This window comes from Limnochordia bacterium (assembly GCA_023230925.1).
Classification (GTDB): Bacteria; Bacillota; Limnochordia; order DUMW01; family DUMW01; genus JALNWK01.
Genome location: JALNWK010000007.1, coordinates 1 through 57,671 on the forward strand (window position 1 = coordinate 1; position 57,671 = coordinate 57,671).

Here is a 57,671-nt window from a genome sequence, read left to right on the forward strand (position 1 = left end):
CCCGGGGTTGCACCAAAACATGGTATATGCTACAATGTTTATGTAACGAACATATGTTTTCGCTTAGTCCCCCCCAGTATTGACCCCTAATCCTTTCCGGCAATAATCATGAGGAGGACCCCCTATTATGTCGTTAGGCCAAACAATCCGTCACCGCCGATGTCAATTAAATCTTACCCAAGAAGAACTGGCAGGCTCCAATCTTACCAAAAGTTTCATTAGCCAATTAGAACGTAATCAAACTAATGCTTCCCTTGTTAATCTAAAGCTTCTGGCCTCTAAACTGCAAATGTCAGTAACTGACCTTGTCGCAAGCGACGATCCGCTACTGCAAGCTGAAACAGCGTACCACTTGGCCTGCGCTTACATACTTATGCACAAGCCCGATCAAGCTCAAAGATGGATCGAACAAGCCTGGGACATCATCCGTGCTCAAGACATAGAGGAACATCCCTTAGTAGGTCAAGTATATTATATCCGTGGATACATCGCCTTAATGCAAGACCGACAGACCGAGGCCTTTTCTCTTCTAGACCAGGCTTTAGCACAAGCAAAGAAACTGGACCAAAAGATCCTAATCTGCCAAAACCTACTTGCGCTAGGTCAGCTTCGTTACGAACAAAACCTACTCCTCAAGGCTGCAAGATTCCTAGAAGAAGCAAGAGAAACCTTCTTTGCTTACTGCAGCACGTCAAACCCCCTGTTAGGAGTTGAAATCCTCGATTGCCTCATTCGCATCAACACTGAACTAGGGGACGTGCAAGAAGCAGCCCAGCTATCTGCGCAAAAGAATGCCCTCTTAAGCCAGGCTGCCGACTTCTCATCAACGGCCACAAGACATATCGCTAGAGCCGAACAGCTGCATCAGGCAAATCGGCACAGAGCAGCCCAAATCCAGTTACACAAGGCAATCGTTCTCCTGGAACTAGAAGCTTTGTGTCTTGGTAACGTCTAACACTAAAGAACAGGCACCGAGCATACCAGCATCAACACCTAACGCTGCTGGCACTATCCGCGTCTTTTCCCGTGGTCCAGCAACTGCCTTTTTGCGTACCTGTTCAATAACAGGTGTAAACAACATATCGCCTAATTTGCTTACGCCTCCGCCAATCACCACAACCTCGGGGTCAAACAGGTTGAGAACGTTGACTACACCTAGTGAAAGATAGTAAAACGCCTTGTCCAAAACCTCCTGGGCCACCTTATCCCCTTGTTTTGCCGCTTCGCCCACAACCTTGGCAGAAATGGCATCCAAGTCCCCTTCTACCAGATCCCGGATCACCGACTCAGCTCCAGCCTGCAGGGCCTCCTTGGCCATCCGGGCAATCGCGGTTCCCGAGGCTAAGGATTCAAGACAACCTCGCTGTCCGCATCCACACAGGGGACCATCACCTTCAATCACAATATGGCCAACTTCCCCTGCGGTTCCATGGGTACCTGCATATAGTCGATCGTTGATGATAATACCACTGCCAACTCCGGTGCTTACTGTAATGTAGACCATATTTTCTACACCCCGGCCAGCACCAAACCATTTTTCAGCCAAGGCCGCAGCATTAGCATCGTTCTCCACGTAGGTGGTGATCCCAGTCTTCTCCTGCAGTATGGGGCCAAGATAGACATTCTTCCACCCGAGGTTAGGAGCAAACAGGACAAGCCCGGTTTCCCGCTCCAAAGGACCGGGACTGCAAACTCCGATACCAAGCACATCCTCCGGTTTTGCATTCTGCCTTTCTAGCAGTATCTTAACACTTTGTGCCATTCTCTCTAAAACAGCATCGCTACCTTCCTTGGCATCGGTATCGCAGACTACTTGGTCCAACAGTTTGCCGTCTTGATCCACAATTCCCGTTGCGATCTTCGTGCCTCCGAGATCTACACCCACAGCATATTTCTTGCCCATTTTTCCTAAACTCCTCTGCCTTATAGTTCCTTTTTGAAAAAAATGGCTGCCCTCAACTAAGGACAGCCATTGCAATCATGATAAGCACTAATTAATCGATTCTTTCCTCGGTGTCACGATCAAAGAAGTGAACCTTGTTCATGTTAAACACGATCTGATGCTCGTAACCATCCTCCACCTTGCTAGTAGCATCCAACCGTGCAACAAACATATGCTCATCCACGGAGAAGTACGCATAGATCTCTGCACCCATGGGCTCCGTCACGTCAACAAACGCCTCAACTAGACAATCCTCGGGACGCTCTTTGAGCATCTCGGCATCTTCAATGTCCTCAGGACGAATACCGAAGATAACTTCCTTATCTACGTACTCGTGCAAATGCTTGTACTGGGCAAGTTTTTCACGAGGAATCTTCAGTTTAAAGGAGAATCCATCAACCCATACATCCTCGCCTTCGCCCTTCAATACTACGTTCAAAAAGTTCATCGCAGGACTACCGATAAATCCACCAACAAATACGTTAACTGGATTATCATAGATATCCAACGGGGCACCAACCTGCTGAATTACGCCATCTTTCATAACCACGATGCGGTCGCCCATGGTCATGGCTTCTGTCTGGTCGTGTGTTACGTAAATCATAGTTGTTTGTAGTCTGTTATGCAGCTTACTGAGCTCAGCCCTCATCTGCACACGCAATTTGGCGTCCAGGTTGGAAAGAGGTTCGTCCATCAAGAACACCTTTGGTTCCCGCACAATCGCTCGTCCTACGGCAACTCGCTGTCTCTGTCCACCGGAAAGAGCCTTTGGCTTCCGGTCTAAGAGGTTCTCGATTCCTAACATTCGAGCTGCTTCCTTCACCCGCTGATCAATCTCTGCCCGCGGAAAACGACGCAATTTGAGACCAAAGGCCATATTGTTATAGACATCCATGTGCGGGTACAACGCATAGTTCTGGAACACCATCGCAATGTCTCTGTCTTTAGGCGGAATGTCGTTTACTACAACATCTCCGATGTAGATCTTACCATCGGTAATCTCCTCAAGGCCGGCAACCATTCGTAGGGTAGTGGACTTTCCACAACCAGAAGGGCCAACTAGGACGACAAATTCCTTGTCCAATATATCAAGGTTCGCTTCGTTAACAGCAATGACATTGCCGAATCTTTTTGTCACGTTATCCAATAAAACACGTGCCATTGTGGTTTTCGCCTCCCAATCTATTTTCATAAACACCGGAATGTGAACCGGCGGAATCTAGAATCATATATAGACCCAGTACACATACATACACTATTCAACAAGAATGGATCAATATCCTGCCTCTCATCGAGAAAATGTATGGGCCAGATTCTATCAAAATTTACCACTCACTAAAACTCAATTCTGTACGAAGCTGTCAAACGCTTTGGATTATCCGGTGTAGACGTCGCTGTCCACTTGATACCGTTTGGAGCGGTATACTCGGCTTTAATCAAACTTACCTTTCCAGCTTCAAAGTCATACTTCGTTGTAAACCCAATATTCTCGAAGAAACCGGGTATGCTGAACACTTTGCTAATCGTCAGCTCATTTGCGTTAAAGCGTCGACCCTTGATGTCATATTGGGACTTAATACCAGCAGTAACACCAAGGACTTCCTTCTTAGCTTCTAGATCCATCAGCTGCCTTGTAGTCCCTTCCTGGGCATAGGTCAGATACCTTCCGTCGAAGGTTACCCCGGCTAAAGCAACTTCCACACCGACTTCCCGGCCGTCTTCCTTACCAGCATAAAGAGTCTTCAAGTTAGCACTCACATATGGAGTGTCAAAATCTCCATAATTCCATATCCCCGCTTTCAGGAAAACACCATTGGTCACCTTGAATTTGCTATACACCTGGTAGGCACTACCGGTGTCCTTATCGTTTGCAAACTCTGCTCCAACGTTAACCCGTTCATTAAGTTGACTACTTGCCTTAAAGAAGAAGGCAGAACGTTCTTCCTTAAGCCTCACATAGGAACCAGTTAGCTGTACCCGATCAACATCGCCCATAAAACGCAAAGCTAAGGGGCGCACATCTCCATCAAACCCATATAAACCACTTAGGCGAACATCACCAATTCTGCCCCCCAAAACCTCAATACCATCGAAGTTGGAGAAGGCACCGACATAGTCAGAATAGTTTGCCGAGAACCGCCCAATACGGGTTGTTAAAACCGGTCCGGCGTTTAGGAATTGACCCTGAGTGGTCATCAAAGCGGTAATTCGTGGGTATACTGCCGTGCCTGGCGTAACAGGAAAGAAATCATCTAGATCTCCCTCTGCATCGGGAACTAGTTTTAACTGCAGACTAACCTGCTGTTCGTCGCCCTTGACCAGGTTCATATTCAGTTTCAACTTCATGTTGACATTGAACTCACCGTTATCAAAAACGCCAAGGGCTTCCATTGAGCCGTTTGGTTCGACGGCTTGTATTACCTGACAGCTAAGTAGCAATATCAGGATGCCACATAGTAGACTTAACCGTTTTTGCATGCTGTTCCTCCCTCTAACCAAAATCAGACTATCAATACTCATTGAACTATGAGCAATGAGTACTCGAAATCCCTCCCTGCATAAAGCATGGCAATCATAAGTTCTGTTTCCATTCCTGGATGTTAAAATATACTTCGCTTCTCTACGGGTAAACTCCTTCCTTATTACCCCATATTTTAACAGGCCACAATCATTCTAGAAAAATCAGTCCCTCATTTTTTAAGGACACGGGATCCGTTTACCAATGTTTGCTGGGACTTTGTTTTTGAAATGACCCATGTAGATGGAGGAAACAGACCCCTATAAAAAGAACTAATAGATCACGAACTTGCTTTTCCATGTTCGGGTCCATAAAAAACCTCGTTACGTGGGAAGGTGCTAATAATGAAGACAAAAAAATATAGCTTCAACCTCATTGTAAGCCTGGGATTTTGTATTCTCTTTGCCTACCTGGAGTCCATCGGTGTTGGTTTGTATGCTCTGAATGAGGCATATACCCTGGCAGCCTTTTTGTCCATCGTCTTTGGTATCATTGCTTTTTATTTCGCATCATTGATCGCCACTTCAGCTTCAGTAAAGTGGCGCAGTGGCTCTCCTGGCGAGGTCATCATGTTGGCCGGGTTGTATCGTGTGCTTACCATCATTGCCTTAATTGGAAGCGTCGTGTATATTCAAGGTAAACTAAGTATGTTTGCCAGCTTCTTCTCTCTTTTTGGAGGGATGCTCTTAGGATGGTCCTTACAGGCTCCGGTGAGTGGACTGGCGGCGTGGATCTTGGTGACAGTAAAACGTCCTTTTCGCATCGGGGATCGGGTCCAATTCCCAACACTAGGACTTACCGGTGATGTAAAGCAAATAGGCCCCATGTATACGGTTTTGGACCAAGTAGGTGGAGCAATCGGCAGTGAGGAAGCCGTTGGCAGAAACGTCTTGATCCCTAACGCCATGTTATTTACGAGTGTGGTGATCAACTACACCGTCAAACGTGAAGCAGCGTATATCCTGGATGAAGTAGTAATCCGGATTACCTACGACTCCGACTGGGATACAGCCGAACAAATCCTGCTGAACGCCGCACGTTCGGTGACAGTAGACATTATCAAGGAGACGGGTCAAGAGCCTTATATTCGTTCAGATATCTATGACTATGGTATCTATTTACGTCTTAGATACATAACCCTAGCGACAGACCGCCCGCGGATATCCCATCAGATTATTGAGAAAATCTTTAAGGCATTCCAGCATAATCGAAACGTGGACTTTGCCATACCCTATGTCTATTCCTTCAAACGGGGCATGGTTAGTAGCGCACAGACATCCTACCAGAAGGATGACGTCGAGCATATTCCAATCGATGATATTGTAAACGCAGATGAGATCAACCCAAACGATAGCGAAGGACTAAAAACCATCGATAGGTTGGCTCAAAGCATCTCGGAAAAGGGATTACTACAACCAATTATTGTAGTCAGAGAGCCCGACGGGAATCGGTATAGAGTCGTTGCGGGACACCAACGACTCAAGGCTTGCATTCACCTAGGATGGGATTCAGTACCGGCAGTAGTCAGAAATCCCATCGGAACAGAGATCGAAACCTTTGAGGGGCTTACAAGTAAACCATTTTCCAAGGAACCCGATCAGACAATCCCCATGTAGGCACTTGGCCATAAGTATTTCACATCCGTGCTGTGACTACACTATTACCCAGTTCTTTACTAACTGCGGTTAAGGGCGCATTTGCTTGCATCACACCGTCGTGGGTTCCTGGTGTAAGTGATACACCTCATCCATGACAGTGAAGATAGTGCCCCCAAACGCGAATGACATCGTCCAACAGGTGACTTGGCAAACTTGTCTTGATATCCCCAGGAGCATAAGTAGTACTTGGAAAGTCCGGGAGGGAGTCGACTTCATCCCGCAATCTGATATAATATTTCCGAGCAATCTTGGATAATCTGGTTTGGTAAGAATCTAACGACTTCCGTCGCGGGAGTATGTCGATTGTCTCTTACCAATACCTGTGAGGATTTCATGGCTACACCCCCTCGAAAGACACAGTGTAGCCCACTTCTACTTATTACGTTAACCTTCGATGAGGGTACTAGAACCCGACCGATAGACAAGCTACAAAAAGATCAAACTAACATCGTCCAACAGGATCGGTAATCCCTTTGACTTAGCAAATACCAATCGGGCTGTCTTGACGTCGCTAGGAACAGTGGAAGACCTTCCATCGTAATAGAACCAACCGGGGCCTAAAGTACGCGCCGGGATGGATAGACATATTCCGGGTCCAACCTCGCAACCATTGACGTCAAGCCATGTGAGAGTCGCTTGCAGGGGTGGATTACCACAGTTGGTATCCACAGTCTCTTTCGTTACTAAAAGGGCAATGTAGAACTTTAACAGAAGCATAGTCCCAGGACAAACATGTACATCTTGGGAAATAGAAGATGGCAGGCACTCAAATAAGTTGCATTCCTTCCTTTCCGCTAGAGATAGTTGTACCGATGCTATACCAGTATGGGCACAGGAGCTAGATAGCACATTGCTTCCGGACCATCCTTGTGCTTCGTAGGGGCTTTTCCACACTTCAAATCCACCATTGTGAACCAAGTTTCCTCGGCAAACTACAGTCTTCTCCTTTTCTGCTGGTTTCCATACACAACTTGTTCCAACTAAGGTTGAGTACACAGGCAGGCACGTCGACCTGCGACCATAAATAGCCATAGACTTCGCTCCTTATTTTGGGACTATCCACAAAACGGCCATGACCATTCATCTTCTTTGCAGGGCCACCAACAGGGAGAACACTCACCTTTACGATGAAGATCCTTGGAGACACGGATCTTTTTAGCAATTGCTTCCTCTTTCCGGGCAAGGGCTACTATCTCATCAGCTACCGTCTTCTCAAGCTGTATTACCAACTCCACGATTTCCCGTGGCGACAAACACTTCAGCTCACTAGGCAACCAATTAGCACTAATGGCAAGTTTGTCAGCAATGATCTTCAATATCCGGGCAATTTGCTCTTGTTCATCGGCAGAGGCAGCAAGAAGACGCAGACGAATTTGCTCAATTGTTTCCATGATTTCTCGCCTCGTTTAATCCAAAGTGTTCTTCATTTTATGTCATATCCACTAAGAGTGTGCGTTGACACCACGATGGACAATACCACTTTTGGGGGAAATTAACCCATGGCAGACCAAATTCCGGTGACATAACATGAAATGAAGGATCAGGGCTTTATTGCCATCCTTACGATTTACCAAGAAGGAGGCCTATTAAGATGGTCGTTGTTGACCCAACTTCGCTAATCCTGTCCATTGTAGCATCGGAACAAGCGTATCTTGCCAGCATTCTCTCTGCGGAAGCCGTAAAAGCAGAGATGGCAGCTTCCATGATCGGTATCCTTGATTTCGAAGACGAGGCCGCGGCCAGTCCTAACCTTGTGCTTGACAAGGCCCTGCGAATTGAGAAATCGGTGGCCTCGGTAATCAGGGCTGCCGCCGACAAGGAGATAGCCATTGCAGCCAAGGTAAGCGCAGTAATGGGTAATCCGCTATGTGGAATCAAGTGGATTACTTGCTGTGACACAAATGATTGCTAAGTGCGTGTTGGCCGGGGCTTCCCCTGGCCAACTCTATACTTTGACTGAGGTGTGGAATGATGGATAAAAAGACCGTTTTCTGTATCACCGCTGGAACACAGCTTTCGGATATCCTTTGGATCGCCAATATCCTACCGTTTCTGTCTGGCGACCTTATGGAGCTCATCTGGGAATGTCCTTCTTCTGGAATTCAGCAATTACTCCATCTTTACCCCAAGCTGGATCAAACAGTAAATGATGTGGAGGAATTACTAGCTCCCCCGGATGTGTACCTGATAGTCCACCCTTTTTGGAGCCCCGCCAGTGCCAGCATTCAAACACCCCTGCAAGCTGTTTTCTCGATCATCAGTCCTTGGTGCGTCATACCATCGGCTTTACCCGACACGCCCTATCCGATTCGGGCGAAACTAGAGCGGCCCAGTGGTTGTCCTTTGCCACCTAGATACCTCTGCATTGATCCATCTTCCCGAAGCGCCACATCTTTGGACCCAAAGATGATTCAACTATGGATCCAGCTTATTACCTACCTTTCAATACCCGCGGTCCAAATAGGGAGCAGTACTACACCACTTGTTCCGCATCTGCTTGATGCCCGAGGTCTTACTGAGAGTCAGACAGCAGCAGTCCTTGCTAATAGTCTTCTTTTCCTAGGCAGTGATTCAGACTACTCCTGTCTGGCAAGTGCCCTGGATAAACCACAGATCTGGGTAACCTTACCCAAGAGTAACTGGTGGTGGCCCCGCAATTCAGCTAATGCTCTGGTATGTAATACGGAATCACCGTCCTCCATTGATCTTCTTGCTTTGGTGGCGTGGGCGTGGGAACGGTTAAACATGGAGAAACCTTGAAGTCTCCGAGTATGGCTTTCTAGGGGGATATGATCATGGAAAATAGTCGTAGTGTTGCTATCCTGGCGGGACTTTTCATACCAGACAGCCACCGAATGACCTATAGCGGAGCCGACCGCTACCTTGTCAACCTTTATCAGTTACTGGAGGAGTTGGGCTATAAACCTTGTGTCTGGCAGGCGGGGGAATACGATCACGATTTTGCAGGAATGAAGATTCGGGCATTACCTTGTGGCGATGGCGGACCCGATGGGATCATTGAGCTGAACCTAAACTTTTTTGAGAGGACCACGGACTATAGTAAAGCTATCTACTATGCGCCCCAACTGGCTTTTCCCCGCGTCAAGCGCCATTCCATCGTGATCTCCCATGGCGTGTTCTGGGACTATCCGGGGCACCCTCTATCGATGATGTCTCTTCTTCAGAAGGAGGAATGGCTGCGTAGGTTACGTTACGCATTCACGGCGCCGGACCTATTGGTATCTGTGGATACCAATACCCTTAATTGGATCCGTGCCACATGGCCTGGGTACGAAAACAAGCAGATTTATGTCCCCAATTTCGTTGATACAGAGCAATTTCATCCGGTAAGGAAAGATGAATCTAAGGTTACTATTCTTTATCCGCGACGGCTTACCTGGATTCGCGGAATCGATGATGTGAAGGTGGTTGCAGAGCGAATAATACGTCGTCATGACTTTGTTGAATTCCACTTTGTGGGGCGCGGCCACGATGATTCCACAGGGGAGGCAATGAGGCAATGGGCCAATGCTAATCCCCGATGCAAGTACTACTGGGTACCCTTTGATGAAATGCCACGGGTCTACCAACAAGCCGATATTGTCCTCATCCCCACTCAGGCAGCCGAGGGCACATCCTTATCCTGTTTGGAGGCCATGGCTTGTGGCAAAGCTGTTATCTGTTCTTGGGTAGGCGGGCTTACTGATTTGGTTACTCACGGACAAGATGGCATCCTTTGCCCCATGACTCCCGATGCTCTGGAAGCAGCCATTGAGGAATTGATTCTTCATCCTGAGCAAAGACAGCTCCTCGGCACATCTGCCCGCCGAACAGCAGAGTCCTTCTCACTGTTCCGTTGGAAAACCAATTGGACGCAAGCTTTGAAGAGAATCTGGGGAGGTAAACCACATGAAGCCTACTAATATTCGAATCGCGGTTCTTACGGATTATCTACTGCATCCGAGCCAGAATGACTTTCTGGCTGTGGCGGAAAACCTACAGCTTCTGCATTTAATAGAATACCTTAGGGACGCCCTTGGGTGTACTGTGGATGTCTTCCAGATATCGACAAAGCCGAAACGGACCTTCCGCGGTTTTCAGATCACGGGGATCGCTGCGGAATGCGATCGCTACGGAATGTTCCCGGGGGCTAGTACCAGCTTTATCAGTCTGGGCCTAGATTATGATCTGTGTATTTACTATCAATGGCATATGGCCTTTCCGCGGGTATGTCCAAAATCAGTAGTAGTATCCCACGGGATCTACTGGGATTCCCCTGGAGGATACTTCAATCGCTTAAGCTTAATGGAGCAAAAACATATAAAGGATCGCCTACTCTATGGTCTTACCGCATCACTAGCCTTCGTGGCCGGTGACCGCAACACAATAAACGTGATTAGGGTTCTGTGGCCAGGATATACCCAAAGGCTGGAATACCTCCCCCCAGGTGTGGATTTAGAGCAGTTCACCCCAGCGGTCAAGGACAGGAATGATTGCCTCCGCGTGGTATGCCCCCAAGACTTCACCCAGGAGGAAGGAGTCAATGAGATTCTAAGCCTATGTCGCATCTTCCAAAACCTAGAACCGAGTATCGAATTTCACATTGTCGGTCATACAAGGGAGTTTGGCGAGGCACTTCAACTAGCCCATCAGGTACGGGTGCTGCCAAACGCACGTTTTTACTGGGTACCGACAGCCCAATTGACAGCAGTCTATCATGCATCTGACCTTGCCCTATTTCCCTCTCGAAGTAGTGCAGGTCCATCACTGTATTGCTTGCAGGCCATGGCCTGTGGATTACCGGTCATCGCTGGTCTAACCGGTGGTCTAGGTGAAATGGTGGTAGACGGGTGGAATGGATTCCTCTTAGAAGAACCGAGCATTGACCACCTTGTGCACCGCGTCTATCAATTGACGCGCAACCAAGAGTTAAGAACACAAATGGGTCGAAACGCACGGCTCTTGGCCGAAGGCTATCCGGTCTCAAGATGGAGGAATCGATGGCTCCATCTGGTAGAAAGACTGCTCTTAGGTACTAGTCAAAGAGGTGAAACCTAATGAAGGTTCTTATGGTCGTAGAGCTTCTGTTCTTAGGTGGATTAGAAACCCATGTTATGGCATTGTGCAGACAACTGATGTTGCGGAAACACCAAGTGTATGTCCACGTGAAGCATTGCATTGGACCCTGGCGGGAATTACTGACGGAAAGTGGAGCGATCCTAGTAGATTCCCCTGAAGAAGCGGGGTCTTTGGATCTTATTCATGTTCACGCGTGGGGCAAGTCACCCCAGAGAGGTATCCTCTGGTCACAGCAGCACGATCTTCCCTTAGTGGTGACTTATCACGGTCTTTTCAAAGGATATGTTGAGCACCTAGTAGGAAAAGCCGAGATCATCTCCGTCAGTCCTCGGGTTCAGCAGTACCTTGAGGTACCCTCAACGGTGGTTGAGAATGGTATTGAGCTTGAGCAGTTCCCTGCATCACCCCTACCCTTCAATCGTACAGTAGCCTGGCTTGGCAGATTGGATGGGAAGCGATGGCTACTACTAGATACACTTTTTCGAGCCTGTAGGAGGTCCAAAATACGATGCCGGGTCATAGGTGGGTTGCTGACACCAACAGCGATCCACCTCCTTAGCGTCTATGATCATGTAGAATGGCATGGAGCAGTGTTCAATATAGCACCACTTCTTCGTGACGTAGATGTGGTGTTCTCGACTTCAAGGGGAATCCGAGAAGCTATGGCATCAGGAAGGCTGGCCATAGTCGCCAATGATCGGTACTATGGCGGTCTAGTCGAACCCAACAGTCTTGAAAGACTACGCTCCGATAGTTTCATGGCCTGGGGACAAAACCTGATCAATCCAGCGATTATCGCGGAAGACCTCTTAGGGCTCTACAGTCAACCTGAATACATGTCCAAGGTGGGGCGATGGGGCACGGCCTTTGCCAAGGAAACATTTTCTGCCGAGCGGATGGCCACTGAAACAGAACAGGTTTATCACAAAGCTCTACAAAAAACGTGTTAATGACCGACTATGGCCACACATGCACCCCTAGTATTTTTCGTGACGACTCTTCTCTTCAGATTTGAGTTCACGCTTGGGACCAGAGTCCTAAGTATCTCACTATAGGACTGATTCCCGGGACGAATTCGGGGGGTTCCCTGGCGACTCTAGCACAAACTTATCTATGGCATAGGCAACCCCTGCATAATCATGGGGCAACGAAACGTAATCGGCAATCTCTTTAAGCTCAGACACGGCATTTCCCACAGCCACCCCAATACCGGCTGCTTGAAGCATTGACAAGTCGTTATGACTATCACCAATGGCCATGATTTCATCTTTACTAAACCCTAAAGCTTTGGAAACCCGAAGGAGGGCCTCGCCCTTGGAGACTCCCTTGCTCATTAACTCCAGAAAGCGACTTTTAGAGCTGGTTATTTCCAATACCTCAGAAAAGCCTTGGCGAATAAGGACAGCAAGGGCGGCAATCCTCTCTTCTTCATCAACAAAAAGTAGCTTAGTGGGCTCATCGGAGTCCTGAATAAATGCAGCCAAGTCTCCGACTACATGGGGGGTAACATTGGCGACGGATACATAGTAGTCAACCATTTCATTCAGTGAGCTCACATAAAGACGGTCCTGTACATACACATTTAGACATAGCCGATGCAGCATAGCCAAATGGGCAATTTCTAAGGCAATGTCTTTAGGGATCGTTTGGCAACTCCAGACATTTCCCCTGCGATCCTTGACCAATGCCCCGTTGTAGACAATTAGCGGCCCTTTCAGATCCAAGTGCTCTGCGTAAGGTAGACAGGATTGAAACATGCGACCGGTGGCTAAGGTAACCATTACCCCTCGCGCGGCAGCCTCAGTAATCGCCCTGTAGTTCTCCTGGGAAATAGAAAGGTCTTTATCTAGTAAGGTATCATCGCAATCTACGGCCACCAGTTTGATCCTTGACAATAACATCCCTCTTTCCAATGAACTTACAGATCACCCTGCCCAATCCCCAAGTAGATATTGCGGGCCACCGACAGAGGAATACCCGGAACGCTTGCTAGTTCTTCTAGGGTTGCCTTCTTGATCGCTCCAAGGGAGCCGAAATGATCGATTAAAATCCGCTTGCGTTTCGGGCCTACACCTTCAATGGCATCCAATGCCGATTCCCTAACCCTCTCCGCTCGAAGCTTGTGGTGATAGGACAGAGCAAAACGATGGGCCTCATCTCTAAGTCGTTGCAGAATTCGCTTCGCCGGTGAGTCCTCGGATAATACCACGGGCTGGGGATGATTTAGCAAGTAGATCTCCTCTTCTCTTTCCGCCAGACTCAATACCGCCACATCCTGCCAACCCTTCTCTTGCAGAACTTTACGGACTGCGCCTAGTTGGCCAAGACCACCGTCAACCAGAATCAGATCTGGTTTGTCGCCAAAGGAATCTGCTAGTTCCTCTCGATCATAGGCCATAATCCGGCGACCGACAACCTCCCGCAGCATCCCATAGTCATCCTGACCTTGTACGGACTTCACCTTAAACCGCCGGTACTGACTGGAATCCGGAATTCCTTCAATGGCCACCACCATGGCACCCACGGCATCGTCCTCGCCGAGATTGGAGATATCATAGCCTTCAATCCGCCGGGGCCCTGAACTTAACCCTACCAAGGAAGCAAGTTCCTCAAGACCCTCCTGTTGCACTTGTTGAGCCCGTCTTTGGGCTAGTAACCGTTCTTGTAGCTTCATGTGGGCATTACGAGAGACCAATTCAATAAGCTTCTTTAGCCTGCCCCGCTTAGGCGTATGAAGGACTACCTTTTTCCCCCGTATTTGACTTAGCCACTGGATCAGTAACTCTTTATCCTCGACCTCCTCCGATAGGGCAATTTTCGGAGGAATGAAGGAAGCCCTTGTATAATGCTGCTGGATAAAGGCTTCTAAAATCTCGGGCCCACTGACAGAGCTTTGGGTCTCCATCATAAAATGATCCCGACCCATGACCCTTCCTTCTCTCACATGGAACACTTGAACACAAATCAGGTCATCTTCCATGGCATATGCAATCAAATCCAAATCCTCTAGGGTACCACTAGAAATCTTCTGCCTTTCCGCGGTTTTCTCCAATGCCCCGATCTGATCTCTTAAGGCCGCGGCTCGTTCAAATTCCATTTTGGCAGCAGCCTTCTCCATCTCCTTGGTCAGTTTTTTGATGATTTGGTCGGAATTCCCCTGGAGGAAAAGACAAACCTGCTCAACAACATCTCGGTACTCTTCCTTGCTTATTTTCCCACAGCAGGGAGCAGTGCATCTTTCAATATGATAGTTCAAACAGGGCCTTTCTTTTTCTACCAAGGCCCCACTACAAGTCCGTGTTGGAAAAACCTTACCTAGAAAGTTCAGACTCTGTTTAAGTGCACCTACATCTGTATAGGGGCCAAAATATCTGGCATTATCCTTCGTGATCCGGCGGACCACCTGCACCCGGGGGTAATCCTCCTGAACAGTAACCCGTACATAAGGGTAGGCCTTATCATCCTTCAGGCGAATATTATAAAAGGGAGTGTGCTCCTTGATCAAAGTACACTCTAAAATCAAAGCTTCCACTTCGGAATCGGTAATAATGTAATCAATATCGGCAACCCGGTTGGCTAGGGCCTGCGTCTTGGGAGATTTCTCCCCCTCTTGGAAATAGGAACGTACCCGGCTCCTTAACGAAGTAGCCTTACCCACATAGATCACATTTCCAGCATCATCTTTCATGATATACACGCCGGGTTTGCGGGGTAGCAGGTCTAGTTTCTGTCTAAGCTTCTCACTTACCATGGTCCCTTATCCTCTTTTTGCCTGTCCTACCAGGCAGTTCTCCGAAAATAAGACGGGGTAAAGGAATTGTCCGGTATAGGAATCCCGATGAAAGGCAACCTCTTCGGGGGTCCCCTGGGCAACAACCCGCCCTCCCCCGTCACCACCTTCAGGACCTAGATCAATGATGTAGTCAGCGGTCTTTATTACATCGAGATTGTGTTCGATCACAATTACGGTGTTACCCCCCTCGACGAGACGGTGGAGAACCAGAAGTAATTTCTTGATGTCCGCCGCATGCAAACCTGTTGTGGGTTCATCCAAGACATAAAGGGTCCTTCCTTGGCTGCGACGCTGCAGCTCGGTGGCTAGTTTTACTCTTTGGGCCTCCCCACCGGAGAGGGTGGTGGCCGGTTGACCGAGGGAAATGTAGCCTAAGCCTACATCGTTTAGTGTAGCCAGTTTCCTTTGAATCTGTGGGATATTGCTGAAGAAGTCTAGAGCATCGGCCACAGACATATCTAGCACATCGGCAATGTTCTTACCCTTATAGGTGATCTCTAAAGTCTCCCGGTTGTATCTTTTGCCTTTACAAACCTCACAGGGAACGTATACATCGGGCAGGAAGTGCATTTCAATCTTGATAATCCCATCACCCCGACAGGCTTCACACCTACCCCCGCTCAAGTTAAAACTGAAGCGCCCCTTCTGGTACCCCCTCATTCGCGCCTCTGCTGTCTTAGCAAAAAGCTCCCTGATATCACCAAAGACTCCGGTATAGGTCACCGGGTTAGACCGGGGAGTCCGCCCGATGGGTGTCTGATCGATGTTAATTACCTTCTCCAGATACTCCTTGCCCTCTATGCTATCGTGCTCCCCACCACGACAGGCAGCTCTATTGAGATCCCGCCTTAGCTGCTGGTACAGAATATCGTTGATTAAGGTGCTCTTACCCGAGCCGGAAACACCGGTTACACACACGAATACCCCTAGGGGTATGGTCACGTCAATGTCTTTTAGGTTGTGCTGCCTGGCCCCTTTAATCTTAAGGAATTTCCCTGAACCTTTGCGACGAGTTGGCGGCACTTCGATAGACTGCGCGTTTGAGAGAAACTGTCCAGTAATAGAACGAGGACATGCCATAATATCCTCTAAAGTGCCTTCAGCCACAATCTCACCACCGCGGCTACCAGCACCGGGACCAATATCCACAATCCAGTCTGCAGAGCGGATTGTATCCTCATCATGTTCCACAACGATCACTGTATTCCCCAGTTCTCGTAGTCCTTTCAAAGTAGAAATCAACCTTTGGTTATCCCGCTGATGCAGACCAATGGAGGGTTCATCAAGAATGTACAAAACTCCAACCAGACCGGACCCGATCTGCGTGGCCAACCTGATCCTTTGGGCCTCCCCCCCAGAAAGACTACCAGCGCTCCTAGAAAGGGTCAAATACCCAAGGCCTACATCCACAAGAAAATTGAGTCTGGCCTGGATCTCCTTTAGGATCTGCCGGGCAATCTGCTGCTGCCGCTCCGTTAGCGACAACTCCCTAAAAAACTGAACCGCCTGGGTGATGGAATAATCTACAACAGTGGCGATGCTTTCGCCGCCTACGGTCACCGCCAGACTTTCCGGCTTAAGGCGTTTTCCCTTGCAAGTATTGCATGGCCGCTGCTGCATGTAAGGACTAACGTATTCAGGGATAGCATCGGTCCCGTTTTCCCGCAAGTACTCCTCTAGGTGACCCACTACACCCCGAAAGGCAACCTGATGGGTCCTCGTCTGGTTTCTCATATTGGTATACGAAAAGGAGACCTCCCTACCCCTGGTCCCGAAAAGCAGCACATCTAGCTTCTTTGGTTCTAGCTGCCCTAGGGGAAGATCTCGATCAATATCGTATTCACTGCATAACGATGCGACAATGGCATCTAGCCACTTACTATTGCGGTTGGCCCAGGGGATGATCCCACCCTCGTTTATCGAGCGTTCCTTATCTAACACTAAGTCGGGATCAATCTCCATCCTAGTGCCTAGCCCGTCGCAGACCGGGCAAGCACCATAGGGACCGTTAAACGAAAACATACGGGGAGATAATTCTTCCACGCTGATCCCGCACTGAATACAAGCTAGTTTCTCAGAAAAGAGTAAGGATTCTTGACCGATAACATCGATCAACACCACTCCATTGCCCGCACGTAGCGCTGTATCTAGGGAATCCGCTAAGCGACTCTCAATCCCATCCTTGATAATAATCCGATCAACAACCACTTCGATATCATGGATCTTATACTTATCTAATTCTATATCCTCATTTACGTCCTTTATCTCTCCATCCACCCGAACCCGCACATAACCATCTTTGCGGACTTGCTCGAAGATGCTCTTGTGCTCACCCTTACGTCCCCGGATGATCGGAGCGAGAACCTGAATCCTGGTTCCCCCCGGCAAAAGCATGATCTGATCCACAATCTGATCAACCGTTTGGCTTTCGATAGGCCGTCCACATTGGTGACAATGGGGGGAGCCTATTCGAGCATAGAGCAATCGTAGATAGTCGTAGATCTCTGTAACAGTCCCTACAGTAGAACGGGGATTATGACTTGTGGTCTTTTGATCAATGGATATGGCCGGGGAAAGTCCTTCGATCAGATCCACATCGGGTTTGTCCATCTGCCCTAAGAATTGGCGGGCATAGGCGGATAAGGACTCCACATACCGGCGCTGTCCTTCGGCGTAAATCGTATCAAAAGCTAAACTGGATTTACCTGAGCCGGATAAACCAGTAAAAACAATCAACTGATTCCGCGGTAGCTCCAAGTTAACGTTCTTTAGATTGTGCTGACGTGCTCCTCTAATAATGAGTCTATCACCCACGGGAATCACCTTCCCCACCACTTGACATCCTTAATAATCCGCTCCGTAGTTCCTTGATCTGATCCCGAAGGATCGCGGCCCGTTCAAACTCTAGCTGCTGTGCCGCTTGGAACATCTGCTTTTCTAACTCTTTAATGTCTTTAGCCAAGATCTTAGGATCTGAGACTTCTGGCTTCGACTGTTTCTCCTCGGCAGGAACCTCACTGCCAACCCGCTCCCGTACCGCTTTTTTCACCGTTTGGGGTGTTATATTGTGTTCTTCGTTGTACTGCTGTTGAATGGCTCTTCGGCGGTTTGTCTCAGAGATCGCCCGTTCCATAGAATTGGTGATCCGATCCGCATACATAACCACCCGTCCATAGACATTACGGGCGGCCCGTCCGATGGTTTGAATCAGAGCCGTATCCGAGCGGAGAAAGCCCTCCTTATCCGCGTCCAGGATAGCAACTAAAGAGACTTCGGGCAGATCCAACCCCTCCCGCAACAGATTAATCCCCACTAAGACGTCAAACTCGCCTAGTCTGAGGTCCCTGATGATCTCGGTCCTAGTTAAGGCATCAATTTCAGAATGCAGATAGCGGACCCGAATCCCCATCTCATACAGATACTCGGTCAGAGCCTCTGCCATCTTAATCGTGAGCGTTGTCACCAACGCTCTTTCGCCCCTGGCAATCACAATGTTTAGCTCCTCAAGGAGATCATCAATCTGACCTTCCACCGGTTTGACTACCACCTCAGGATCCACCAATCCCGTGGGGCGAATGATCTGTTCGACCACTAAATCTGTCTGCTCCAGTTCATAGGGCCCGGGGGTAGCTGAGACAAATATGACTTGGTTAATGTGGGACTCAAACTCCGAAAAGGTCAGGGGCCGGTTATCCAAGGCAGAGGGTAGACGAAAACCGAATTTCACTAGGGTCTCCTTTCGGGACCGATCCCCGGCATACATCCCCCGTACCTGGGGTATAGTCTGATGGGACTCATCAACTACCAACAGGAAATCCTTAGGGAAATAGTCCATCAAGGTCGTCGGGGTTTCACCGGATTGTCGCTGGGCCAGATGCCTTGAGTAATTCTCAATTCCTGTACAATACCCAACTTCCGCCAACATCTCTAGATCATATTCGGTACGCTGCTTTAGTCTTTGGGCTTCCAGCAGTTTACCTTGGTCATGCAGAATCTTCAGTTGCTCCTGAAGTTCAGCCTCGATGGAGGCAACTGCTTTTTTCATTTTCTCCTGGGTCGTGACAAAGTGACTTGCTGGGTAGATTGCAATCTTGGATCTTTCCCCAATAACCTCTCCGGTAATGGGATCAACCTCGTTGATACGATCTACCTCATCACCAAACAGCTCTATGCGGATAATGTTCTCATTATACACCGGGATAATCTCTATTACATCCCCCCGGACCCGAAAGGTACCGCGCTGAAACCCAATGTCGTTTCGATCATATTGTATGTCCACCAGCCGACGTAGGATCTGTTCTCGGTCCCGGCATTGGCCGTGTTCTAAGGATAGGGTCAACCCAACGTAATCCTCCGGCGAACCAAGCCCGTAGATACAAGATACGCTGGCCACAATAATGACATCCCTTCGTTCAAAAAGAGAACTGGTGGCCGCATGGCGTAACCGATCAATCTCCTCGTTAATTGATGCATCTTTTTCGATATAGGTATCGCTCTGAGGAACGTAAGCCTCCGGCTGATAGTAATCGTAGTAGCTTACAAAATAATGGACTGCATTGTGGGGAAAAAATTCCCTGAATTCGCCATATAGCTGAGCGGCCAACGTCTTGTTGTGAGCCATTACTAACGTTGGCTTCTGCACCCTGGCAATCACCTGAGCAATAGTATAGGTCTTACCTGTACCCGTGGCTCCAAGTAGAATCTGAGCCCTCTTACTAGCTAAGATGTTGCTACTTAGTTTTTCAATTGCCTGGGGCTGGTCTCCCCGGGGTATAAAATCAGAAACCATCGTAAATTCCATCGTATTCGCCAGCCGTCCTCCTACTATGTGTAGTATTGGTCTATTCAAAAGGCATCTATAAAGAAGCCCATCACCCAGACATTTTACCATACTGCATGCCCACAGTCCAAGGCAAGGACACCTTTTCAAGGCCTTTCGCATAGCCATGTTCTGCCTGTCCGTCAACTATTATCGCACATATGTTCGTACCGGGCAAGGGTCAAAGAGACGTCCACCCATATCCCTTACGTATCGAGTTATCCATCGTACTAAACAACCCGAGCAGCTAATACCGATAATGTTAGCCAGGTTGACGATACGGCAGTAAAACCCTAAACTAAAGGTGAGTCATATCCGGAAACACCTGATATAGATCAAAATGAGGTCATTTCCATGACAACTATCAAGGATATCGCCAAAATTGCCGGGGTGTCTCCCGCAACCGTCTCCCGTGCTCTCGGCGGGTATGGATATGTGAAGGACAGTACACGTCGACGGATTCAAGAGGTGGCTGACCAGCTTGGCTACCATCCCAATGCCTTAGCCCGGAGTATGGTCACACGATCAACCCAGACCATTGGTTTGATTATCTCCGATATCGCCAACCCATTTTTCCCCGAAGTTGTACGGGGGATTGAGGACACTGCGCATCAGAAAGGCTTTACGGTCATTCTCTGTAACAGCGACGAAGACAGTGAGAAAGAGAGGACCTACATTGATGTGTTGATGGCAAAAAGAGTCGATGGCCTGATCATAGCTAGCACCGCTGCAAACGCCCAACACCTGCTACAATTGAAGGAGAGGAACCTGCCCCTAGTCCTATTGGATCGAAGTTTCGGTGAGGGTAATGTCGATACAGTTAAAGTGGACAATACCCTCGGAGCCTTTCAAGCAGTAAATCATCTGATTGAATTGGGGCATAGACGAATCGGCATCATAACTGGACCTGATCGTATTCCAACAGCGCGGGAACGACTTGCAGGGTATGAGCATGCTCTAAAACAGCACTCAATCCATCTTGAGCCTAGGTTCATTGTCAAAGGAGACTTCAAAGAAGAAGATGCGTACATGGGTGTGAAATACCTGATGGATCTTGAGCGTCCTCCTACTGCCCTGTTTACCGCAAATAACCGAACTACAACCGGTGCCCTTACCGCGATTTGGGAACTCGGTCTTCATATCCCGGATGAGCTTTCGGTCATTGCCTTTGACGACCTACCATGGATGCAGCTTCTGCAGCCTCAGCTTTCTGTTATACAGCAACCTACCTACGAGCTCGGGGTAACTGCCGCAGAACTACTCTTTAAGAGACTAATGAGCGATACTCCACAGAAAAGCCAGTTACTACAGCTTAATTCAAAGCTGGTACTTCGCAATTCCTGCGGTCCGCCCCGCGAGCAAACTCCTTAGTATACGACAAGTAACTCGATGGCAATACTCCGGTGGGTTTTTGAACAGTAAGATCAAGGTTCACCCAAGCAGACTTATATAACGCGGGCCAGCTAAGCATAGGCTTCCGACCCGCGTCATTCTCAAGGAAAACAAGGAAGACTGTCCTATAGTGTTTCAATCAATTCAAAGCAATCAATACCGGCACCGATTCCATCCGGAAACGTCTCCTGATTTCCGATTATGGTCATCCGTAACCGATGTTCTCCTTCGCATAAATCAACCTGACCGACATCAACCCGAGTCATTCCGATCTGCGGCGAATAGCTATCCCACGTACCGACTAATTCCCCATCGATAGACAGCTCCACAATCCCGTAGTTAACAGCAGTTGTAAAGGTGACGATGAGAGCGAATGGTCTTTCGGGTTCTCCCGCAGGTACGCGAAATGTCCCCTCCACCCAGCCGCCGATCACTGCATCATGCATCCAGAGTTGGTGGCCACCGCTCCAATTGAGGGGAGCCCAGGGTTGCCAAGGTTCTTCGAACCACCCCATGTCCTGGACGTCCCAACGTGCGCCACTGCATGTAACGTTATACAGGCTTTCGCCTTCGTAGAACCATAGTCGGCGGGGCGGAAATGAAAAGTCCATCCGTTGCGATCCGTCTTTGAAACTAAGGGGCACCAGTACTTCTTCCTGCGCGATTACGGTCTCATCGGCAAGAGTAAATGTGGCCCGGTAGTTGCCCGCAGTCACCTTCGGAAAACAGTACATTCCGTCCTCGTTTGTGATCACACCAAAAGAAGCCCCTCCACCCAGGGGAGTAAACGTAACGCTGACATTAGTCCAAGGCGTCTCATCCTTTGAATTACTAACTCGCCCGATTAGCTCACCTTGAATCCGCGTTATGGGCATAGTAAGACAGCCGCTCATCAACACTGCGATCAATAGGGTCCCCAGCAAAAATAGTCGTTTCCTCCAGTTATTCACCACTTCATTCACCCTCCTTTTAAAACCCCACCGAGTAGCTTATCTTAACAAAGCTTTGATTTCTAAGCCCTGGAACGTCTGAAAAGACCTTGACACCTTCAGCCCTAATTCCCCCGATGGTCGTGTACACAGCACCAACCCGTGTTGAACTCGTAGTGTTATCCTTACCCTGCGTCGATGAATACTCCAGATATGGACGAAGCTTAGACCATTTAGTCGATGAGGGAGCAGCATCCAGCCGAATCCTATGTCGGATCGTCCGGTTGTCTTCTGCTCGCACATCAAGTCCGCCTTGATAGCCAAAGTCCAGTTTACCGGAATCAAGGGTCCACTCCTTGTAGAGCCCTAGGTCGTATCGATCTCGGGTCTTGTTCACAGCCTCGGCGGAATCATGCCGATAGTCTAAAGTTACCCGATACCCCTCGACCTTCCATTCTAGACGCCCTATGCTTGCCGTGGTATCCTCCAAAGGCCTAATCCATTCACCGCCGGGACCTTTCCAATTCGGATCCCACCAGGGGACAGGTCGGGCTAAGAACCGTTCATAGCGAAGATTTAGATCAGACGAAAGCTTCTGCGGCCAACTGGTACTCCAGTTGACCTGTGCGTAGGCACCCTTCTCCCCCGCATATTTTTCCATCGGATCATCAATATTGCCCCAACCAAATTCCCACCATTCAAACTTTTTGTACGGTGGGTTAAACTCCGGGTTGTAGTCCCGCCAACCAACGTCAACCCGTGCCCCGTTTTGTAAGGAGTGCGTTAGGTCTACCTGTATGGCACTACTTGTCTTCTTCTCGGCATCCTGTGCCAATCTTTCTTCTTGTGAGGCAGCAAAACCCGATAAGGTACCCTTAGTCTGAGCAAGAGTTCCATTCCATCGGAACAAAGATACCCTATTATAGCGCTGGGCTGGTGTCACTAGATACTTATGTAGGTCAGCAGGATCCTCAACAATTGAGTAACGCGCGTTCCCTGACATGACGAAGCTCAGGTCCCAGTTATCCACTAAACGTTGAATCTGGATACCACCCATATACTCATTGATATTCGTGTCAATGATTCCAGCAAGGGCATTCACCCGAAAACCCCACAATTGGGCTCCTTCCATGGCTACTCCCCGTTCCCATGCCTGGAAGGCTACTGGATCCCATCCAACGAAAATACGATGCCCGGCAAAGATATCCATTCTCGGGGCCCCAGTATAAAGCCAATCAGTCCACCTGAACCGAACTTCTTCTAAGACTGGCTGGAGGTGTCCGCCTAACCTACCTCCGTCCAGGAATTGGAATTGGTGGTCCAGTAACAACTCAGCATCCACCAGTTTTACTTTCGCAAAAAAGGGCCCCCCCAGATGTCCGTAAACAGCCGGAGTCGATGTATAGGTCGAATTGTCTCCAAAGGGGTCCATGTAACATCGATTCCATAGTCACCATATACCTTAAAAGCGGCAGCCACCGGCACTGTTGCACCAATGGCCAGAGCTAAAACAACTAACCAGGTCAATAAACACCAATTTGCTTTCAATGAACGCTCCCTCCTTAGTCTTGTACCTTAGCTTCTGCTTGCGGTGCTTCTTAAAGAAACCTAAGGATCAGTGCAAAACCATTAGGAACAGAATCTTTGGAGGACCCTGACCGCCACTGCGTACATACTTGGTGATTCGCCTACAAAAAAACATACTCTGCCCCCACCTAGTACTCTAAACTAGCTTCCTCAGTACTATCACCAATGCCAACTCTCCCAGAAGCACTCTCGATTTTCATCAAGGCTACCATGTGTTGGGTTTTGAGCGCATGTTAAGAAATACCCGTTACGGGACACTCAACATGCGCTGAACCCGCGTTTACTCCGTCACAATCTCCCACTCACTAAAGGTGGTAAGTCCAATGGTCGCTGCACGGTGTGAAGTCGATGCTAACCCAACTAATACCTTGTCCGGAAAGTCGATATAGTCGATAGTAGCCAATGTGGTCCATAGCTCTTTGTCTGTGGACATTTGTCCCACAATACTGTCTCCTCGACGAATCAGTTTGAAATACACAGGTTTATCGTTTGTCCACGGCGTACTTAATACCTGAGCTGTCGGTTCACCCGCGGTTATCCTTTCCTGTACAGTAATCCCGTTCATATGGGTGCCTAAGATGGCAATGTTAGGAGCGATGGTATTTGCCGCAGCTCTAATCATGATCCCAGATTTTGCCCAAACATCCGTGTCGGGAACGGACATAAGACGCACTGTCGCTTCGAAATCGCCTTCTATCTCCTGATAGGCAAAACCAAAACCGTCCTGAAAGCCCCAAAGATCCGCACCAGCTGCCTTTATCAGTAAGCTTCCATCCTTTTGAGCAACGGCATCCCCAGCCTCAGATGTATTGATATCTCGATAGATCCACGACTGATCTGCCCACTCGATGGTTTTTACAACTGGTCCTTGAGCTGTTGATGCCAACACACGGTTCAGGCGCTCAATCGCTTCCTTCCAGGTAGGCCCTACCGGGCGGTTTTGGTCAAGGATGCGGACATAGGCATCATAGAGAATGCTATCAGCCGCCACCGGTTCTGAGTAGATAACTTCAGGATAGGCATATGGTCCGGCATCAGTAAATACATGAACGTCTACATCATATGCTTGTGTATTCAATTCACGCATCACATCTATATACGTTGGGGCTATAGCGCGATGGGCAGGCTGTAACGCAACGTATTTCGCCATGATCTCATTGGCAACTGGCCCCGCTAGAAACTTCACAAGAGCATAGGCTTCTTCCAGATGCTGCGTGTTCTTATTGATCGCATACGCATCAGTAGTAGCCAAAGTAGCACGCTCACCGGCTGGCCCTAGAGGCATCGGAAACACATTCCATTCAAAAGGTATTTTGGAGGTCCCGTCACTTTTCGATCCGAGGCAAACCGTCAAATGCCAAGACCCAGACTCAGCAATCGCTGCATTACCGTCCATCCAACCCCAGATCTCCATCGGTACTTCAGGAGGAGGAATGACTTCATCTTCCCAACGAAGACGCTGCAGATACTCCAAAGCTTCAATCGCGCCAAGATTATCTAGGGTACTGATGGTTTTCTCTTCATTCCCGTAAAAGTCAGAACCAGCTGCCTTCATCCAATAGTGGAGGTGATCGGGACGGGTCATTGGTTTTGTGAATCCCCAGATATTTGGTATTCCATCCCCATCCAAGTCCTGGGTTAGTTTCTTCGTTAGCATGGCAAACTCATCCCAACCCATTGTGCTACGGTAATCTTGAGCCTCGGGTGGATGTATTCCCATGTAGTTAAACATGTCCGCATTGTAGTACAAGGCGATCGTTCCCAGGTATTGAGGAAGGGCGAATATCCGTCCTTGGTGCTTCATTGCCTCAAGCTGAGGTGCCCAATAGGACTGCTGTATTTCCTCGAGAATACCTTCTCGTTCAAAAAGAGTAGTCAGATCGACAAAGGCGCCTTGTCTACCGAGATTAATCATCCTAAAACCATATCCGTTAATGATATCGGGACCGCCTCCCCCGATCATCTGGACCGTTACTTGTTCTAGTGCCTCATCCGATGTTAGAAACACGATATCGACATAGGGATATTCCTTCTGAAATTCCTGTGTAAGGGCCTCGGTCCATAGAATATCCCCATAGTCCTGTATGACGTTAATATTGGGGTTACGTCCCCCTGACAATGCCACTTCAAGGGTAATCCGTTCAGACTCAGCAAACACCAATCCAGGTAGGACTATCACCCACAGTAGTAAGGTAGTAATCAGCAATCGTAAAACATACCGCCAACGCATTACTCTCCCTCCTAATCTCTCTGATACTCACGTTGTACTTCCTGCTTTAAGCCACCAGTTCACCTCCCTTAGCAGTTATTTGTGATAACGTTCTCAGTTATCACCGGATTTTATCTATGTTTGGTTCGCTAATGCACATGCTCACTAATCAGCTTCGATAATTTTCGTCCCCGACCATGACAAAAAAGTACCACTTATTATGAAGGCAACCAAAACCGATCTATAGGAGGCAATCACGCTAAACGATTATTACATATTCTGGGTTACGTTGACTTTATTGTAACGGAATTGGTGACTTTAGTCAAGTAATTGTCGTAGTCTATTTACAGTTTTGGTGAAAAGGCGTAGAATGCGAAGATTGTACCGCAGCACGCATCTTACTATGACAAGAGAATTGTAAAGAAGCTGGCCGGTCTTGACGGGGACAGATACCTTTTGACTATGACTCAAGAATCCACCAAGACCAGCTGACTAACAACGTCTTCGCTGGTACTGATCAACCTTAGTCGGTTCCAGATGCGTGCAGATTGTTCCCTTCGGACGGGAGTATCTGATCAATGGTAACCAGTTCCACTCCAGCTCGATCAATATGGGGAACCATTTCCTTCAGCGCCTGATAGGTCTTTGGACGGACATGACCAATCCCCACAGCATAACCCCGGGTTAACGCCATGTCCACTAGTTCTTGGATTCTGAGCTTAATCGTCTCCACATCATCCTCGTGATCTAAGAATCTGTCGTTTTTGACTGAGGGAAGAGCCCATTGTTCGCTAACAGAAATCACCACACTCTCAGCAGTGGTATTGCTATCTAGGAAGAAGTAACCCTTCTTGCCAAGCCACTGAACTACTCTAGACATGGTATCCACATCAGCGGTGGCCTTTGAGCCCATATGATTGTTCATACCCCTAGCTTGGGGTACCGATGCCCAGTTATCCTGCAAGCATCTGGCAATCTCGGGATAGCCAAGTCCCGCATAGATAGCACCAGGCCCCGGGTCTACATCCTTGTTTAGAGGTTCCATAGGTTGGTGCAAAATGACTCCCTTACCCCGTTCACTTAGTGTCTGCCCATGAATAGTAGACATAGGTAAATGGGGCAACACTGCACCGGTAAACGGACGAGGGAAATCCAAGAACCATGGTGCAGCTTCCCAGTCATAGCCCCAATCGTCTATGACAATAGCTAGTTTCGCCCGGGGAGCAATCCTGGGAAATACTCCGGGAACCGCTCCAGGCCAAAGGCACCACACCCCGGCCGCAGGCCAGGCGGACTTGGCAATCAGGAGTCTGACCTTTAGTTCTTCGTGCTGTTCATCACCAATCACAACTTCCAACATATTGGAACGGGACTGGTAAACCTCTTCCACATCCCGAACAAAAAAACCGTGTCTTTTGGCAATATGCCCTATTACCTCGGCATATTCGTGTACAGTCGCTAGCTCAACTAAGCGTAGATCCACGGTAAGGACCGGGACATCAGGGGCATACTCAGGTGCAGTTAATCCTCTACGAATAAGCTGCTTAGACCCAGGCAACTCGGTCAGGGCCTCTTGGAGTTCTTCTATTAACCCGTTGTCCTCGGCGAGATAGACATCTTCTTGGTAGGTTTGCATCTCCACAGCGATTTGGTTGAAGGCAAGGGCAAAAAACCATACCCAGGAAAAAACGAGGTAACATACCGGTAGTACTACAGAGACTTTATCCAGACCCGAGCTGGCCTTTAACACCGGCACTCAGCTCCCTATCCCAATCTATCGTGTTGAAAAAAGGCGCCGCCACAATCTACCAAAGAATCGGCCTAGCTTTCCAGGGGTCTGTCCTGCGGCATAATCAACATTAAAGCGACTGTTTGGGTGAGGAGCAGGAATCACCCCAATGGGCGATTGACTATGAGGGAGAATTAGTGTTTTTCTGGTACCATCAAAGAAATTCTCAACTTCCAACTCCACATCGGCATACATCGTCGTTTCATGGATCTGATACCAGTTTTCTACGGGAACTTTATTGGCAGACTTGACAATATCTCCTGTGGCTAGTCCTGCCATCTGGGCTATGGAATCAGGAAGAACATCAAGTACCATCGGACCAGCCTCGTTAGTAAACACTGCCTTTCGCTCCTCTTCACGACGACGTCCCAGGAAGATAACCAGATCATGGCCTACCGGTGCAAACACCGTGGCAACATACTGCCAAATCGGCCATCTGCTCCCAAGTACCGCCATTACCAACAAGGTAACTCCAAAAAAGAGCAGACTAAATGAGGACACCCTAGTCTTATTTTTTGGTTGATTGGACAAAACAATGTCGCCATAACCCACAGCAGCGACAATCAACCAGGGCACATAAACCATAATACTGTCCGCGGGAACCTCGATGGCTGGCTGGATCAAAGGCCACCACTGGGGCATTGGTGCTAGCTCCCCCGCTAGTTCACTGCTAATAAATGCACTAAAAAGCCCGATAAACGGTAGCGGCCAGAACTTTTGTAAGATAAACCCTCCAACCACCTGTCCCTCTTCCTTGCGAACGTAGACAGGCATCGGATCTTGGGATCCGGTAAAGTAGATTAGCACGGCCTCTACCACGTGAAGCACCGCAATTAATGCCATTAGAGAAGGTACATCTACTTGGGGCCAACCCACAAGCAGACTTGCCGCGGCCACAATCCCTCCCCCATAGGAGAAACACAAAAACCGTGGGTAAATGAGCATCAGTAGCAGGGCCAAGGGCCAAACGTAGATAATCCCCGCATGGGACACAGATATCCCTAGGAGAACAAACAGAAACGAAGCAAGAAGCCCGCCAACAACACCATAGCCTAGGGCCTTTAGAGTCTGCCATTTTGGATCCCCATGCACCAAGCCAAACATACGCCGTTTCTGGGTGGCAATGGCTAGATACTGCCTATAGACCAGAAACAAAGCAATGAGGCTCACCACCACAAAACTCGGATTGCGGACCATCCACGGGATGCTTCGGAAAATCTCAATCAAGATATTTACAATCCATGAATCCATCTTATCTCAACCTAACTAGCCTTAGGAATTGCATCAATTAGCATTTCCTGGACCACTTCAAGGGCTTTTTGCACCTGCATATCCTCGAGACTAAAGTACTCCCGTCTTAACCTCAGGGCCTTCGCCTCTTCCTCTGTGGGCTCTGGCAGATTTACCACGAAATCCGGTTCAATCCCCTTATCGTTAATTGAAACCCCACCCGCCGTGAGGTATTCGGCAATAGTCAATCTCATAGCAGCACCGTTTGGCAATTCTAATACCGCCTGTACTAAGCCTTTGCCAAAACTGGTGTTACCCACAAGTAGACCGCCAGCCCTATCCTTTAATGCGCCGGCCACAATCTCCGATGCGGAAGCACTGCCCCGGTTAATCAGCACCACCACCGGTAAACCACACCATTTTCCGTCTTGCTTGACGCCGTGGGAAATCCGCTCCCCATTACGGCTTACATAGGTCTTGGTATCTCCCCGGGACATAAACATGGCGGCCACATCGGAATTGCGAAACACCTCGTGTACTGTATCACCTGCGGGCAAAAACATAGAGGACACATCGATGGCACTACCCAGGGTTCCACCCGGGTTATCCCGCAAATCCAAGATGAGTCCTTCCATTCCTTGCCTTTTAAGCTTAGTCAGGGCCGCATCCAGTTCTTCGGCGGTACGTAGTTTGAACTCATTTATTCGCACATAGGCAACACTGGATGTAACCATAATCGCTTCGTTAATATCCGGGCTTTCCACCTTAGCACGGATAATCTCAACATCGAACTGTTCTTCACCCCGCTGAATAGTCAGCTGAACCGCGGTCCCTTCAGGTCCTCGCATACAGTCAACGGCCTCTAACATCGACATGTACTTTGTGGGACGCCCATCAATGGCCATAATCTCATCGCCACTTTGCAGTCCAGCTTCATATCCAGGGGTCCCGGCAATGGGTGAGACAACGGTAAGCTGTCGCTCATATATAGTAATGACAATACCTACTCCGCTGAAATTACCAGTGGTATCCACCTTCATCTCTTCATACATACGGGGAGGTAGGTACTGGGTGTAGGGATCAACCAAATCCAACAGCATCGCTTCCAGGTTGCCGTAGTGGACATAGCCTTTTAGCATCTGTTCGCTATCAATGGGCTTATAATAAAAACTCTCCATCAGAGCCATAATCTGAAACAACTGCCTTGCTTGATCATCAACTGGATCCTCAGCATCTGCTTCAAAAAATGACCGGACCGAGAGTACACCTGCCATAAGACCTAATATAATTAGAACAATCAAAACCCTGCGCTTGGTCAAGGAAAATAACTTCCCTTCTCCATTGAATAGTTGTCGTTGTTTCGATTATACTGCAATCCAAGAATCGATGTCAAAAAGGCGAATCGAACTAAAACCCCTTGAATCCCTCACCAAGAACTTCCCGGGCATCGGTAATAATCATAAAAGCCGAAGGGTCTTCTTCCTTCACTAGTCTTTTTAACCTGACAATCTCAGAACGGGAGACAATAACCAGCAACACCTGTCGTTCGCTATTGGTGTACATACCCCGTCCTTGCAGGGCGGTAACGCCCCTCTCCAATTCTTGTAAGATCCGGCGGCTGATCTCCTCAGGGTGGTTGGAGACCACATAAGCAGCTCTGCCAGCCCCCTGCCCTTCCTGAATCAAGTCAATGGTCTTGGTGCTAAGATACAAGGCCAAAATAGCATACAGGCCAGTTTCTGCACCAAAGAAGAATCCGGCTACAGCAATAATACCCATGTCAATAATTAACAGACTCTGGCCAATGCTAAAGTGGGTAAAATGATTCATTAACCTTGCGGCCAGATCAGTGCCCCCAGTGGACCCTCCAAAGTAAAAGGCTAGCCCAATCCCGATCCCTGAAAGAACTCCCCCATAGATTGAGGCCAACAACGGATCCCGCGTAACCGGGGCAATAAAAGGACCTAAAACATCGATGGTTACCGAAAGAAGAATTGTGCCAACAATCGTGCGCAGACTAAAACTAAGGCCGATAATCCTAAAGGTGGCATAGAGCAAGGGAATGTTTATTGCCAGCATCATGACACCAACTGGAATGCCTGTTGTGTGGTAGAGCACTGTAGCAAGGCCGCTCACTCCCCCGGCAGCAATACGGTTGGGAATCAGGAATGCAGCCGTAGCCACTCCAGTGAGCATGACCCCAGCAATATTCCCCAGAAAGGACCCTATTTTTTTTAGGCGTTCATCCAACCTACAACCTCCCAAAAGTCATTTCCCATTCCCCATCGCTGACACTAGGTCTCCTTTTCTAGTTTTAACTGTGAAGCTGACCCGCCTCTCCCCAATTAATGGCAGGGCTAACCCTGTTTACTCCGGTTCTTTATCCCTGTCTCTGGGGACGGGTCATCCCCAGTTGCAGCCGCCATATCTTGGGCTACTTGTGCCCGCTCGGCCCGCTGAACCATCCAGACAAAGACTGGTAATGATCGCATACGAGGTAGTCGCTTCGGCTGCTGGCACAAGCGATACAGCCATTCAAGCCCATGTTCTCTCATCCATTTGGGCGCCCGGCTCACCCGCCCTGCCCATACATCAAAGCTACCCCCTACACCTATACCAAGTCGAATCCCGGTGGTAAGCCGGTTAGCGTAGATCCATTTTTCCTGTTGGGGAGCGCCCAAGGCGGCAAAAAGGACATCGGTTCCCTTATTATGAATATCATCAACTATACTTTTGGTCTCTTTTGGGGTGAAATACCCATGATGGGTCCCTACAATCCGCGCCTTGGGATACTTCAGCAACAGCCGTGCCCGTGCCTCCTCTGCAACCCCGGGTTTTGCTCCAAGAAAGTAGAGCCGATAGCCTTCTTCAGCGGATAACCTGCAGATTTCCCCCACTAATTCTACACCAGCAATCCGTTCAGGCAAAGGATAACCCATCCGGGATGCAGCCCATACCAAACCATATCCATCTGCCACAACATATGCCGCTTCTTGCCAGATATGACTAAGTTGTGCATCATGTTGTGCGGCAACGACCATTTCGGCATTTGCGGTAAGCATCTGTCTACCGCAGGGAGGACCATCGAGTATTTCCTGGATCCTGTGTAGCGTCTCGGACATTGTCATGAGGTCCACCGGCAGACCAAGAATGCTTACCCTTTCCATGCCACCCCTCCATTATCTGCAAATATCCTCAATAAGTTCTTCAAGACCTGACCGGGACTGGGACTGGAGTTCTAATACCAGTTGTCTTCTATCCCGATCATACCGTCTTGACCGGGGCAGCTTCACCGCTACATCTTCAATAATTGATGCAACGGGAAACTGTTCGTCGGTGCAACTTAAAGCTTTTTCATTGGTCAAGGCTGCAAAGGCTCCAATCTTAGGATCGGTTTCAAGGGCAACGAAGCTAGTCCCACAGACAGCCGCGAAAATCAACGCGTGGAGCCTCATGCTAATCACCAGGTCACAACTTTGGATTACACCGGCCATATCTTCAGGAGGGATCGGAAGCCCCAAACATAACGCCTCTTCCTTCATGAGTTTAATTACATCTTGGATGAGGGGAAGATCCTGTTCAAAATGAAGGGGCAGGAATAGAATCTTAGCATCAAAACGACGAGCTAGTTCATCTGCTAGATAAGCCACCTGTTCAATCTGTCCTGGAAATCCACCCCACGGACGCAAGGCAATTCCAAGCACCGTCCCCTTACCATAAGGTTCTCCAAGCATTCTGAAAATCCTTTGGACCCGTCCTGCGGGCGCTGCATCAAGGAGCAAAGCAGGATCTGGTACCAGTTTTGCACCGGGTAGAAAGGATGCAGAATAATGGTCACGCACGCTAAGTCCGGTGAGTCTGTTAGCTAATCGCATTAGCCTCCTCCGGTTATGAGGAGACTGAACAGGTCCAATACCCATAGCATGCCAGTATACTTTGCACCCTAGCTTCAATCCAAGCCTAGTTAAAGTCAGGTAATACCAAAGGCTCCTGCTACTGGTTACATCCTGCATCAAGCCACCGGAAAGAACCAAAGCATCACCTTGTCTTAAGACCTGCAAAACCCGCGGAAGGTCATAGCGAAAAATCGAGTGTACTTCATGTTCCTTGGCAGTGGCATGGGGATGTTGTGAAAGCACAGTTACCCGTTGGATCCGATCATCGTTTTTTAGGCTTGAGGCCAATACCGAGACGATGGCTTCATCACCAGTGTTGTCATAACCGTAGTAGCCCGCCAAAATAACCTTTGACATTCTTTTCACCTGCACCTAATACTTTCCACAACACACCTAAGATAACGACAACTACAATACCAAGTAAGAGCCCGAGGGCACTCCTTTGAATGCTAATTTGAAGAGGGGTATGGGCATGACAAAAGGAATTCAGCACAGAAACCGGAGCTAGGGTACCCATGGCTATAAGTAACGCCGAGGGATATCGTTCTTTTCTTAACAACCGATAGTACCCCACAAACAAGGCCGGGTAACCCACCAGAAACTCCTTAAACCGGGGCCTTACCACCAGCAGATGCTCCAGGATAGCCCGTATCTGTCGTTCTAGGTTAAGGATTGGGGCAAGACCCGTTCCCGTTCTTAACACGTAATAAAGAAAAGCGATACCTACCGGGACAACAAGATACCACCGGAGGGTGACCCTCTCCTGCTTCTTGAAAAAAAGCAAGAAGACAACTAAAGGGGGCAAAGCCGCCGATAGCTTCACTCCGCGAAAGCCAGTCAACCCGAGCATAAACTTTGCATCAGCAAGCAATGCACCAATGAAAACGACACCAAGGCACGTAACTAGTATAACCTGCCCACAGGCCCGCAAATATAGTGCTACTGTATTGGTGGTCTTGCCTCTGTTCTTGGTAATCACCCTATACCCACTCACAAGGGCATAGACTGGGAAAGACAGGGTTACCACTAGGGCAAATACTTGTCTTACCAGATCATCCCCGCCACATTGATAAGCTAGTACCGTAGAGAGCACAAACCCGCAAGGTATAAGTATACTAGCCTGCATACCTAGGCTTGCCAAAAGCAGATACACGATGCACCAAACACCCATCCCGGTAACCACTACCAAGGGCAACGAAGGATGAAAGACAGCCAAAGGCTTCGGATATCCAAGCTTAAAGCCTGCCTGGGTAAGACGGCTGGTTAATTCATCAATATAGGCTTGGTTATAGGCCTTAGGATCCGGCATATGGGTAAACAAGTTTAGATAAATGACAGATATGCCCCGTTCCCGTACCCCGAGAAGTAATCGATCACAGGCGCGTTGGAGATCATATCCAGTTAACAATTCCCGGGGAATTTGATGCACCCGTAGAGGGATTCCGGATATACCCTGGGGGATCTGAAACTCCAACACACCCCACAGCTTTGACTTTCCCATGGCTTTGGACCCAGTGCTTACCACAAGGTCCGCGTCAACTTGCACCAAGGAATCAAAGCTCTGATCATCCACAACTACAACACCGATCTTCTCAGGTGCCGATACACTCCCCTCTCTTAGATCAAGTCCTAAAACAACTCCCGGGGTTTGGGGCGCATCTAGCCCCACCTGGACTAGATCGCCGTAGTCAACGGCAATCAACACAGTATCGCAGCCTCGCTCAACTTCCCATCGTTGAAACAAAATCATAGATGAGCACAGGATTGCTAGTATTAGGACAAAATAGGGGGTTTTTGCCATAGCCTTACTTTCTTCTTAGGTATGCTTGGATGAATGGTTCCAGGTAACCGTCCATCACCTTTTCCACATCACCCATTTCCACATCGGTGCGATGATCCTTGACCATGGTATAAGGACAAAAAACATAAGAACGAATCTGATTGCCCCATGCAATGTCACTCTTGTGACCGGAGATAGCATTTAGCTTTGCTTCTTGCTCTTCCATTTTGCGTTCTAGCAATCGGGCTTTTAGGATCTTCATCGCTGATTCCCGGTTCTTGTGCTGAGACCGTTCGTTCTGGCATTGAACCACAATACCAGTGGGAATATGAGTAAGCCGCACGGCCGAGTCGGTCTTATTGACATGTTGCCCCCCGGCGCCACTGGCTCGGTAAGTGTCTATCCTCACCTCATTTAGATCCAGATCAATCTCCGCATCCTGCTCCACCTCTGGCAAAACACTCACCGAGGCAAAGGATGTATGGCGTCGTCCTGCCGCATCAAAGGGGGATATGCGCACTAAGCGATGCACACCCTTTTCTGACCTTAAATAACCATAGGCATAGGGTCCACTAATCATGAGCGTAACACCTTTTATGCCCGCCTCATCGCCAGTCAGTAAATCGAGGGTCTCCACCTCATAACCATTATCTTCGGCCCACCGCGTATACATCCGCAAGAGCATCTGTGCCCAATCCTGAGATTCGGTTCCCCCTGCCCCGGAATGAATGGTCAAGATCACATTATGATCATCATAGGGGCCATTCAGCAACATGGCAAGCTCCATCCGTTCTAGTTCTGCGGATAACCTATCCCCCTCACGGTAAAGCTCCTGCGCAATCGATTCATCCTCTTCCTCTTGAGCCAAAGCTAACAGGGTGGATAAATCGTCATACCGCATCTTTAGACTGGTGAATCCATTCACTTGTTTCCTGAGGATCTTCAACTTCTTTGAAGCTTGTTGGGCAACCTCGGGATTATTCCAAAAGTTGGGATCCGCCATTTCGTTTTCCAGATCCCGGATCTTTGCTTCTAAATTAGGGATGTCAAAGATAGTCACCCAGTTCAACTAAGCGCTGTCCCATCGAGGTAATCTGATCCTCTAAGTCACTCAAGCTTAATATCTCCATTATCGCATCGAGAAGAACCTGTAGGTCTTCTCTTCCTCCTTAATTAAAACTAGACATTCCTGCCGCAACATTTCTTATACTTTTTCCCCGAACCGCAAGGACACGGTTCATTGCGGCCTATTTTCTCGACCCTACGAGGCTGTGCTGGAGCACTTTCCTTTTCATCCCCATGCTGGGCTAATACCCTCACCCGTCGTTGACGGGGTGCCGGCTGAGAAGTAGGCTGTACCCGGAAGATATAGCGGGTAACATCCTCCCGAATCGCTTCGATCATCACGTTAAACATATCATTGGCTTCAAACTTATACTCCAGTAGAGGATCCTGCTGGGCGTAGGCCCGCAGTCCAATTCCATCCATGAGATCCCGCATATTCTCCAGATGTTCCATCCATTTTCCATCTACCGTAGTTAACAGGATAATCCGCTCGATATGCCGCATCCGTTCAGGCGTTAATTCCTCTTCCCGAAGCTTGTAAATCCGATGGGCCTCTTCTTTAAGCAGTTTGCCAATTTCCTCAGCGCTCTGCAAGGCCGCATCATCCACCTTAAGGGTACTGCGGCCAGCAACCAAATCCTGGAATTGGTTTAGCAAACCGGTGATATCCCAGTCCTCAGGATAAATATCCTCATTGGCAAACCTAGCTACAACAGCGTCAACGCTGCGGTCCACCATGTCTATAACATCTTCACGCACCGAATCTTTGGTTAAGGCCAAGGCCCTTTGGGAATAGATGATCTCCCGATGCATGTTCAGAACATCATCGTATTCGAGAACCCGTTTGCGAATATCGAAGTTATAGGACTCCACCCGTTTTTGCGCCGATTCTATAGTACGACTAACCTGGGATGACTCTATAGGTTGATCTTCCTCCCAACCTAGCCGATCCATAATACCAGTAATACGATCGGAACCAAACAGGCGCATTAAGTCATCCTCAAAGGACACATAAAACCTAGATGAACCCGGATCACCCTGTCGTCCCGAACGGCCGCGCAACTGATTGTCAATTCGTCTACTTTCATGACGCTCTGTGCCAATAACATGTAGGCCCCCTAGGGCTACCACTCCATCCCCAAGTACAATGTCCGTGCCCCGTCCGGCCATATTAGTAGCAATGGTCACAGTCCCTAATTGTCCGGCTAACTTGATAATCTCAGCTTCCTTCTCATGGTACTTCGCATTGAGGACCTGATGTGGAACACCCCTGCGGCCTAGTATACCACTGAGTTTTTCGGACACTTCAATGGAAACCGTGCCGACCAAAACAGGCTGCTTCCGTTCATGACACTGGACAATCTCTTCGATGATCGCCGCATATTTTGCCCTCTGCGTCTTGTAGACAAGATCCGGATGATCCACGCGGATCATGGGCTTGTTTGTGGGAATAACCACCACATCCATCCCATAGATCCTTAGGAACTCATCCTCTTCTGTTGCCGCAGTCCCGGTCATCCCCGCCAGTTTATCATACATTCTGAAGTAGTTTTGGAAGGTTATACTGGCAAAGGTCTTGCTCTCACTTTGGATAGCCACCCGCTCCTTGGCCTCAATGGCTTGATGTAGACCATCGGAGTAGCGCCGTCCAAACATGAGACGGCCAGTAAACTCATCAACAATGATGATCTCACCGTCTTTAACCACGTAGTCCCGGTCTTTGCGAAACAACCGAAGAGCCTTTAGCGCTGCTAGCAGGTAATGATTCAGCTCAAAGTGGACATCGTCAAAAAGATTCTCAATTCCTAATAGTTCCTCCACCCGGGCGACACCGTTTTCAGTCAGGCTAACGGTTCTGGCCTTATCGTCCACAGTGTAGTCTTCCTCTTCCTTAAGTCGAGGGGCTAGATCGGCAAAGATCCGGTACCTATCCGTTGCATCCTCTGCCTGACCGGAGATAATCAAGGGCGTTCGTGCCTCATCGATGAGGATGCTATCAACCTCATCCACAATGGCATAGTTTAGTTCCCGTTGGACCATATCATCCTTAGATAGAACCATATTGTCCCGGAGATAGTCAAAACCAAATTCATTGTTGGTCCCGTAGGTTATGTCACAATTGTAGGCCTGTTTGCGTTCAGCATAGTCTAAGCCATGCTTGATCACGCCAACGTCAAGACCCAGAAAACGATATATCTCCCCCATCCAATCGGCGTCGCGTTGGGCTAGATAATCATTTACTGTAACAATATGAACACCCCGGCCCGTTAGCGCATTAAGATAAGCCGGTAGAGTTGCCGCCAAGGTCTTTCCTTCACCGGTTTTCATCTCAGCGATCCGTCCTTGGTGAAGTACGATACCGCCCATCAGCTGCACATCATAGTGTCTTTGACCTAAGGTGCGACGGGCTGCTTCCCTTGTCACAGCAAAGGCCTCTTCTAATAGGTCCTCTAGAGTCTCACCTTCAGCGAAACGCTGCCTAAACTGAGCAGTCATTCCCCGTAGTTCTTCATCGCTCATCGCCTGGAATTTAGGTTCTAAGGCATTTATTCTATCAACAACCCCGGACATCCGCCGGATTTCCTTTTCATTTGGGTCAAACAGTTTCCTTAACCTTTCAAACAAGTGCATCACCTTCTCTGCAATTATAGCATGCTATAGAAACCTGCTCAACTGGAAACCTATGACCCCTAGAACGTATGCTTCCTCGGATATCCCTTTGCTCGACTTCGTTCCTGTAGCATGGCATTCTGGATTAGCATGAACACTCCAAGCGAGATCACAACATCCCCTATGCTAAAAACCCGGGCCCTTTTGTAGCCTGGAATGTATAACCAATCGGATAGAAAGTAAAGCACTGAGTCGTCGGTTAGTTTTGTGTGGGTAATGTAGGTTCCTGTATCCAATAAAGATGCCAGACTGCCAAGACCCACCTGCTCAAGGCTTGTCAGAGAAACAGGCATTTGACCGCCATTGGCGGCAATAACCACGGCATTAAGCAGCACACCAACAGCTACCACACGAAAAGCCCTTTGATCCCTATTTGCCCATAGGGCAGCCATTAACAATATGTAGGAGAGTATGTTCACATAGGGACCAAACTGCACCGCAATAGCAATACCCCGTTGGGCGAGAAAAAGACACCCTCCTTGAAGGAGACAGGCAACCAAGATTAGCTCCACCCGGTGGATCTTTAAATCCCCAAGGCTCCGAAGACGGCCCTTGCGCAAGAACCCAACAAGAAGGGAAATAATCGCCGCATCAATTAGCATATATGTTCATCCTCTTTATGTTCCCTGGAAACGATCGCCCTGATCTCCTTCTCGGACTTCAAAAAGACCTCAATAACGCGGGGATCAAACTGTTTTCCACGGTTCTCAATTAGTTCTGTTTTGGCTTGTTCAAAGGAAAGCGCTCGGCGATAGACCCGGTCAGAGGTCATGGCATCAAAAGCATCTGCACAAGCAAGGATCCTAGCGCCCAACGGGATATCTTCCCCCGCAAGCCCCGCCGGATACCCCTTACCGTCATACCTTTCGTGGTGGTGCCGAATAATCTCCGCAACACCCTTCAAAAAACCCACGTCCTTAATCATGTCAGCACCAATGTCCGGATGAGCTTTGATCTGGTTAAACTCAGCCTCAGATAGCTTACCCGGCTTGTTTAACACCGCCTCACTTACCCCAATCTTCCCAATATCATGCAGTAATCCCGCATAACTTATAGTCTCAATCTCCGAGCCCGATAGATCCATTGCATCAGCCAAGATATTAGAAATTTGCTCAATCCGGTCTGAATGACCCCGGGTATACGAATCCTTAGCGTCCAGAGCTGCTGCTAAGGCCTTAACGGTATCAATGTGGGCTTTGCGCATCTCACTGTACTGCTGAAAGGAATACCGCGCAAGGAAAAGGGGCATCAGTAACAAGACAGTCCCCGGGGGTCCCAAGGGACCTGTATAAATGATGGCAATTAGAATCCCAAGGGGGCTTAACGCCAAATAGTTTGGGATAACCCATTTGATATTTGCCCGCCAGATTTTGCCCACGGAAATACCTTGGTCTAGAGTAATAACAATTGCAACCAACAAGGTATTAACCACAAAATATGCAAAGGTCGCGGCCAGCAAGGGGATCAGGCTTCTAACCAGATCAATACTAGGAGCAAAACCGCCGCCCAACCCTTGATAAGTCAAAGCCGCAGCAAGGGTAGATAGGAACACCTGAGAAGCATCAAAAGCAGCAACTTTAATGGGTTTGCTCTGCACCAACACACACAGGAATACCGCTAGAGCCGTCATAGGGGCAGATACCGATCCGAAAATTAGAATGGCGGCAAAGTCAATAGCAAAGCAGACACTTACCGAGCCTCCCGAAGGTATTGGCACCCGGAGCAGATCACCACCAATGGATAGCCCAACAATAAACAAAACATCAACAAAACGGGGCAGAGGACACGTGGTAACCAACCAGATCAAACCGCCCAAAGTCAACAAAGAAACCATAGCAATATAGACCTTGAGCCTATAGTCTCTGTGCATAAGCTGCCCCTTCCCATCAGACAATCAATAGAACCGGCACCTTGATCTTAGTTATTAATGCCAGGTAAACCGAGAACCGCCAGCTAGAAGCAAACTTGCAATCGCGAGCATTACCTTAAAAACCTTGGCTGCCATGGAAAAAGCCCCCCATTCATATAGGCTTGGACGTTTTCCGCTCCGCTAACAAGATGTCCAGCAGCCGCTTCGCTCAGGTTCATCTCAAGGTGCCGGTCAAAACTAGCGAGTCACTATGTTAAGCTACTTAGTAGGCCGAGTTTTCTATTCACCGCATCCATTGTTGCTTTTACCGCGGTTTCTATATCATCAGACTGCAAGAGCGCACAACCTGTGAAAAGTTCACCCCGTAACCCACTCAAACAGTTGACCACAACAACAATTGCCTGACGGCCAGCGATACTACACTTACTTACATCCTCTAAGGCCAGAACAATCTTGTCCGGCACCGCCTTTGAAACAGCATTGAGCGTAGCCATGCTGGCAATTCGTAGTCTGTTGCCATCGGAGGCAACACCTTCGTGTTTTCCCGAAAACACCTGCTCCTTGACCTCTAACTCCACCTCTACCACCATGAAATTCTTAGTAGTAGTGGACTTAATTCCAATGATCTGAAGGCGCCGCTCCAGGGAGTCGAACTCGGACTTTAACTGTACAACACTGATCTTTCGATGGTCCACATTAACTCCAAATTGGGTAATGAATACCGATTCAATATCCCTTACAATCTGTTTCGGCTGGCGACTGGATGTAGCTAAAACGTGGATCTCACTGATCTCGTTTTTCTCATCGAAGAATACCTTTACGTTTTCCACGCCCTCAACCCGGCTTAGGTACTGCTCAAGACTCTGTCGTGACCAGCTATGTTCCTCCATATTTCTTCCTCCGAAACCAATAATCGTCTACTCACCAAACTTCGACTTAACGTAGACGATTCCTGCTTAACGCGAAAAAGGCCGGGAAACCCCGGCCTTTAATCTGCTAACTCTATTCAAACTCGGGCTCAATTAAGCCGTAATTACCATCTCTTCTGCGGTATACAACGTTTACTTCTCCACTTAGGGCGTTGGCAAACACGAAAAAGTCATGGCCCAGAAGATCCATCTGCATAGCTGCTTCTTCTACGGACATTGGCTTAATCGCAAACCGCTTCGTCCGGACTATTTTAGGCATCTCCATCCCATTAGCCACGGCCTTGTCCTCACTTACTATCTTCGATAGCTTAACTCCATCTTGGAGACGTTTATGCAGCCTTGTTTTGTATTTCTTGATCTGCCTTTCAATCTTATCCACCGATTCATCAATGGAAGCGTACATATCCTCGGTGCGAGACTCACCGCGCAATAGGACTCCATCAACCTGTACTGTAGTCTCAACGATATCTAGTTCCTTTTGCACGCTCATAGTCACCTCGGCAGAGATCTCCAGATTCTCCTCGAAAAAGCGTTCCACTTTGGACACTTTTTTCTCGGCATAACTACGCAAGGCCGGTGTTATTTCAAGATTCTTACCATAAACGACTATCTGCATAGCTCCATCTCCTTTGCCCTAGTTTGCCTATAGGCGCATATTCCTTCAAGTATCCCTCGGCCATCCCTCCTATTCCTTAGAATACTATAACTATTCCCTTTTCGTTCGCGAAAATCCTGCTTTGTTATTTCCCACCAACCACTGACCCTAGTTTGGTATCGCCCTTTTGCAGTACTGGTTCCTAGTCCCCAAATCTCACACCTATGGACGTGGAACATTGTATAGATACTATTTGACAAGAGGTCAAAACCCTAGCTAGTCATATCTGCGAGATTACTGTTCCCTTAGCTGTTTGTAGATCTCCTCCCGAAAAATCGAGACATCCTTCGGGGCTTCAATGCCGATTTTCACTTGGGACCTACTTATCTCCACAACGGTGATCTTAATCCGGTCGTCAATAATAATCGTCTCGTCTATGCGACGTGTTAGAATTAACATGGATGTCCCTCCTTGGACACCGAAAGATTCTGCACATTTAGTATTGCCTCTGTTTCCGGTTGTTAGTCCTCTGCCCCATTATCATGGGCATCCGAGGTTCTTGCCAGACACAGGATCTGGCAGCCAATTTCTACACAAGCAACCTCCAGATCCCGATCGAGAATGTCATGAACAAGCAGGATGGGTTTCCTGTCTGGCTCCCGTTCATACTCATCTAGACTGGTAATGGGAAGACTTAAATAATTCGCTACTTGCTGCGCAAGGATCCTACGAAAATCATAGCTACCAGAAGGATCCAGACGGGGAGCAAAAACCACCCCTTCCTTAGTCCTCAAAGTCCTTTCGCCCTCGGCAAACATCCCTAGTACATGTCCTAGAGTCCAAGCAAGCCTGTAATCACCTTCCCGGCTTACTCGCCTCACCCATGTTAGGAGTGGTTCCTTGGGTAGCCCTAGACAAAACAGATCAGTTCTTGACTTTGCTAGATCGGGATTAAACGGAAATGCTTCAATACAATCACCGCATAAATACGGAGCACGTTCAACCGGTTTGGTGCCGCAGCCAGGGCAATAGAACGGCACTCCAAAAAGATAATCAAAAAACCAAGTAAGAATCCTAGACACGAGTTCCTCCTTTCTGGCTACCCATAGAGATACCGAAGGTTCTTATTTAACACCTTTTGGTATAGTATACCCCACCTCGACCCATGTCAAGTGAATGTTTACGCACAGGAACGTCCGCTCCCAAATCAGAAAGTCGAACAAGGCCCCCCAAAAACCCCTACGTCAACGCCTGATGGAGGGGAAAACATTATGGTAGCAGGAAGGATTGTGGTGTTTAACGAATGATATTGTATATTGAAGACAGGAGCGGATTGACATGGCCTATCTGATTGGTGTTGATATCGGGACCAGTGGTGTTAAAGTGGTAGCGTGTAGTACCGAAGGACAGATCGTAGCAACTGCCTCAGCCCAATACCCCCTACATTTCCCCAGGCCCGGTTGGGTGGAGCAAGACCCTGCAGATTGGTGGAATGGTACCTGTGCGGCACTACAAGATCTGACAATCCAATTAGGAGAGAAAAGGAATCAAATCAAGGGTATGGCCCTTTCTGGGCAAATGCACAGCTCGGTTTTCTTGGGAAAGGACAATGAAGTAATTCGACCTGCTCTCCTGTGGTGCGATGCCCGAACCACCGAGGAGTGTTCATGGATCACCAGCAGAGTAAAAGGTCGGGACCAACTGATTAAATACGTGTCCAACCCGGCTTTGGAAGGGTTTACAGCCCCCAAAATAGTCTGGTTAAGGCAACAGGAACCGGACAACTACCAGCAAATTAGGTTCATACTGATGCCTAAAGATTACATCCGATTCAAACTGACTGGCCAAGTCTTTACAGAGGTCTCCGATGCTGCTGGTACTTTGTTATTCGATGTGGTTAACCGAAAATGGAGTCAAGAGGTACTCGATGCTTTGGATATCCCTCGAAACATCCTCCCGGAAGTACGCGAATCCACAGATATTTGCGGTTTCGTGACCGAGGAATGCGCGCAGATTACTGGTATTCCAGCAGGAACACCAGTGGCCGCAGGCGGAGCAGATAATACTTGCGGGGCTGTGGGATGCGGTATTGTACAAGAAGGAAGGGCCTTATCGAGTATCGGTTCCTCAGGAGTCCTGTTGGCCCATACAGACCAACCTAAGACCGACCCTGCCGGTGCAGTCCACACCTTCAATCATTCGATACCCCAAGCCTGGTATGTCATGGGAGTAATGCTCGCCGCAGGTCTTTCCTACAAGTGGTTCGGTCAAACCTTTGGTCAAGCGGAGAAAATAGTGGAAGCCGGAACAGCAATTAATGCCTATAAGCTTTTAGATCAGGGAGCAGCGTTGATCCCTGCAGGAAGCGAAGGATTGATCTTTCTACCCTACCTCAACGGGGAAAGAACCCCCCATGCAGATGGCGCGGCCCGGGGCGTATTCTTTGGCATTAACCCACGTCACCGTAAGGAGCATTTCACCCGTGCAGTACTGGAGGGGGTAGTGTTTGGTCTACGGGATAGTTTAGAGATCTTTAAAGGTATAGGCATTGATATTACTCAGCTGCGCGCCATTGGTGGAGGCGCAAAAAGCCCCCTCTGGCGACAGATCCAAGCTGATATCCTCAACACCGAGGTGGCTACGTTGAATATTGATGAAGGACCTGCCTTCGGTGCCGCTTTGATCGCAGGAAAAGCAGCAGGAGTCTATAATAGCCTCCAGGAAGCAGCAGATAGCTTGATCCAGGTTACCCAGATAACCCAGCCTATCCCAGAAAATGTTGAGCAGTACGAGAACACCTATGCACTTTTCCGAGAACTCTATCCTGCACTAAAACCAAGCTTCAGAAAAGCAGCTCAAATTCTATAGGCCCAGAATCTCCGGGCCATTTTCTACTGCACATCATAACCCACTTGTTTTACCGTATCTATTAACTCCGACTTGGTCACTTGGGCCTTGTCAAAACTTATCTTGGCAGTCTTGCACTCTGGGTCCAGGTAAACTTCCTGAACACCTGGTTTTGCTCGGAGTGCATTTTCCACCGCGCTAACACACTGACTACAACCTAGTCCTTTAATGGTCATTACTACTTCCTCGGTAGCCACCTTTCCACCTCCTGTAGTTCTCTCCCCTCATTATTTCCCCACTAACCACCCATTAACCGAGAGAAAACAACCTAAGATGCTCCCTAATGACTATAACCGTAAGGAAAGCTAGTCCTTCCCGTCGTCCTGGCTTTCCTTACGGTACCGCCGAACTCCCTCCAAATATAGATCATTCCCGTATGTATCATTGACCACAATGGCCGGAAAGTCCACTACCTCCAGCCTTCTAATCGCCTCTGGCCCTAGATCAGCGTAAGCCACCACCTGACAACTGGTAACACTTTTGGCCAGTAAAGCCGCGGCACCGCCAATGGCTGCCAGATAAACGCCTTTCCACTGGATCAACGCGTCCTTAACTGATTGACTTCTCGATCCCTTGCCCATGATTACTTTCACACCATACTCCAACAAAGCAGGCGTATAGGGGTCCATCCGGTAGCTTGTCGTCGGCCCAATGGAACCGGTAATCGCCGATGGTTTCGCCGGAGTAGGTCCTGTATAATAAATGATCTGGCCCCGTAGATCCACAGGCAATTGCTGCCCTTGCGCCAATAGTCGGTAAAGACGTTTATGGGCCGCATCTCTTGCGGTATAGACCACACCGCTAATTAGAACCTGGTCCCCGCTACGCAGCTGGGTTAACATCTTCTTGGTGACAGGAGCGCTAAGTCGGTACACATTCAAAGGATTCAACCCCCTCCTAGAGTACCCGTGAAGCATGGCGGGCTGCATGACAATTAATATTTATTCCCACAGGCATCCCGGTAATATGACAGGGATAGGTCTCAACATGGACAGCAAGAGCCGTAACTGTGCCCCCAAAGCCTTGGGGACCAATCCCTAGTTTATTAATCTCCCGAAGTAAATCAAGCTCCAGTTGGGCATATAGGGGATCAGCATTGGGGGTACCTACGGGACGCAAAAGAGCATACTTGGCTAAGTAAGCGGCATACTCGAAATTGCCGCCAATCCCCACCCCCACAATGATGGGGGGACAGGGATTTGCCCCTGCGGTCTTCACCTGTTCGACGACAAAACCAATCAGTTCCTCCCGATTAGTGGAAGGAGGTAGCATCCGTAAAAAACTCATGTTTTCACTGCCTCCCCCTTTTGGCGCAACGGTGATGCGCAGCCGGTCCCCGGAAATGATCCGGGTATGCAAAATACCCGGTGTATTATTGCTTGTGTTTTCCCGGATTAAGGGATCGCTAACCATAGATTTACGCAAGTAGCCTTCCAGGTAACCTTGGGCAATCCCCTGATTCACCGCTTCAGTCAAGTCTCCGCCAACTAGATGAACATCCTGACCTATTTCCAAAAACACAACCGCTGTACCCGTATCCTGGCAGACGGGAACGCCTGCTTGGGCCGCGAGTCGGTGGTTATCTAGCAACTGATGCAACACCCTTTTCCCAAGGGGTGATTCTTCCTCGCCTACGGCCTTTTCCAGCGCCTGGATTACATCAGTCCCCACCCGAGTATTCGCTTCTATGGATAACTCAGCCACAGTCTGGGCTATCTGACCCACATGGATGTCTCGTACAGCTTCTTTCACTGCTATCGCTCCACTTCGTCGGCTCGTGTTAAGAAGGAGGCAAGCTCACTGCGACTGGGTAACCCTTCAGCGTCTCCAATGGTCGTCGTGGCATAGGCACCAACCGCATTGCCCAAGTCGGCGGCATCGCGCAGACTCAAGCCCTGTAAAAGACCGCTCAGCAATCCTGCGGCAAAGCCATCGCCAGCGCCTACAGGGTCCACCACATCCTTAATCACGTAACCCGGCACAAACCCAACGGGTTTTTGATCCCAGACATAACAACCGGAAGGACCTAGTTTCACTACCACCCTGGATACGCCAAGGTTACTTGCTGCTTGCACGATCTCCTCGGGAGTGTCTACCCCGAAGAGGATCTCCCCCTCACCTAGTCCCGGCAAAAGTAGATCAACCTTGGGGATGATCTCCGTTAACACTTGTCTTGCTTCATCTTTTCCCCAAAGCTTCAAGCGAATGTTAGGGTCAAAGCTCACAAGAAGTCCATGTTTGCGCGCCATCTCGATAGCGGCAAAGACCATCTCCCTACAGGACTTACTTAGCGCTGGTGTAATCCCTGTTAAATGAAGAATCTTTGCCGTAGAGAAGTAATCCTCGTTAAGATCCGCAGGCTGTAGAAAACCGCCAGCTGAACCGTGTCTCCAGTAATATACGTTAATCTGACCGGGGAGACGACGCTCCTTGAAATAGATCCCAGTGGGTCTTGTGGGGTCAAAGACAACCTGGGAAACATCAACACCTTCACCCCGTAAGGTATTGACAATGTAATGTCCAAATTCATCATCGCCAAATCTGGCGATTAACCCTGCGCTATGCCCCAAACGCGTCAGTCCCATACACACATTGGATTCAGCACCAGCCACGTGTTTAGAAAACTCATGGACGTATCGAAGGGGACCTGTTGTGTTAGGGCTAAATACTACCATGCTTTCCCCAAGAGTAATCAACTCAGGCACCTGTTATCACCTATCTCTTTCGTATATATCTTATAGTTTTTCGCTAAAGCATACCTAAATACCTTTTGCGTTATACAGCAAGCCACATCCGTTGGAAAGTTCCTCCGCAGTTAGACAATGGAACGTTTTCCTGCTAAAATAGGGCCTGATAGCACAATTTCGAACCCATTTCCATCATGATTTTGCCTTCTTTAGCTAGCATATCCCTTTCCATGTTCTCAGCTTGAGCATCCTAGGCTGAAAAAAGGGGGTCAATATCTGTGATCAAAGTCGTAAACCTAACAAAACAATATGGCGGTCACTACGGCATTGAGGACTTAAGTTTCACTGTTGCTAAAGGCGAAATTGTCGGTCTGCTAGGACCAAACGGTGCTGGCAAAACCACAACAATTCGTGTGATTACCGGCTACTTGCCACCGACATCGGGTTCTGTTGAAGTTGCTGGATATGACATATTCTATCAGGGTAGGGACGCAAAGTCTAGGATTGGCTATGCACCGGAGAACCCACCAGTCTATCCCGATATGACCGTAAAGTCCTACCTCACCTTTGTTGCTGGTCTTAAAGGCATTGGTCCTAAACGAAGGAAGGATGAAATAGAACGGGTCATTGACCTAACCAGTATTGAAGACGTCTACCTCCGGCTTATTGGCAACTGCTCAAAGGATTACAGGCAACGGCTCGGTCTAGCCCAAGCCATGTTAGGGCGCCCCGATGTGCTTATCTTTGATGAGCCAACAAATAGCCTTGATCCAAAACAGATCAGCGAAGTCCGCCAATTGATCAGAAGTCTAGCCGGTGAACACACGGTGATCCTCAGTTCCCATGTCTTACCCGAGGTTAGCATGGTCTGTGACAAGGTAGTCATCATCGATCGGGGCAAGCTTGTGGCTATTGATTCTCCCGATGGCTTAGCGCGGGCGATTCAGGGAACCCAACGCATCTTAGCTAAAATCAAAGGTCCCCAGGACATCGTCGAAGGACGGATCGCGGCCATTGATGGTGTCGTAGGGATCACAGCCGAAGTATCGGGACAACATGAATGGAACTACTATATTGATAGTACCCTGACAACGGATATCCGGGAGAGATTATTCTTCCAAATGTCAGATATCCGCTGTCCTATTCTAGAAATACGTCCGATCAAGCTCAGTTTGGAGGAAGTCTTCCTGGAGCTTACCACGGAGGATAAGGAGGTGGAGGAGGATGCATAAGGTTTGGTGCATATTCCGGAAGGATGTAGAAACCTATTTCCACTCACCGGTAACTTATGTGGTTATGGGAATTTCTCTGGCTATCTGCGGTTATCTGTTTTCGGCAATTGTGCTCGGTTACCAAACTGCAGATATGAGATTTGTGCTCAGCAGTATCGCCTCCACCTCCCTCTTAGTAGCCCCGGTACTGACTATGAGAAGCATAGCAGAGGAACGAAGAATCGGTACCGATGAACTACTCATGACCTCGCCAATCTCCATCACAGAGATAATCGTGGGCAAGTATTTGGCCGTTGTGCTTGTTTACGTGGTCATGCTCGTAATCACATTGATTTATCCATTGTTTCTGGCCCTTCTTGGTCACCCAGATCCGGGACCGATTATCTCCGGCTACGTAGGGCTGCTACTCCTTGGTGGCTCCCATCTTGCTGTGGGTTTGTTTACGTCTTCTTTGACAGAAAACCAGGTTATCGCCGGGATGACCTCCTTTGGCATACTCCTATTGCTCTGGATGATTGGCCGCATCGACCAAGTCCTTCCGGGAAGAATCGGTACCGCCCTTGCATTCCTCTCTTTGGCCGATCACTTTTGCACCTTCGAAAGAGGAATCATTGATACAACGGAGATCTTTTTCTTCTTAAGCTTCATTTTCTTCATGATCTTTTTGACCATACAGGCAGTGGATTACCGCAGGCGGACTTAGGCGTGTAGCATAGCGGACCCCAACAGGGCACCTGCAAAGGAGGTGTAGACGCAACCGTCCCCAACCTTAACACCGGGATAGCCTGCGTCTTGAATATGAGCGAGTTCCTTAAAGATATGAGCGGGATTGGTGGCGTGATCGTAGCAGCCGGTAGCATCACTTCGATGTTGGCTAGGTTACCGGTCTACAGATGGATGATCCCGCTATTTTTGGGCATTGCTGGTATTGTCTACTACCTCGCTTACCGTTCATCCATGGTAAGACAGTCCAAAGCCGGTCTTGATGCCTTGACTATGACACTTATCGTGCTCGTTGGCCTAGTCCTTGCCAATAGCCTCGTCTCCCAAAACCGCTATCGGAAAGATATGACTAGAACCGGAGAGATGACCCTATCCAGGCAGACCAGACAAGTGCTTCAAAGGCTTGATGCCTTGGAGGAGCGTTTACAGGTATATGTCTTCTTTCGCCAAAGTGAGATGACCCAATTACAGCTACAGGTGCAGAACATGGCAAGGAACCTGTTAATAGAGTACCAACTGGCTAGCAGCAAGATCGACATCCACTTTGTCGATCCTGACGCGCATCCTTCCTTAGCTGGGCAATTTGCGATAGAATCAGATACCACAATCCTCCTGACGGGAGATGAGATCCGTCGTGTACCAGCCTATGAACTGTACACCTTCACACCCGATGGCCAGTTGCAGTTTACCGGCGAACAGGCCTATACACGGGCCATGATGTCCTTAGTTCAAACAGGAAACCATTCCCTCTATTTCCTCGAGGGTCATGAGGAAAAGAATATCGAAGTCGAATACAAAAAAGCTGTGGAGTACTTAAAGGGCGAGGGTTATCAGGTCAGTACACTGGATCTAACCAAGACCAGATCCATCCCAACCGATGTAGCCTTGTTAATTGTAGCAGGACCCTTGGGGGCAATCGCGGAAAATGAAATAACGACAATCGCGCAGTACCTACAGGGAGGAGGAAGAGCCATATTCCTCCTGGAACCGACTTCTCAAGGAAGCCTCTATCCCTTGCGCACGCTATTGGAAAGTTTCGGAGTCTTGGTGCAGGAAAACGTGGTGGCCGATCCAACACGGAGCTATTTCTTTGACCCTTTAAGCCCCATGCCTGTGTATGTTTACCACTCTATTACCAAAGATTTGATCAATACTAACTTAGCGATGGTACTGCCCATGAGTCGGAGCCTAAAAATCAGACCCTTAGATGACTTTGTGCTCGAGCCTCTGCTGACCACAAGCCCAGAGGCGTACGGCAAGACGAAGCTGCCCATCGCTACAAACAGATTCGAAGAAGGCGACGAGACAGGTCCCCTCACCTTAGCTGTTGCGGTATCCGAGGAAGACACTGGCATGAAGTTTATCGTGATGGGCAATGCCGCTTTTTTGGATAACAATGTGCTTGCCTTTCGGGGCAACGTCGATTTCTTTTTAAACTCGGTGAACTGGCTTATTGGCCGGGAAGAGCTGATCTCCATCAGCCCAAAAGTAACGGATCCAATGATCCTGATTCTTTCCAGTTCCCAAGCGAAGCTTGTGTATACTATTTCAGTAATCATCATACCCCTAGTACTATTTTTGCTGGGGATTCTAACCTACTTCAGGAGGCGAAGGATGTGAAAAAATCCCTTACTTTTGTTATCGTGCTTTGTATTGCCCTGGGTACGTTTATCTACTTTGCCGTTCGCAATCAAGCAAATGAAGAGTCTTCATCTGCCATATCCCCATGGAACGAGAAGACAATTACCCGCCTGTCGATAACCCATGAGCAGGGACAGTTTGAATTAGACCTACGACAAGAGCCTACCCGGGACTGGTACCTTCTATCTCCTAGAAACACCTTGGCCGACTACTCCCTCGTCAACAAGTTCGTCCAGCTTCTTGTCGAAATAGGATTGACCGCCAAAGCCGCGGAGGCGCCGCATGAGCATATTACCGAGCCATGGCTGATGATCGCCCTAGGAGATGATAATGCAACAACTACCTTATCCTTTGGGCAAAAAGCGGCCAGCGGTGAGGACTACTACGTATCAATCAATGATACCCTTGTGTATCTAGTGCCTGAGCACCTCTTGTATGGCCTTGAACCGTCAGAACTTACCTTAAACAAGCTGCGGGCTAAGTCCATCGTGCATTTCTATCCTTGGGAAGTGGAAGGACTAACCTTGGAAGGCCTAAATGAAGAACCCATTGTCCTCTCGAAGATAGACGAAAAATCGTGGCAAATGGATCGACCCTATCAGGAGCTGGCAGACTACACAGCCGTGAGCGACATCCTCTGGGAATATGCAAATCTGCGAGCGGTGGACTTCTTCGATGATGTCCAGGATCTCCATGCCTACCAATTGGACGAGCCAGCTCTTATTGCGACGTTCAAACTCGAGAACGGTTCAACCACCACTGTCCTCATTAGTCCTAAGAGTGAAAAGGCAAACGGTTATTACGTGAAGACCCAAGATAGTGACACCGTGTATTTCATCCGGAAGTATTCCTTTCTGCCCTTGGATGTAAATCCCAAGGGTCTCATCAAGACTACCTTGATTAGTCTTGATACCGGTTTTCTTGATCAACTCTATTCTGCCGACGGTGTTTTGGAGCTGTCCCTCATTAGGACAAGGGACTCTTCATCTTGCGGAAATACTTCGATACCCGAAGCATCCGTAACAGACCTCCTTAGTATTCTGCAGAATCTAAGGATAGAGAGTACCAGCCTGGAGCGTCTGGGTAAGACCAAATTCAAGGTCCATCTTGATCGGGTAAGTAACCCTGTTCCATTGTGATTACCGTAGATGAGGATTACCAAGCTAAGGTAACTAACCGTCCCTTACCCTCAGTCTACAACCTGCTGCCGTCGAGGTACTGACCAGTCAGACATACACGACTAGCGAGCTTACAGTAAACATTCATGTAAACTCGAAGCAGGAAAAGCGGCCTCAGTCTCGAACTAAACTAGTAAATAATGAACACATGTACATAGGAGGTCTGTCGATGAAGAAACTTACCGTAGGGCTAATTGTAGGTAATCGGGGGGTTTTCCCAAGTTACCTGTGTGAGACTGGCCAAGAACAAATGGTTACCATACTAGAATCCTTGGGTTTTGACGTGGTAACCCTTTCCGGCCAAGACAACGGAAAGGGCAGTATAGAAAATCTGGAAGATGCCCAAAGATGTGCGCGACTATTTGCCGAACACCGAGAGGATATCACCGGTATTGTGATTAGTCTTCCCAACTTTGGTGATGAAAGGAGCATCGCCAATGCCATTCGCTGGTCGGGTCTCCAGGTTCCCGTAATGGTTCATGCTTTTCCTGATGAAGTCAATCAAATGGATATCAGTCGGAGGCGGGATAGTTTCTGTGGCAAGATCTCCGTATGTAATATCCTGCGGCAATACGGTATCCCCTTCTCTTTGACCCGTTCCCATACTGTAAGCCCAGATAGTCCTGAATTCAAGGAAGATCTGCTCTGGTTCGGGGCTGTATGTCGGGTTGTTGCTGGACTTAAGAACCTCAGGGTCGGGGCCATCGGCACGCGTCCAGCGGCTTTTACCACTGTTAGGTATAGCGAGAAAATCTTAGAGCGGGCAGGAATCACCGTAGAGCCAGTGGATCTATCTGAGATCCTGGGCACTGCCCGGTCCCTATCCGATGCCGATCAGGTGGTTCAAGAGAAGCTACACAGCATTAAGCAGTATATTACAACCACCGATGTCAGCCAGGAGAGTCTTTCGCGCATGGCTAAGCTAGGGGCTGCAATTGACCAATGGGTAGCAGAGAACCATCTGATGGGAACAGCAATTCAATGTTGGACCTCTTTGGAGGAGAACTATGGGGTAGTACCCTGCACCCTGATGAGTATGATGAGTGATCATTTGCTTCCCAGTGCTTGTGAGGTGGACATTCCCGGCCTGATTAGTATGTATGCACTACAACTAGCCGCGGGACAGCCTAGCGCCATTATTGACTGGAACAACAACTATGGAGAGGACCCAAATAAAGCAGTGGTATTCCACTGCAGCAACCTTCCCAAGAGCATCTTGGATAAGGCACATATGGATTGTCAGAGGATCATCGCCAAGGATGTTGGTCAAGATAACGCCTACGGCGCTGTGTGCGGACGGATAAAAAGCGGACCTTTTACCTTTGCCAGGATTACCACCGACGATGCCACCGGTCAGATCAAAGGCTACCTCGGCGAAGGTACAGTTACCGCTGACCCCCTAGATACCTTCGGCGGATACGGTACTGTAGAAATACCCGGTCTGCAAACCCTCATGGGATACATCTGCACCCACGGTTTTGAACACCATGCCGCCATTACCCTAAGCACGTGTGCCCGGGTTTTGCACGAGGCCTTTACGCGTTACCTCAACTGGGATACCTATTACCACAACTTCTAGCACGCATCTGTTTTAGGTACCTTTCCCCTGGAGGGGAAAGGTACCCTTTTGCTTGGGCCCGATCATTGAACTGCCGAATTGTCCTCAGGGATGTTTGCATCTCGAAGGTCTTCCGGTTGGCGGCCAATAGGACCGCTCCAGTGGGCCAGCGAGGTGATCTACCTACCCGTCCGCTCATCTGTATTAAGGTGCTGGCATCATAGATCCGTGATTCATGGGCAAATAAGATTAGCACATCAAGCCTAGGAATAGTAATCCCCCGTTCAAGTAAGGATGTAGCCACTAGGATCTGCAATTGCCCTTGCCGAAACTGCTCTATCTTCTGCTGCCGCAATGGATCACCGGCATAGCAAAAGTCTGCTTTCCAGCCCATTTGGGCAAGCAAAAGGGCTAAGGGCCGTGTCATGGCCACAAAGGGTACAAAGATGAGAAGCTTTCTCCACCAGTTGCCTCTTAACACCTCTTGATCCAAGGCTTTCACAAATTCGGTCCGTTCCCTCATACTCTGGCCCCAACGACACCAGCGATAAATGGCGAGCCGAGGTTCAGGAACGGGATAACCATGATGCCTAGCGGGAATAAAGGCCAACTCTATTTTTCCGGTTTTGCCCTGTTTAATCAGATCACTGGTGGGAGTGGCACTCATATAAATGGTCTTACCAAATTTTTTACACGCCCGCTCAACCCCTAACTTGAGCATAGCGGAGCCCCGGTAGGGGAAAGCATCCATTTCATCAAGAATTACCAGATCAAAGGCTCGGTAGAAACGCAACACCTGATGTGTGGTGGCCACAGTAATAAGACCCCTTTGATACCTGTCCTTCACCCCGCCGTATAAGGCGGTGGTAGAAACCTTAGGGAAGGCCAACCCAATCCGTTGATGCAGTTCCGCAACAACGTCCCGCCGGGGAATTGCAAATAGGACCTTGCCCCCGGTTTTCAGCACTGATTCCATCGCCGGGTAGACAACTTCTGTCTTCCCTGCTCCACAGACAGCCCAGACTAAACAACCACCCTTTGCCGGGGTTTGGGTAAACTCCACAACCTTCCGCGCCGCATCCTGCTGGGGCTTCGAAAGCTCATAATCCAAACAGAAAAGTTGCCCAAAAAGGGGTTTGGGTACCCGGAAACAACCGAAAGCATAGAGCCAATCACAGCCTCTCACAAGCCCAAGACTGCGACAATTATCACAGAGGGCACAGAGTTCGCCACAACGTGCACAGGGGACAAGATCAATGCCTGTACGGCTACCACATCGGTGACAAACCCAGGTCCCTTGTTCAAACGTAATGGCGGGAAACATCCAGCATTTTTCCATCAAAGCTGTAAGATGCAAATAGTCCAAGGGGGCAAGGTGCCTGCAATGACCCCCTCTTTCCAACAAAAACTTGGCCTCACGGTATAGGAGTAACCGACCGCCTAGTGCCTTTGGTGCACCGAGCTGGTCAACGCGGTTAAGGACATCCTCAGCCCGATGGTCTATGGAAACCGGAACCTGTTTTACATCGAGGTTGGAGTAGGAATACTCACGGCCCAAAACGCGGATCAGCTTTTGTACTTGCTTATGGTCTAAAGCATTTAGGGGTATTTGCCGCAGCAGGGAAGCGGCCTCTTCCTTGACCAAGTGCGCAAGGTATGCAGGTAGGGGAGGAGAGATACACCAAAATGATCGCAGGGTACCTCTGCGCAGATAGGCATAGTCCAGGGCCGGCCAATGGGAGCTGCCTACCAAAAAGTCCTCTTTTCTTTGGCCAATGTAGACAATATGACAGCTGGCAGTCAACTAATGTTAAGCTCCTGGATTGCCAACTGCTTTGCTTCGCCCTTTAGAAAATCCTTCAACAGACTGTTTCGAATCTCAATCTTGTTGTTCTTCACGGCAATAGCAATGGCTTTTTTCGTCCCCACTAAGACAACCATCCGCTTCGCCCGGGTCACTGCAGTGTAGAGCAGATTACGCTGTAGCATAATAAAGTGCTGGGTCGTAACAGGCATCACCACCACTGGGTATTCAGAGCCCTGGCTTTTGTGCACCGTAACAGCATAGGCAAGAACAATTTGGTCCAGGTCACTATCCTCGTAGGTTACCTCTTTGTAGCCTTCTTCTGTAGGAAATAGGATCTTCAAAAGACGCTCCTCGGGATCAACATGCCGAACCCTACCAATATCCCCATTGAAGACTAAAGCCTCGTAGTTGTTCCGGATTTGCATGACCTTATCTCCCTTGCGAAAACGGAACTGTCCATTAGCTAACTCCAGGGCATGCTCCGTGGGAGGGTTCAGTGTCCCCTGCAATTGATGATTGAGATTGTCCACACCAGTGATGGTACGCCGCATAGGACTAATCACCTGGATATCCCTAATGGGATGACAATTAAGATACTTGGGTAACCTCTTTGAGACTAGGCTTTTGACAGTCTCCACAACCTGTTCGGGATCCTCTTTGTAGGTAAAGAAAAAATCACCACTATTACCCAGATAGGGCATGGACCCATCGTTTATCCGATGAGCATTCTGGATAATATGACTAGTCCTTTTCTGACGGAAGATCTGCGTTAATCGAACCACATCCACAACTTGCGATCCAATGATATCCTTTAGCACATTACCCGGGCCTACAGAAGGAAGTTGATCAACATCACCGACTAGGATCAACCGCGCCGGGGGTGTGATCGCTTTGAGTAGATTATTCATAAGTAAAACGTCAATCATCGAGGCTTCATCAACAACAACTACATCGAAGTGTAAAGGATTCTGCTCATTGCGCTGAAACCGGAATCGACCTGTCTCCTCATCAAGGCCAAACTCTAATAGTCGGTGAATGGTCTTCGCGTCCTTGCCCGTAGTCTCCTTAAGTCTTTTGGCTGCACGACCCGTGGGGGAAGTTAAGGCCACTTTCTTATCTTTAAGTAGAGCTAAGATCACCTTAACTATAGTCGTTTTGCCAGTCCCCGGCCCCCCGGTAATCACCAAAACACCAGAATTCAACGCGCTCATAACCGCTTGCTTCTGCTGCTCTGCTAGGGTAATTCCCTCGCTCTTTTCCGCCTGGGCAACTAGGATCTCTAGTTGGGAAGACGGTATCTGGGGATCTGTCCTGGATTGGGCCAGGGCTAGTAGTCGTGCGGCGATACCCTTTTCCGCATGGAGCATGAGGGGCTTGTATACTGCAACCCCTTCCTCGTAGGCGTACTTGACAAGCTCCCGCCTTGTTTGCAGCTCCCTCACAGCTTTGATTGCGATTTCCTTCGGTATCTGTAGCTCCTGTTCTGCTCTGGCAATAAGCTCTTGCTCCTCCAGGAAGACGTGCCCATCCTCCATGGCTGTATCCAATATGTACAGCAGTGCCGCCTGGGCCCGCTTAGGATCATCTGAACCAATCCCCATATTCTGGGCAATACGATCTGCTGTCTTAAACCCGATTCCAGTGATCTCCCACGCTAAACAATAGGGATCCTGCTTCACCTTGGCAATGGCTGCATCCCCGAAGTGCTTATAGATCTTCACGGCATAAGTGGGGCTAATCTGATACCCCTGCAAGAAAACCATGACATTACGGATTTCCTTTTGTGCGGCAAAGGATTCCTGAATCATACGAACCCTTGCATCCCCGATTCCCTCTACTTCTTTAAGCTTCTTAGGCTGCTGCTCAATCACTTCCAGGGTATCTAGGCCAAACTTGTCCACGATTTTTTTTGCAGTAACTGGACCAATCCCCCGGATCATGCCCGAGCCCAGATACCGTTCTATACCCAGTTCGGACTTTGGCAGGATCAACTGATACTCCTCAACTTTGAACTGGCGACCATATTCGGGGTGACTATACCAGTCCCCATGAAGAATGAAGGACTCTCCTACATCCACCGCGAGAAACCGGCCAACGGCCGTAATAATGTCCTTCTCTCCGTAGGGCAAAAACCGCAGCACGGCATAGCCGTTATCCTGGTTATGGTAAGTGATCCGCTCAACAGTCC

Annotated in this window: 48 protein-coding genes (1 of these 48 running past the window's edge); 14 read left to right on the forward strand and 34 right to left on the reverse strand. The window is 48.8% G+C overall.

The genetic code is table 11. The features are described from left to right. Nucleotides 1-127 precede the first annotated feature (127 nt). Nucleotides 128-955: a helix-turn-helix transcriptional regulator gene (locus tag M0Q40_02300; protein ID MCK9221446.1), complete on the forward strand. Its 828-nt coding sequence runs from the start codon at nt 128-130 to the stop codon at nt 953-955. On the opposite strand, the gene M0Q40_02305 is transcribed toward M0Q40_02300, so the two are convergent. The 3 genes from M0Q40_02305 to M0Q40_02315 form a co-directional block, all read right to left on the reverse strand. Then, entirely contained in the window at nt 926-1,903 is a 978-nt protein-coding gene (locus tag M0Q40_02305; protein ID MCK9221447.1) for an ROK family protein, read from the reverse strand. The genes M0Q40_02300 and M0Q40_02305 overlap by 30 nt on opposite strands. A gap of 91 nt (nt 1,904-1,994) precedes the next feature. Then, nucleotides 1,995-3,104: a sn-glycerol-3-phosphate ABC transporter ATP-binding protein UgpC gene (gene ugpC / locus M0Q40_02310; protein ID MCK9221448.1), complete on the reverse strand. Its 1,110-nt coding sequence runs from the start codon at nt 3,102-3,104 to the stop codon at nt 1,995-1,997. 173 nt (nt 3,105-3,277) lie between these two features. Next, nucleotides 3,278-4,420: a hypothetical protein gene (locus M0Q40_02315; protein MCK9221449.1), complete on the reverse strand. Its 1,143-nt coding sequence runs from the start codon at nt 4,418-4,420 to the stop codon at nt 3,278-3,280. A 384-nt stretch (nt 4,421-4,804) separates the two neighbouring features. On the opposite strand from M0Q40_02315, the gene M0Q40_02320 reads away from it, so the two are divergent. After that, nucleotides 4,805-6,076 (forward strand): mechanosensitive ion channel, encoded by a 1,272-nt coding sequence (locus M0Q40_02320; protein MCK9221450.1) that lies wholly within the window; start codon nt 4,805-4,807, stop codon nt 6,074-6,076. Nucleotides 6,077-6,544: 468 nt separating this feature from the next. Here M0Q40_02320 and M0Q40_02325 read toward each other — a convergent pair whose 3' ends face one another. Both M0Q40_02325 and M0Q40_02330 read right to left on the reverse strand, forming a co-directional pair. Further along, nucleotides 6,545-7,150 carry a hypothetical protein gene (locus M0Q40_02325; GenBank protein MCK9221451.1) on the reverse strand — a complete coding sequence of 202 codons (606 nt, stop codon included), beginning with the start codon at nt 7,148-7,150 and terminating at the stop codon, nt 6,545-6,547. Between the two features lie 23 nt (nt 7,151-7,173). Then, on the reverse strand, nt 7,174-7,509 hold the full coding sequence (locus tag M0Q40_02330; protein ID MCK9221452.1) for a hypothetical protein: 336 nt from the start codon (nt 7,507-7,509) through the stop codon (nt 7,174-7,176). A 200-nt stretch (nt 7,510-7,709) separates the two neighbouring features. Here M0Q40_02330 and M0Q40_02335 point away from each other — a divergent pair, with 200 nt between their 5' ends. From M0Q40_02335 to M0Q40_02355, 5 genes are read left to right on the forward strand one after another with little or no spacing between them, the layout of a single operon-like run. After that, on the forward strand, nt 7,710-8,030 hold the full coding sequence (locus M0Q40_02335) for a hypothetical protein (GenBank protein MCK9221453.1): 321 nt from the start codon (nt 7,710-7,712) through the stop codon (nt 8,028-8,030). Between the two features lie 59 nt (nt 8,031-8,089). After that, nucleotides 8,090-8,878, forward strand: coding sequence for a hypothetical protein (locus M0Q40_02340; protein MCK9221454.1), 789 nt, complete (start codon nt 8,090-8,092; stop codon nt 8,876-8,878). 35 nt (nt 8,879-8,913) lie between these two features. Beyond that, nucleotides 8,914-10,041 (forward strand): glycosyltransferase family 4 protein, encoded by a 1,128-nt coding sequence (locus M0Q40_02345; GenBank protein ID MCK9221455.1) that lies wholly within the window; start codon nt 8,914-8,916, stop codon nt 10,039-10,041. Next, nucleotides 10,028-11,176, forward strand: a complete 1,149-nt coding sequence (locus M0Q40_02350) for a glycosyltransferase family 4 protein (protein MCK9221456.1) — start codon at nt 10,028-10,030, stop codon at nt 11,174-11,176. Before M0Q40_02345 ends, M0Q40_02350 begins: the two co-directional genes overlap by 14 nt. Beyond that, the gene (locus tag M0Q40_02355; GenBank protein MCK9221457.1) at nt 11,176-12,147 is read left to right on the forward strand and encodes a glycosyltransferase family 4 protein; all 972 of its coding nucleotides are present in this window, start codon (nt 11,176-11,178) and stop codon (nt 12,145-12,147) included. The genes M0Q40_02350 and M0Q40_02355 overlap by 1 nt, the downstream gene beginning before the upstream one ends. A gap of 99 nt (nt 12,148-12,246) precedes the next feature. Here M0Q40_02355 and M0Q40_02360 read toward each other — a convergent pair whose 3' ends face one another. From M0Q40_02360 to uvrB, 4 genes are read right to left on the reverse strand one after another with little or no spacing between them, the layout of a single operon-like run. Next, complete coding sequence (locus M0Q40_02360) at nt 12,247-13,092, reverse strand: Cof-type HAD-IIB family hydrolase (GenBank protein MCK9221458.1); 846 nt, start codon at nt 13,090-13,092, stop codon at nt 12,247-12,249. A 23-nt stretch (nt 13,093-13,115) separates the two neighbouring features. Next, on the reverse strand, nt 13,116-14,948 hold the full coding sequence (gene uvrC, locus M0Q40_02365) for an excinuclease ABC subunit UvrC (protein MCK9221459.1): 1,833 nt from the start codon (nt 14,946-14,948) through the stop codon (nt 13,116-13,118). A 6-nt stretch (nt 14,949-14,954) separates the two neighbouring features. After that, on the reverse strand, nt 14,955-17,810 hold the full coding sequence (gene uvrA, locus M0Q40_02370) for an excinuclease ABC subunit UvrA (GenBank protein MCK9221460.1): 2,856 nt from the start codon (nt 17,808-17,810) through the stop codon (nt 14,955-14,957). Further along, nucleotides 17,797-19,791, reverse strand: a complete 1,995-nt coding sequence (gene uvrB, locus M0Q40_02375) for an excinuclease ABC subunit UvrB (protein MCK9221461.1) — start codon at nt 19,789-19,791, stop codon at nt 17,797-17,799. Before uvrB ends, uvrA begins: the two co-directional genes overlap by 14 nt. Nucleotides 19,792-20,163: 372 nt before the next feature. On the opposite strand from uvrB, the gene M0Q40_02380 reads away from it, so the two are divergent. Further along, nucleotides 20,164-21,180 (forward strand): LacI family transcriptional regulator, encoded by a 1,017-nt coding sequence (locus tag M0Q40_02380; protein MCK9221462.1) that lies wholly within the window; start codon nt 20,164-20,166, stop codon nt 21,178-21,180. A gap of 146 nt (nt 21,181-21,326) precedes the next feature. Here M0Q40_02380 and M0Q40_02385 read toward each other — a convergent pair whose 3' ends face one another. The 19 genes from M0Q40_02385 to M0Q40_02475 form a co-directional block, all read right to left on the reverse strand. Next, nucleotides 21,327-22,151 (reverse strand): carboxypeptidase-like regulatory domain-containing protein, encoded by an 825-nt coding sequence (locus M0Q40_02385; GenBank protein ID MCK9221463.1) that lies wholly within the window; start codon nt 22,149-22,151, stop codon nt 21,327-21,329. Nucleotides 22,152-22,170: 19 nt separating this feature from the next. Next, nucleotides 22,171-23,340, reverse strand: coding sequence for a hypothetical protein (locus M0Q40_02390; protein MCK9221464.1), 1,170 nt, complete (start codon nt 23,338-23,340; stop codon nt 22,171-22,173). Nucleotides 23,341-23,477: 137 nt separating this feature from the next. Further along, complete coding sequence (locus M0Q40_02395; GenBank protein ID MCK9221465.1) at nt 23,478-23,678, reverse strand: hypothetical protein; 201 nt, start codon at nt 23,676-23,678, stop codon at nt 23,478-23,480. A 319-nt stretch (nt 23,679-23,997) separates the two neighbouring features. Then, the gene (locus M0Q40_02400; GenBank protein MCK9221466.1) at nt 23,998-25,947 is read right to left on the reverse strand and encodes an extracellular solute-binding protein; all 1,950 of its coding nucleotides are present in this window, start codon (nt 25,945-25,947) and stop codon (nt 23,998-24,000) included. A 502-nt stretch (nt 25,948-26,449) separates the two neighbouring features. Then, the gene (locus M0Q40_02405) at nt 26,450-27,676 is read right to left on the reverse strand and encodes a divergent polysaccharide deacetylase family protein (GenBank protein MCK9221467.1); all 1,227 of its coding nucleotides are present in this window, start codon (nt 27,674-27,676) and stop codon (nt 26,450-26,452) included. A 24-nt stretch (nt 27,677-27,700) separates the two neighbouring features. After that, entirely contained in the window at nt 27,701-28,966 is a 1,266-nt protein-coding gene (locus tag M0Q40_02410; protein MCK9221468.1) for a PDZ domain-containing protein, read from the reverse strand. Nucleotides 28,967-28,977: 11 nt separating this feature from the next. Next, nucleotides 28,978-30,264 (reverse strand): S41 family peptidase, encoded by a 1,287-nt coding sequence (locus tag M0Q40_02415; GenBank protein MCK9221469.1) that lies wholly within the window; start codon nt 30,262-30,264, stop codon nt 28,978-28,980. An 88-nt stretch (nt 30,265-30,352) separates the two neighbouring features. Further along, nucleotides 30,353-31,195, reverse strand: coding sequence for a YitT family protein (locus M0Q40_02420; protein MCK9221470.1), 843 nt, complete (start codon nt 31,193-31,195; stop codon nt 30,353-30,355). 107 nt (nt 31,196-31,302) lie between these two features. Beyond that, the gene (locus tag M0Q40_02425; protein MCK9221471.1) at nt 31,303-32,112 is read right to left on the reverse strand and encodes a WecB/TagA/CpsF family glycosyltransferase; all 810 of its coding nucleotides are present in this window, start codon (nt 32,110-32,112) and stop codon (nt 31,303-31,305) included. 12 nt (nt 32,113-32,124) lie between these two features. Next, nucleotides 32,125-33,198 carry a polysaccharide pyruvyl transferase CsaB gene (gene csaB, locus M0Q40_02430; protein MCK9221472.1) on the reverse strand — a complete coding sequence of 358 codons (1,074 nt, stop codon included), beginning with the start codon at nt 33,196-33,198 and terminating at the stop codon, nt 32,125-32,127. Then, nucleotides 33,161-34,642, reverse strand: coding sequence for a DUF5693 family protein (locus M0Q40_02435; GenBank protein ID MCK9221473.1), 1,482 nt, complete (start codon nt 34,640-34,642; stop codon nt 33,161-33,163). Before M0Q40_02435 ends, csaB begins: the two co-directional genes overlap by 38 nt. Nucleotides 34,643-34,646: 4 nt before the next feature. After that, a protein-coding gene (gene prfB / locus M0Q40_02440; GenBank protein MCK9221474.1) for a peptide chain release factor 2 occupies nt 34,647-35,706 on the reverse strand; the annotation gives its coding sequence in 2 pieces (ribosomal slippage) (nt 34,647-35,669 and nt 35,671-35,706; 1,059 coding nt in all). A 94-nt stretch (nt 35,707-35,800) separates the two neighbouring features. Continuing rightward, nucleotides 35,801-38,311, reverse strand: a complete 2,511-nt coding sequence (gene secA / locus M0Q40_02445) for a preprotein translocase subunit SecA (protein MCK9221475.1) — start codon at nt 38,309-38,311, stop codon at nt 35,801-35,803. Nucleotides 38,312-38,376: 65 nt separating this feature from the next. Continuing rightward, a complete protein-coding gene (locus M0Q40_02450; GenBank protein ID MCK9221476.1) occupies nt 38,377-38,958 on the reverse strand; it encodes a DUF5317 domain-containing protein in 582 nt (193 codons plus the stop codon). Further along, nucleotides 38,952-40,226, reverse strand: coding sequence for an HD-GYP domain-containing protein (locus tag M0Q40_02455; GenBank protein MCK9221477.1), 1,275 nt, complete (start codon nt 40,224-40,226; stop codon nt 38,952-38,954). The genes M0Q40_02450 and M0Q40_02455 overlap by 7 nt, the downstream gene beginning before the upstream one ends. Nucleotides 40,227-40,474: 248 nt before the next feature. Further along, nucleotides 40,475-41,116: a hypothetical protein gene (locus M0Q40_02460; protein MCK9221478.1), complete on the reverse strand. Its 642-nt coding sequence runs from the start codon at nt 41,114-41,116 to the stop codon at nt 40,475-40,477. Between the two features lie 112 nt (nt 41,117-41,228). Then, nucleotides 41,229-41,771: a ribosome-associated translation inhibitor RaiA gene (gene raiA / locus M0Q40_02465; GenBank protein MCK9221479.1), complete on the reverse strand. Its 543-nt coding sequence runs from the start codon at nt 41,769-41,771 to the stop codon at nt 41,229-41,231. Nucleotides 41,772-42,044: 273 nt separating this feature from the next. Next, the gene (gene csrA / locus M0Q40_02470) at nt 42,045-42,209 is read right to left on the reverse strand and encodes a carbon storage regulator CsrA (GenBank protein ID MCK9221480.1); all 165 of its coding nucleotides are present in this window, start codon (nt 42,207-42,209) and stop codon (nt 42,045-42,047) included. Between the two features lie 62 nt (nt 42,210-42,271). Further along, nucleotides 42,272-42,832, reverse strand: coding sequence for a hypothetical protein (locus tag M0Q40_02475; GenBank protein ID MCK9221481.1), 561 nt, complete (start codon nt 42,830-42,832; stop codon nt 42,272-42,274). Nucleotides 42,833-43,088: 256 nt separating this feature from the next. Here M0Q40_02475 and xylB point away from each other — a divergent pair, with 256 nt between their 5' ends. Next, nucleotides 43,089-44,618: a xylulokinase gene (gene xylB / locus M0Q40_02480; GenBank protein MCK9221482.1), complete on the forward strand. Its 1,530-nt coding sequence runs from the start codon at nt 43,089-43,091 to the stop codon at nt 44,616-44,618. Between the two features lie 23 nt (nt 44,619-44,641). Here xylB and M0Q40_02485 read toward each other — a convergent pair whose 3' ends face one another. The 4 genes from M0Q40_02485 to M0Q40_02500 all read right to left on the reverse strand — a co-directional run bounded on the left by M0Q40_02485 (nt 44,642) and on the right by M0Q40_02500 (nt 47,362). Next, nucleotides 44,642-44,854, reverse strand: a complete 213-nt coding sequence (locus tag M0Q40_02485; GenBank protein MCK9221483.1) for a cation transporter — start codon at nt 44,852-44,854, stop codon at nt 44,642-44,644. Between the two features lie 108 nt (nt 44,855-44,962). Beyond that, nucleotides 44,963-45,538: a Fe-S-containing hydro-lyase gene (locus M0Q40_02490; protein ID MCK9221484.1), complete on the reverse strand. Its 576-nt coding sequence runs from the start codon at nt 45,536-45,538 to the stop codon at nt 44,963-44,965. A 16-nt stretch (nt 45,539-45,554) separates the two neighbouring features. Beyond that, nucleotides 45,555-46,409, reverse strand: coding sequence for a fumarate hydratase (locus M0Q40_02495; protein MCK9221485.1), 855 nt, complete (start codon nt 46,407-46,409; stop codon nt 45,555-45,557). A 2-nt stretch (nt 46,410-46,411) separates the two neighbouring features. After that, complete coding sequence (locus M0Q40_02500; protein MCK9221486.1) at nt 46,412-47,362, reverse strand: sugar kinase; 951 nt, start codon at nt 47,360-47,362, stop codon at nt 46,412-46,414. Nucleotides 47,363-47,622: 260 nt separating this feature from the next. Between M0Q40_02500 and M0Q40_02505 the strand changes: the two genes are divergently transcribed. The 5 genes from M0Q40_02505 (at nt 47,623) to M0Q40_02525 (ending at nt 53,697) form a co-directional block, all read left to right on the forward strand. Next, the gene (locus M0Q40_02505; GenBank protein MCK9221487.1) at nt 47,623-48,576 is read left to right on the forward strand and encodes an ABC transporter ATP-binding protein; all 954 of its coding nucleotides are present in this window, start codon (nt 47,623-47,625) and stop codon (nt 48,574-48,576) included. Next, the gene (locus tag M0Q40_02510; protein MCK9221488.1) at nt 48,569-49,279 is read left to right on the forward strand and encodes an ABC transporter permease; all 711 of its coding nucleotides are present in this window, start codon (nt 48,569-48,571) and stop codon (nt 49,277-49,279) included. Before M0Q40_02505 ends, M0Q40_02510 begins: the two co-directional genes overlap by 8 nt. A 95-nt stretch (nt 49,280-49,374) precedes the next feature. Next, nucleotides 49,375-50,919: a GldG family protein gene (locus M0Q40_02515; protein ID MCK9221489.1), complete on the forward strand. Its 1,545-nt coding sequence runs from the start codon at nt 49,375-49,377 to the stop codon at nt 50,917-50,919. Continuing rightward, nucleotides 50,916-52,079, forward strand: coding sequence for a DUF4340 domain-containing protein (locus tag M0Q40_02520; GenBank protein ID MCK9221490.1), 1,164 nt, complete (start codon nt 50,916-50,918; stop codon nt 52,077-52,079). Before M0Q40_02515 ends, M0Q40_02520 begins: the two co-directional genes overlap by 4 nt. Nucleotides 52,080-52,287: 208 nt before the next feature. Further along, nucleotides 52,288-53,697: an L-fucose/L-arabinose isomerase family protein gene (locus tag M0Q40_02525; GenBank protein MCK9221491.1), complete on the forward strand. Its 1,410-nt coding sequence runs from the start codon at nt 52,288-52,290 to the stop codon at nt 53,695-53,697. Here M0Q40_02525 and M0Q40_02530 read toward each other — a convergent pair. Both M0Q40_02530 and M0Q40_02535 read right to left on the reverse strand, forming a co-directional pair. After that, complete coding sequence (locus tag M0Q40_02530; GenBank protein ID MCK9221492.1) at nt 53,666-55,480, reverse strand: DEAD/DEAH box helicase family protein; 1,815 nt, start codon at nt 55,478-55,480, stop codon at nt 53,666-53,668. The two genes, M0Q40_02525 and M0Q40_02530, sit on opposite strands and share 32 nt — an antisense overlap. Beyond that, nucleotides 55,477-57,671 carry the 3' portion of an ATP-dependent RecD-like DNA helicase gene (locus M0Q40_02535; GenBank protein MCK9221493.1) on the reverse strand. 16 nt of this gene lie beyond the right edge of the window, so only the last 2,195 of its 2,211 coding nucleotides appear in the window; the start codon falls outside the window, past its right edge; its stop codon occupies nt 55,477-55,479. The genes M0Q40_02530 and M0Q40_02535 overlap by 4 nt, the downstream gene beginning before the upstream one ends.

What these genes read in the sequence shown, in the direction of transcription:
- M0Q40_02300 (MCK9221446.1), top strand. Translation starts at nt 128, where the DNA reads ATGTCGTTAGGCCAAACAATCCGTCACCGCCGATGTCAATTAAATCTT.
- M0Q40_02305 (MCK9221447.1), bottom strand. Translation starts at nt 1,903, where the DNA reads ATGGGCAAGAAATATGCTGTGGGTGTAGATCTCGGAGGCACGAAGATC.
- ugpC (MCK9221448.1), bottom strand. Translation starts at nt 3,104, where the DNA reads ATGGCACGTGTTTTATTGGATAACGTGACAAAAAGATTCGGCAATGTC.
- M0Q40_02315 (MCK9221449.1), bottom strand. Translation starts at nt 4,420, where the DNA reads ATGCAAAAACGGTTAAGTCTACTATGTGGCATCCTGATATTGCTACTT.
- M0Q40_02320 (MCK9221450.1), top strand. Translation starts at nt 4,805, where the DNA reads ATGAAGACAAAAAAATATAGCTTCAACCTCATTGTAAGCCTGGGATTT.
- M0Q40_02325 (MCK9221451.1), bottom strand. Translation starts at nt 7,150, where the DNA reads ATGGCTATTTATGGTCGCAGGTCGACGTGCCTGCCTGTGTACTCAACC.
- M0Q40_02330 (MCK9221452.1), bottom strand. Translation starts at nt 7,509, where the DNA reads ATGGAAACAATTGAGCAAATTCGTCTGCGTCTTCTTGCTGCCTCTGCC.
- M0Q40_02335 (MCK9221453.1), top strand. Translation starts at nt 7,710, where the DNA reads ATGGTCGTTGTTGACCCAACTTCGCTAATCCTGTCCATTGTAGCATCG.
- M0Q40_02340 (MCK9221454.1), top strand. Translation starts at nt 8,090, where the DNA reads ATGGATAAAAAGACCGTTTTCTGTATCACCGCTGGAACACAGCTTTCG.
- M0Q40_02345 (MCK9221455.1), top strand. Translation starts at nt 8,914, where the DNA reads ATGGAAAATAGTCGTAGTGTTGCTATCCTGGCGGGACTTTTCATACCA.
- M0Q40_02350 (MCK9221456.1), top strand. Translation starts at nt 10,028, where the DNA reads ATGAAGCCTACTAATATTCGAATCGCGGTTCTTACGGATTATCTACTG.
- M0Q40_02355 (MCK9221457.1), top strand. Translation starts at nt 11,176, where the DNA reads ATGAAGGTTCTTATGGTCGTAGAGCTTCTGTTCTTAGGTGGATTAGAA.
- uvrC (MCK9221459.1), bottom strand. Translation starts at nt 14,948, where the DNA reads ATGGTAAGTGAGAAGCTTAGACAGAAACTAGACCTGCTACCCCGCAAA.
- uvrB (MCK9221461.1), bottom strand. Translation starts at nt 19,791, where the DNA reads ATGGAATTTACGATGGTTTCTGATTTTATACCCCGGGGAGACCAGCCC.
- M0Q40_02380 (MCK9221462.1), top strand. Translation starts at nt 20,164, where the DNA reads ATGACAACTATCAAGGATATCGCCAAAATTGCCGGGGTGTCTCCCGCA.
- M0Q40_02390 (MCK9221464.1), bottom strand. Translation starts at nt 23,340, where the DNA reads ATGGATATCTTTGCCGGGCATCGTATTTTCGTTGGATGGGATCCAGTA.
- M0Q40_02400 (MCK9221466.1), bottom strand. Translation starts at nt 25,947, where the DNA reads ATGCGTTGGCGGTATGTTTTACGATTGCTGATTACTACCTTACTACTG.
- M0Q40_02410 (MCK9221468.1), bottom strand. Translation starts at nt 28,966, where the DNA reads ATGGATTCATGGATTGTAAATATCTTGATTGAGATTTTCCGAAGCATC.
- M0Q40_02425 (MCK9221471.1), bottom strand. Translation starts at nt 32,112, where the DNA reads ATGGAAAGGGTAAGCATTCTTGGTCTGCCGGTGGACCTCATGACAATG.
- csaB (MCK9221472.1), bottom strand. Translation starts at nt 33,198, where the DNA reads ATGTCAAAGGTTATTTTGGCGGGCTACTACGGTTATGACAACACTGGT.
- M0Q40_02435 (MCK9221473.1), bottom strand. Translation starts at nt 34,642, where the DNA reads ATGGCAAAAACCCCCTATTTTGTCCTAATACTAGCAATCCTGTGCTCA.
- M0Q40_02450 (MCK9221476.1), bottom strand. Translation starts at nt 38,958, where the DNA reads ATGCTAATTGATGCGGCGATTATTTCCCTTCTTGTTGGGTTCTTGCGC.
- M0Q40_02455 (MCK9221477.1), bottom strand. Translation starts at nt 40,226, where the DNA reads ATGCACAGAGACTATAGGCTCAAGGTCTATATTGCTATGGTTTCTTTG.
- M0Q40_02460 (MCK9221478.1), bottom strand. Translation starts at nt 41,116, where the DNA reads ATGGAGGAACATAGCTGGTCACGACAGAGTCTTGAGCAGTACCTAAGC.
- raiA (MCK9221479.1), bottom strand. Translation starts at nt 41,771, where the DNA reads ATGCAGATAGTCGTTTATGGTAAGAATCTTGAAATAACACCGGCCTTG.
- csrA (MCK9221480.1), bottom strand. Translation starts at nt 42,209, where the DNA reads ATGTTAATTCTAACACGTCGCATAGACGAGACGATTATTATTGACGAC.
- xylB (MCK9221482.1), top strand. Translation starts at nt 43,089, where the DNA reads ATGGCCTATCTGATTGGTGTTGATATCGGGACCAGTGGTGTTAAAGTG.
- M0Q40_02510 (MCK9221488.1), top strand. Translation starts at nt 48,569, where the DNA reads ATGCATAAGGTTTGGTGCATATTCCGGAAGGATGTAGAAACCTATTTC.
- M0Q40_02515 (MCK9221489.1), top strand. Translation starts at nt 49,375, where the DNA reads ATGAGCGAGTTCCTTAAAGATATGAGCGGGATTGGTGGCGTGATCGTA.
- M0Q40_02525 (MCK9221491.1), top strand. Translation starts at nt 52,288, where the DNA reads ATGAAGAAACTTACCGTAGGGCTAATTGTAGGTAATCGGGGGGTTTTC.